Source organism: Allorhizobium pseudoryzae (assembly GCF_011046245.1).
Lineage (GTDB): Bacteria > Pseudomonadota > Alphaproteobacteria > Rhizobiales > Rhizobiaceae > Neorhizobium > Neorhizobium pseudoryzae.
Window position 1 is genome coordinate 3550922 of the sequence record NZ_CP049241.1, and the last position, 54947, is coordinate 3605868.

Below are 54947 nucleotides of genomic sequence, written 5' to 3' on the forward strand. Positions count from 1 at the left end.
AGGCGCTCGATGCGCTGCCGCGCGACGTGGCAAGCCTTGGGAAGGGGCTGCCGGCGATTGCGGAGATGATTGCCAGGGTGACCGGTCCTGCCCTTCCCTCGGCGCCGGCCTCGCCGCTGCCGCAGGCGATGGCTGAGGCGCAGCAGTCAAACGCAGCGAGGACAATCGCCCAGGCACCGCTGACGCAGAGCGAAGCCGCCTCCGTCATCATCCGCCGTGGCGATACGCTGTGGCAGATCTCGCGGCGCATCTATGGCCAGGGTGTGCGCTACACGACGATCTACCTCGCCAACCAGCAGCAGATCGCCAACCCGAACCTGATCGAACCCGGCCAGATTTTCGGCGTACCGAAGGACTCGCTGCCGGATGACGAGGCGGAGAAGATCCACCGCCGCTTCACCAAGGGCTGAGAGCCGCTGAAGCGCGCCTAAAACGGCGCGCTTCCCCTATCAGCGGTTGGTGATCGTTGCATTGTGCCGGCGTCGGGCTTATGGGATAGCCTCCTTCCGGAGGCATGCATGGCACAGACAAAGAAGACCGTTTCGGCGGATTCGGGCAATCCGCTCGGTACGCTCGTGAACCTTTGGCCCTATATGTGGCCAAGCGGCAGGCCGGACCTGAAGGCCCGTGTCGTCTGGGCAACCCTCTTCCTGTTCATCGCCAAGTTCGTGCTGCTGGCCGTGCCCTATTTCTTCAAATGGGCGACCGATGCACTGAACGGCAGGCTGGACATGGCGGGCATCCTGCCGGCCCTGCTGCTCGGCGCCGTGGCGCTGGTCATCGCCTATAACCTCACGCGCCTCATCCAGCTCGGCCTCAACCAGCTGCGCGATTCGCTGTTTGCCAGCGTCGGCCAGCACGCGGTGCGGCAGCTCGCCTACAAGACCTTCGTGCACATGCACCAGTTGTCGCTGCGCTTCCACCTGGAGCGCAAGACGGGTGGGTTGTCGCGCATCATCGAGCGTGGCACCAAGGGCATCGAGACGATCGTGCGCTTCACGATCCTCAACTCCGTGCCGACGCTGGTCGAGTTCGTGCTCACGGCCATCATCTTCTGGTATTCCTACGGCATCTCCTATGTGCTGGTCACGGCAGCGACCGTCTGGGCCTATATCTGGTTCACCGTGAAGGCATCCGACTGGCGCATCGCCATCCGCCGCTCGATGAATGCCAGCGACACCGAAGCCAATACCAAGGCGATCGATTCGCTCCTCAATTTCGAGACGGTCAAATATTTCGGCAACGAGGAGATGGAGGCCAAGCGCTTCGATGCCTCGATGGCACGCTATGAGAAGTCCGCCACGCAGGTCTGGACCTCGCTCGGCTGGCTGAACTTTGGCCAGGGCGTGATCTTTGGCCTCGGCACCACCGTGATGATGGTGATGTCGGCGCTCGCCGTGCAGCGGGGCGACCAGACGATCGGCGATTTCGTTTTCGTCAACGCGCTTTTGATCCAGCTCTCCGTGCCGCTCAACTTCATCGGTTTCGTCTACCGCGAAATCCGCCAGGGCCTCACCGATATCGAACAGATGTTCGAGCTTCTCGAGGTCGAGGCCGAAGTGGTGGACAGGCCGGATGCAAGGCCGCTGGCGATCGAGAACGGTCGCATCACCTTCCGCGACGTGCATTTTGCCTATGATCCCGAACGGCCGATCCTGAAGGGGATCTCGTTTGAGGTGCCGGCCGGCAAGACGGTGGCGATCGTCGGGCCGTCTGGTGCGGGGAAATCCACCATTTCCCGCCTGCTCTACCGGTTCTATGACATCCAGTCCGGCGCCGTCGAAATCGATGGGCAGGATGTGCGCGACGTGACGCAGAAAAGCCTGCGCGCGGTGATCGGCATGGTGCCGCAGGATACGGTGCTGTTCAACGACACGATTGCCTACAACATCCGCTATGGCAGGCTTTCCGCCACCGACGAGGAGATGCTGGCGGCGGCCGATGTGGCGCAGATCGGCCATTTCATCACCAGCCTGCCCGACGGTTTCCAGACCATGGTGGGCGAACGCGGTCTCAAGCTCTCCGGCGGCGAAAAGCAGCGCGTGGCGATTGCCCGCACGATCCTGAAGGCGCCGCCGATCCTGATCCTCGACGAGGCGACCTCGGCGCTCGACACGACGACCGAACAGGAAATACAGGCCGCCCTCGACGTGGTGTCGAAGAACCGCACGACGCTCGTCATCGCCCACCGCCTCTCGACCGTCATCAATGCCGACGAGATCATCGTCCTGCGCTCAGGCGAAATCGCCGAACGCGGCACGCATGCCGGCCTCCTGGAACAGAACGGTCTCTACGCCTCGATGTGGAACCGCCAGCGCGAGGCCACCCAGGCGGAAGAGCACCTGCGCCAGGTGCGCGAAAGCGACGATCTCGGCGTGGTGGTGAGGAAGGAGCCGGCGGTGTGAGGGACTTGCTCGGGGACGGCGTCTTCCAATCTTGACACCATGCTCTTACGGGCCGATCTTGACTGAGACGACGTTGGAAAAGCGTTACCATGGCACCACCCACTCTCAAGCGCGTTCACAAGCACCGGGATTCCCTGCGAGCCGCTGGCTTGCGTCCGGTGGAGATCTGGGTACCGGACACAGGTCGAGCGGGCTTCGCCGAAGAATGCCGACGCCAGGCAAGCATCGCCGCGATGGCGGATGCTGGCGATGCCGATCTCACTGAATTTCTGGACGCCGCCTTGAACGAACTTCTGGATGAGGACGATGCGTGAGGCGTGGGGATCTCGTCACTGTGGCTTTGTCGGGAGATTTCGGCAAGCCGCGCCTTGCCCTCGCCATCCAGGCTGATCTCTACGAGACCACAGGTACACTCACAGTGCTTCTGCGTTCCAGCACTCTGGTAAACGCGCCGCTGATCCGCCAAACCGTCCAACCCTCGCTACAAAACGGATTGGCAAAACCCTCGCAAATCATGATCGACAAGATCATGACGGTGAAGCGGGCTCGCGTTGGCTCAGCCTTCGGTTGATTGGCTGAGGAGACGATGCTCTCCGTGACGCGCCTGCTGGTCGTCTTTCTGGGACTGGCATGACATCCACACCCCCGCCGGAACCGCATTGCTCCCAAATCCGTTTGCCTGTAGTCAGCTAGGCTTGACCCACAACGCCCGGCATTCTGGAGACCCCTGTTGTCCAACCTGTTCGACACCATCCGCAACACGCTCGTTCCGATCCACAAGGAAGGCTATATCTTTGTCATCGCCTTTTTCGTGGCCTCGCTGGTGCTGGGGCTGATTGCCAAGCCGCTGTTCTGGGTCGGGCTCGTTCTGACACTCTGGTGCGCCTATTTCTTCCGGGATCCGGAGCGCGTCGTGCCGCAGGATGACGACCTGATCATCTCGCCTGCCGATGGCCGCGTCTCGTCCGTGCAGATGGTGGTGCCGCCGGCGGAGCTGGAGCTGGGCGCCGAACCGCTGCTGCGCATTTCCGTCTTCATGAACGTGTTTGATTGCCACGTGAACCGCGCACCGGCCCGTGGCCGCGTCTCGAAGATCGTCTACCGCCCCGGCCAGTTCGTGAATGCCGAGCTCGACAAGGCGAGCACCGACAACGAGCGCAACGGCCTCGTGATCGAAACCAAGCATGGCCGGCTCGGCGTGGTGCAGATCGCTGGTCTCGTCGCCCGCCGCATCCTCTGCTTCGTGCATGAAAATGAACCGTTGGATGCCGGTGAGCGTTTCGGTCTCATCCGCTTCGGTTCGCGCCTCGACATCTATGTGCCGGCAGGCGGTGAACCGCGTGTATCGCTCGGTCAGCGCTGCATCTGCGGCGAGACCGTGATTGCCGAATTTGGCTCGACCAAGGGCCCGACGCTCAGCCGCCGCGCTTAACCAAACCGGAGAATGCCATGCAGCCGAAGACGAACCCGGACGCCCATGACGACGATGCCGCCCGCGGCCCGCGCCTTCGGGAGATCCCGCTTCGGCTGATGGTGCCGAACCTGATCACGGTGCTTGCCATCTGCGCAGGCCTCACCGGGATCCGGCTCGCCTTCGAAAACCGGTTCGAACTGGCCGTGGCCATGGTGCTGCTCGCCGCCTTCCTCGACGGCATCGATGGGCGCGTGGCGCGCGCGCTCAAAGCCACGTCGAAATTCGGCGTCCAGATGGATTCACTCGCCGACATCATCAATTTCGGCGTCGCACCGGCACTCGTCCTCTATGTCTTCATTCTCGACAAGGTCGGCTCGATCGGCTGGATCGCCGCCCTCATCTACGCGATTGCCGCCGGACTTCGCCTCGCCCGTTTCAACGTGATGGCGGATCGCGAATACAAGGCCAAATGGCAGAGTGAATTTTTCGTCGGCGTCCCGGCGCCGATGGGGGCGCTTCTCGTCATGCTGCCGGTCTATCTCGGCTTTCTCGGCATGGAAGGCAGCCGTCCGATCGCCTATGCCGCCACAGCATACACGGTGCTGATCGGTTACCTTCTCGTCAGCCGCCTGCCGGTCTGGTCCGGCAAGTCTGAAACCCGGGTGCGCCGCGACCTGATGCTGCCGGTCCTGCTCGGCGTCGTCATCTATGTGGCACTGCTGATGAGTTACACCTGGGAAGTGCTGGCGGTCACCACGCTCGCGTATCTCACGATCCTGCCGTTCAGCGCGCGTGCCTGGCAGCGCCGCTATGGCACGTTGACGATCGAAGACGACCACGCCAACGTCTGATCCTGCCGCAACGCAAGATCGGCTGCCGCTTTCTACCGCAGTGCGGAATTTTTGTGCTTTCCTAACAACAGCTTAACAAATGATTGCTTAAATTGAAGGCAATCTGATGCGATTTTGTTTGCGTCAAAATTCCGCCCGGTTTTCTGATGATGTGGCGCGCCCGAACGCGATGAAGAACGAGATTCGCGCCGCACTCCAGAGGAAACGCCCATGGCAACCGAGAAGAAGACCATCAGCACCCTGAAACCCGAACTGCATGCGCCGCTGCGCCCGCTCGCTATCAAGGCCGTCGTGGCTGCCGCGCTGATGCTGAAGCGCAAGACGCTGAAATCCGCCTGATCGGACGGACTGCCGGCCTGACCGGCAAACGGTTCAAAACAGCGAGAGCTGGCCGCCGTCTCTGGACGACGCGGCCTTTTTCGTCTCCGGAAGCGGTCGTGACGGTGTGACCGGAACCTGCAGATCCGGCCCCATATTGGCGACCTTGTTGACGCGATCGGACACGGGGATCGCCTCGAACAGATCCTCCTCAGCAGGCCGCATCAGGTCTGTGACGTCGCGCGGTTCCTGCGTCTTGCAATCGAGCCAGCGTTCGAAATCTTCCGGCGAAATCACCACCGGCATGCGGTCATGGATCGGCGCGATGGCGGCATTGGCGCCCGTGGTCAGGATTGCCGCCGTGTCGAGTTCCGAGCCATCGGCGGAGGACCAGGTTTCCATCAGCCCGGCAAAGGCAATGATGCCGCCGCGTTTGGGGCGAATCCAGTAGGCCTGCGCCTTGCCCCCCTCCTCCTTCGATGGCCGGTGCCATTCGTAGAAACCGGAGGCCGGCACCAGGATGCGCCGATGGCGCATGGCAGCGCGGAAAGAGGCTTTTTCGATTGCCGTTTCCGCCCGGGCATTGATCAGGAGTGGAAATTCCTTCGGGTCCTTCACCCAACCGGGAAGAAAACCCCAGCGGGCCAGCATAGCCTGGCGGGCCGGCAGGTTGCTGCCCGGCGCCGGGCGATCGCTTCCCGTCACCAGCAGAATCGGCTGCATCGGGGCGATGTTGTAGCGCTTCGGGAAGTCATCGATCGAAATCACGCTCAAGAATTCGAGGATCTCTTCCGGCGTCGCGGTCAGGGCGTAACGTCCACACATGCACCTGAGATGGCACCGGCGACCTTGGCGGTCAAGCGGCCAAGTCTGCCGTGCGCGGCAACGGGTGTGCGCCGCACCGCAGTCGTGGTCTTGCGCAAGAGAGCCGCATGCCTATGCTCGAGCGCATGACACAGATGACAGCCGCACAGCCCCCCGTTTCGCAGGCCCCCTTTCCGCAGGCCGCCTCCTCCGCCATCCTGGAGCGCGAGGGGCGCTATCTGCTCATCCGGCGGCGCAACCCGCCGTCGGCCGATCTCTTCGCCTTTCCGGGCGGTCGGGCGGAACCGGGGGAGACGCCGGCCGAGACGGCGCTGCGGGAATTTTTCGAAGAGACCGGTATTGCCGCTCATTCGCCCAATCTGTTTGCCACCTATGATCTGGAAACCCGCAACGACGAGGGTGTGCTGGTGAGCCATTTCTTCCTCTCCGTTTTTTGCGTGCAGGCGGACGCATCGACACAGGCGATTGCCGCCGATGATGCGTCGGATGCCGGCTGGTTCACGCTGGACGAGATCCGCGCCCTTGCCGTTCCGCCGAGCGTGCTGGACTGTGTGGAAAGGCTGGCGGCGCGTGATGAAGACGGCTAGATCTCGCCCGCCCCTTGCAAGGAGACCGTCCATGCCCCCGATCGCCCGCGCCTCCGTTCTGCTGCTGCTGACGCTGTTCACCGCCCCCGCGGTCGCACAGAAGCAGAGCCCGGCGCCTGCCACCGGGCCGGCGGTAACCATACCGGCAGAAGAAAAGCCCGCCCCCTATGATGCCCAGTTGTTGCGACTTGCGGAAATCCTTGGCTCCGTCCACTACCTGCGCACGCTGTGCGGCGCCGATTCGGCGGATTGGCGCACATCCATGCAGACGTTGCTGGATGCCGAGACGCTGAACGAGCCAAAGCGGCGTGAGAAACTGACGGCATCGTTCAACCGCGGCTATCGGGCCTTTGCGGGCGTGCACACCACCTGCACACCGGCGGCCCGACAGGCGGAAGAACGCTACCGTAACGAAGGTGCAACACTGGCTGCAGAAATTGCCACACGTTACGGAAATTAGGTAATTGTTTACCTCTTTTCTGCCGCGGACGTGTCGTTTTGATAAAAGGCTGCTAGTGTTGTTAACGTGCCGGTAACAACCGGCCTCCGTTGCAAGAGGAATGAACATGCAGACAGCGCGCAACGACATCGACGACATGATCGTGCATGAGAAGATGCAGGCAGCGCTCGAATACCAGAACGAAGCCTGGGCCGACGGGCGCGCCGATGGCATCGAACCCGAGATCATTGCCGATGCCGCGATTGCCCTTGCCATGCGCGAAACCATTCGCCTGCATGGAGAGGAAGGCGCGGAGGCCATGCTGGATTCGCTTCGCGCTCGTATGCTGGCCGGCGAATTTTCGCCGGAGCGGACCGTTCAGTAAGATTGCAAGGTTCGTGTTCATGCCGGGATTTCCACTGCGCGCCAACCTGCGGACATTGATCGTTTCGGGAACCCTTGCAGGTGCACTTTGCCTCCCAGTCGAGGCTTTGGCCTTGTCCGGCAATGTGTCTCCGCCGCCGGAGCGCAGCGACATCCAGCACACTGCTCCGACCGCGCAGACGCAGTTGCCGCGGCCTGGCAGCCCTTCCGTTTCAGCCGAAGGAACGGTCCCTGCGGCCACCGATGCGGCCCAGCCGAAGGTCGAGATCCTGCATGATCTTTCCAAGCTACCCGAGCCGGTGAAGGCGATGCGCCAGGCGCTGACCGAGGCGGCAGCCTCCGGCGATGTCGAGCGTCTGCGTCCGCTGATGGCCTTCGATGACGACGTGATGGAGCAGCTGAAGGCCGATGGCGGCGATCCCGTCGCCTCCTTCAAGAGCCTGTCCGGTGATCCGCAGGGCCTCGAAATCCTGGCGATCATGCTCGATATCCTGCAGACGGGGGCCGCGCATGTCGGCATCGGCACGCCGGACGAGATGTATGTCTGGCCCTATTTCGTCGGCAAGCCGATCACTCAGCTCAGCGCGCCGGAGCGGGTGGAGCTTTTGCGGATCATCACCGCCGGCGATCTCGACGTGATGGCGGAAACCAACAACTATAATTTCTACCGCATCGGCATCACCGTCGATGGCAAGTGGCGGCTGTTTGCCGGCGGCGACTGAGCCGGCAGATGGCTTGCACCCGGATCGCGCCGGGCCTATCTCTGGCGTGAAACGACGCGGACCCGAAATCTCATGCCCTCAGCCCATCTTCCCGACCGTAGCCTCATCCATATCGGCGGCGCCGATGCAGGCGATTTCCTGCACGGCATCATCACCACGGATGTCGAAGGCCTGCCGGAAAACGAGGCCCGGCCTGGCGCGCTTTTGACGCCGCAGGGCAAGATCCTGTTCGATTTCCTGATCTGGCGCACCGCAGAGGGTTTCTTCCTCGAATGCGAGACGAACCAGCGCGAGGCGCTGATCCGCCGGCTCACCCTGTACAAGCTGCGCGCTGCCGTCTCGCTTGCGGCAGGGGAGACGGGAATGACCGTCAGCTGGGGCGACGCAACCGACTCGACGTCGGGCATTGTCGACGGGGCCTTCCGCAAGGCCGGTATCCTCCTCACGCGCCAGCCCGTGAACGGTGCGGAAGGCCATGGCGAAGATACCTATGATGCGCTGCGTATCGAGGCGGGGCTTGCCGTCTCCGGTCGCGATTACGCGCTGCAGGATGCCTTTCCGCATGACGTGCTCTTGGATCTCGATGGCGGGCTTTCCTTCCGCAAGGGCTGCTATATTGGCCAGGAGGTGGTTTCCCGCATGCAGCACCGCGGGACGGCCCGCCGGCGCGTGGCGCAGGTGACGTCAGATACCGCGCTGCCGGTCTCCGGCACCGAACTCATGGCCGGCGGCAAGCCGGTCGGTTCGCTCGGCACCGTCTGCGGCGACCGGGCGCTCGCCATCGTGCGCATCGACCGGGTGGGCGATGCGTTGGCTCAGGGCATTCCGGTACTGGCCGGCGACGTGGCGGTAACGCTTGCCCTACCCGCCTGGACCGGGCTTGCCTTTCCGATCGGTGCCAGCGAGGCCGACGCGTGAGCACGCCGCCCTCTTCGCGCGGGTCGGCCCGCGCCTGGCAGCGCATGCTCTCCGGTCGCCGACTCGATCTTCTCGACCCCTCGCCGCTCGACGTGGAGATTTCCGACATCGCGCATGGCCTCGCGCGTGTTGCCCGCTGGAACGGCCAGACGCGCGGAGACCACGCGTTCTCGGTCGCCCAGCATTCTCTGGTCGTGGAAGAAGTGTTTCGCCTGACGCATCCGGAGGCAAGCGCGACGGAGCGTTGCTTCACCCTGCTGCATGACGCACCGGAATATGTGATCGGCGACATGATCTCGCCCTTCAAGGCGGTGGTCGGCGGCGGCTACAAGACGGTCGAACATCGGCTGGAAGCGGCCGTCCACCTGCGCTTCGGCCTGCCGGCGCACGCGCCGCGCGATCTGAAGGCACGCATCAAGAAGGCCGATACGGTGGCCGCCTATTTCGAGGCGACAGAACTGGCCGGGTTTTCGCAGGAGGAAGCGCGAAAGTTCTTCGGCACGCCGCGCGGCATTACCCGCGAAATGCTGACGCTGCAACCAATGGCGGCCATCGAAGCCCAGCGGCTGTTTCTCGACCGCTTTCATGCGCTCGACCGCGCCCGCCACGGGGTGAGCACGCCGATGGACGCACCATGAGCGCGATTGTCGTCTGCCCGCTCGAGAGCATTGCGGAACTCGCCGTGCGCCACGGGGCATCCGAAATGGTGAGCCTCATCGCCAAGGGCCAGGATTTCCATCGCCCCGGCGTGATCCGCGCCGACCGGCACCTGAAGCTTGCGATGAACGACATCGCCTTTGCCGGGACCGGCGATCTCATCGCGCCGAGCGAGGATCACGTCGGTCAGCTGATCGATTTCGTCAAGACCTGGGACCAGGCGGCACCGCTGATCATCCATTGCTGGATGGGTGTCTCCCGCTCGCCGGCGGCAGCGGTGATCGCGGCGCTGGCGCTGCATCCGGATCAGGACGAGATGGCGCTCGCGACCCGCCTGCGACAGGTGGCACCGCACGCGACGCCGAATGCCCGCCTGATCGAATTCGGTGACCGGGCGCTTGGCCGGCAGGGCCGGTTGATGTCGGCGATCAAGGCGATCGGCCGAGGTGCCGAGGCCGATGGCCGGGCGAGCTTTGTGCTGCCGATTACGGGGTGATACCTTATGGGTGCATACTCGCCCCTTTGGTGATCTTGTCCACGACCTTGCGCTCGGCACGCAGTGCGAGCCCCACCAGCTTTGCTTCATCCAGCGCAAATTGTGCGAACACCGCGCGATTGGCAGCGTCATGGCCCGTGGTAAACATTTCCTCAATATAGGCCGAGGTCATCACACCTCGCTCAAAGGCGCGTCGCTGAATCGCTCTCAATGTCGCCAGATCGGCGGCCAGCACGACCATTGGCTGGACGCTCATCGGATTGTAGACACGTCCTTCTACATCCCGATATGCTTCCCCAATGATTTCCGGTGCCTGCGCGATAACACCGCTGGTTAGAAAAGCCGTAACGTTCAGCTTCTGCCAGGCCGCGAGATCCTCTCGGACGACAATTGCAATCTTGGTATCGAACATGGTGCAAAACTCCATTCAGGGCATCGAGAGACAGGACCTCCTAGGGCCTGACCTGCGCAAGGGTCTTGAACGTTTGTGCAAGCCGGCGGCCGGAGTCATTGCCTCCGACGACCGCATGCGCTTCTCCATGCCCTTCGATGGCCTGGAGCGGCTGGAAGCCCGTTTTCGCGGCAATGGGTTTTCGCCGCACCGGCACGACACCTATGCACTGGGGCTGACCCTGCAGGGTGTGCAGACCTTTCATTATCGCGGCGCCTCCCGCTTCAGCGAGCCGGGGCGCATCATTATCCTGCACCCGGATGAGCTGCATGATGGTGCCGCCGGTACGGAGGACGGGCTGATCTACCGCATGGTCTACATCCCGCCAGCCCTGATTTCCGCCGCCGGCGACTATCGCACCAGCCTTCCCTTCGTGCCCGATCCGGTGCTTTCCGATCCGTTCCTGTGGTCAGCTCTGGCGGAGATTCTTGCCGATATCGATGACACGCCCACCGACCTTCTGGTCAACGACGCCGTGACCCGGATTGCCGGTGCCTTACGCCACTGGGCGGGTGCGCCGGAGTTGAGGATCAAGGCCGTCGCTCAACGCGCCATCCGCGAAGCCTGTGATTTCATGGATACCCATTGCACGGAGGTGCTGCGCCTGGAGGACCTGGAAAAGGTCAGCGGTCTCGACCGTTACGAGTTCTCGCGGCAGTTCCGCAGACTGATGGGAACAAGCCCGCACCGCTATCTGGTGATGCGCAAGCTCGATCGTGCCAAGCGCGCCATCCTCTCCGGCAGCGGATTGGCGGATGCCGCAGCTTTCGCGGGCTTTGCCGATCAGGCGCATTTCACCCGCCATTTCCGCAAGGCCTTCGGCATTACCCCAGGCCACTTCTCCGGTGCGCGTCAGAAAGTTCAGCTGAGCGAAACGGATGTCTCTTGACCGCCTCTCTCCCCGCGCCAGTTAGGCCTCCTGAAGAACAAGAAGGAGCCCTGCCCGCATGGAAGATCAGGCATCGGAATTCGTGGTTGCAACCCAGGCCGCCCTTGCGCAACTGACGGCGCTGGCCGTGCAGTATTCGTTCTCGATCCTCGGGGCGATCGTGCTGCTCGCCATCGGCTGGTTCGCCTCGGGGCTCCTCAGCCGCTGGGCGAAACAGGGGCTTTCGCGCATTCACGGCATCGATGCGACGCTGGCGCAGTTCTTCTCCAATACGATCCGTTATGCGGTTCTCGTCATCGTGCTCGTCATGGTGCTTGGCCAGTTCGGCGTGCAGACGGCATCGATCCTCGCAGCGCTTGGCGCGATCGGTCTTGCCATCGGGCTTGCGCTGCAGGGCACGCTGCAGAACATCGCAGCCGGCATCATGCTGCTCGTGCTCAGGCCCTTCCGGGTCGGCGAATATATCGATACCGGCAGCGTCAACGGCATCGTGCAGGATATCGGCCTGTTTGCCACCGAGCTGAAGACCTATGACGGGCTTTACCGCCTGGCGCCGAATTCGCTGCTCTGGAACGTGCCGGTGACGAATTACAGCCGGCTCTCCACCCGCATGCATGATTTCAAGGTGGGCATTGCCTATGAGGACGATATCGAAAAGGCGATCGCGATCCTGCTGGAGCTTGCCAATAAGGATGAGCGCGTGCTGCAGGACCCGGCGCCCGCCGCCTTCGTCATGGACCTCGGCGACAATGCGGTGATCCTTGCCCTGCGCTACTGGGCCAACAGCAGCGTCTGGTGGATGACGTCACGCGACATGACCAAGCGCACCAAGGAAGCGTTTGATGCGGCGGGGATCTCCATCCCGTTTCCGCAGGTCACCTATCACAACGGCGATGCCAAGACAGCGCCGGACGACAAGCCGCCGCTGCATCTGGTGTGACGGGGCACGCCCCCGTTCCCGACCTTACTGCGCCATCGTCGAGCGGTGCGCCCAGCCGGTCATGCGCCTTTCAAGCCAGGCCATCAGCGCGTACATCACGATGCCCTCGATCGCCAGCATCAGCAGGCCGGCAAAGACCAGCGGCACGTTGAACTGGCTTTGCGCCGAACTCATCATGTTGCCGAGACCGTAATTGGAGGCAACGGTTTCCGAGACGACCGAGCCGACGAAGGCGAGCGTGATGGCAATCTTCAGCGAACCGAAGAAATAGGGCATCGAGCGCGGAATGCCGACCTTCAGCATGATGTCCATCTTCTTCGCGCCGAGCGCGCGCAGGACATCTTCGGTTTCCGGCTCGATCGTCGCAAGCCCGGTCGCGACGTTGACGACGATCGGGAAGAAGGAGATGAGGAAGGCCGTCAGCACCGCCGGCACCGTGCCGATGCCGAACCAGATGACGAGGATCGGCACCAGCGCCACCTTGGGGATGGCATTAAAGCCGATCATCAGCGGATAGAGCCCGGCATAGATGGTTTTCGACCAGCCGATGAAGAGGCCGATCGCCAGCCCCGCCACCACCGCAATCGCAAAGCCCATGGTGGTGGTGTAGAGCGTCTGCAGCGAGTTCTTCCAGATCGGCGACCAGTATTTGGCAATCGCGGCAAACACATCCGTTGGCGCCGGCAGGATGGTCGGCGGCATGTCGAGCGCGATCACCAGCAGTTCCCAGAGCACGAAGAGCGCGATCGTATAAAGCCAGGGTGCGGCCTTCACCCAGTTGATGCGGCCCATCAGCGGTTTGGCGGGTGCCGCCGGTGTTGCAGTCTCGGTCAGCGCGCTCATGCCACCACCCTCGCCTTGGCGATTTCCCCGTGCAACTCGTGCACCATGTCGTTGAATGCCGATTGATACATCACTTCCAGGTCACGCGGCCTCTCGAAGGGCACGTGGTGTTCCTTCAGGATCCGGCCTGGACGGGCGCTCATGACGAAGATCTTGTCGGCCAGGAACACCGCCTCGCGCAGGTCATGCGTGACGAGGATGATCGTCACGCCTTGGGCGGCGTGCAGGTCGCGGATGACGCACCACAATTCCTCGCGGGTAAACGCATCGAGCGCGCCGAACGGCTCGTCGAGCATCAGAAGCTCCGGCTCGTGGATCAGCGCGCGACAGAGATTGGCGCGCTGCTGCATGCCGCCGGAAAGCTGCCAGGGGAATTTCGAGCCGAACCCCTTGAGGCCGACGATCTCCAGCAGGTTTTCCGCCTTCTCCACATATTCTCGCTTGTTCGCGCGCAGGCGATGCCGGTGTTTCTCGACGATTTCGAGCGGCAGGAGAATGTTGTCCAGCGTCGTGCGCCAGGGCAGCATGGTAGGGTTCTGGAAGGCCATGCCGACGATGGAAACCGGTTTGGTCACCTGCTCGCCGGCCACGATCACGACACCCGTCTGCGGAATGTGCAGGCCGGTGACCAGCTTCATCAGCGTGGACTTGCCACATCCGGACGGGCCGACGACCGCGGCAAACTCGCCCTTGTCGACCCGCATGGTGAGGCCGGCGACAGCAAGCGTGCCCGCGGCACCGCCATAGCGCATGTCGACATTATCGATGGAAACGAGGTGGGACATCGGTTCTCCGTCCGTGATCACGCGTGGGGGCTTTCGCCCCTCATCCGGCTGCCGCCACCTTCTCCCCGCAAGCGGGGAGAAGGGTATGCCGCGTCGTCTGCGCACCTCTCGACCAATCGCGAGGCACGTCCCCTCTCCCCGCCAGCGGGGAGAGGGTTAGGGTGAGGGGCAGAGCCAATTACGGCAGCATGCGCTCCGCCTTCGGCGGCAGGTAGCTTCCGTCGAACACCTGATCGGCCTTCACAGCGCCCTTCAGGCCCATGGAGATCTTCAGCGTGTCGATGGAGGCGCCGAGGCGGGTCATATCGACGCCGCCGAAGCCGTTTTCGACGACGTAGGGCGTCTTGATGTTCATGGCATTCGCCATCTTCAGGCGCTCGAGCTCGATCGCACTGTCCAGCGTTTCGTTGCGCTTCAGAACGGCGGCGGCCCCCTCCTCGGGCTTGGCGACCGCATCGGCAAAGCCCTTGGCCAGCGCCTTGACAAAGCCCTTGACCGCGGCCGGGTTCTTCTCGGCGAAATCCGTGTTCACCAGCACGGCATTGCCATAGAGGTTCAGGCCATGCTCGGCCATCAGGATGGTGGCGATGTCCTCGTCCTTGATGCCCTGCTTCTTGAGGTTCAGGATGACCGAGAAGGCAAAGCCGAAGACGGCATCGACATCGCCCTTGGCGAGCATGGGTTCACGCACCGGAAAGCCGATGCTCTCGATCTTGATCTTGCTGTCGTCGATCTTCGCGACCTGCTTGAACGCCTTCCACTGGGCAAAGGCGCCATCCGGCGGCGGCGCGCCGAGCTTCTTGCCTTCCAGCGACTTCGGATCGGTGGTGATGCCGAGCGACTTGCGGCCGACGACTGCGAAGGTCGGGCGCTCATAGACCATCATCACGGCCTTGACCTTCTGGCTCGGGTCCTCGTCGAGGAACTTGATGAGCGAGTTGATGTCACCAAAGCCCATCTGGTAGGCGCCGGTCGCGACCCGCGGAATGGCTTCGACCGATCCGTTGCCGGTATCGATCGTCACATCCAGGCCCTCGGCCTTGAAGTAACCCTTGTCGAGCGCCAGAAGGAATCCGGCGGCCGGGCCCTCGAACTTCCAGTCGAGCGTGAACTTCACAGCCGTATCGGCAAAGGCAGGCGCAGCAAAACCGGTGGCGAGCGCCAGCGCGGCGACGGCCGGAAGCTTGGCGAAGAGGCGACGTGTCAACATGTCTTCTGTTTCCCCCTGGATATTCTTGAGACAGCCCATCAAAGACAATCTTGCAGGGCGACGCAAGCCATTTTTGCACAGAATATAGTCAAATACCTTTGAAGGCCTACAGATTAGGCGATTGCCTGACAGAGTATCACGCGCTGCACGAAGTTTGACCAAGTGGTCAAGGTGAGCCGGCACGGGCACTCTTTTCATTTTTGGGAAACAGCCGATATAACGCCACCCATTCTCACCCGCGGGGTCCGCCATGCTCGAACTCCTTCTCCTGATATCCGTCATCGCCCTCTTCCTCTGGCATAGAAAACTCTCCGATCAGGTCCGGTCGCTGGAAAGCACAGTCCAATCGCTTCGCCAGCAGATCGAGGCGGGTGCGACGGTGCCTCTGCCGGAAACCGGCACCGCCGAGGCGGAAGCGGCGGCTGAAGCAGGCGTGCCGCAGGGCGAGGATGTGCCCGCCGTGCAGGAGGCGGCGCGGGACATGGTTTCCGATCCGGAGCCGATGGTGTCCGAGGGCGCACCGGCATCCCAGCCGAAACCGCGCGAAAGCTTCGAAAGCCGGTTCGGGGCGCGCTGGAGCGTCTGGGTCGGCGGACTGGCGCTGGCGCTCGGCGGGATCTTCCTGGTGCGCTACTCGATCGATGCCGGGCTTTTGGGACCAGCAGCGCGGCTGGTGCTGGCCACCCTGTTCGGCCTGCTGCTCGCCGGCGCCGGCGAAGTGCTGCGCCGCGGCGCGCTTCCCCGCCTGCCGAAGGCCTACACGGGTGCGATGATCCCCGGCGTGCTGACGGCGGCCGCCAGTATCACGCTGATCGCGACCACCTATACCGCCTACGGCGTCTACGGCTTCATCGGCGCCACGCCCGCTTTCCTGCTGCTCGCACTGATCTCGCTTGCGACGCTCGCTCTTTCTCTGCTGCACGGGCAGGCTCTCGCGGGGCTTGGGCTTGCGGCCTCTCTGATCACGCCGGCGCTCGTTGCCTCCGATGCGCCGAAGATCACCTTCCTGTTCGGCTTCCTGTCGCTGGTCTGGCTCGCCGCCGCCGGGGCCGCCCGCATTCGCCGCTGGCATGTGCTGCCGGTGCTTGCCAATCTTGGGCTTGCGCTCTGGGTGATTGCCTATGCCCTCGGCGCCGATGTCCTCGACCCCGTACCGCCTGGCGCCGCCCTGCTGGTGCTGATAGCCGGCACAGGCTTTCTCTGGCCGGGCCTTGCCTTCGAAACGGGGGGTGAGGAAGCCCCGTCCGATCCCTGGCGCCGGCTGCGGGCGCTCCTTGGGCGGCGGCCGCGCACCATCCTCTGTTCCGCATCGCTGTCGGCCTTCTTCGCAATACTCTGCCTGACCGTGATCGATACACCGAGCACCACGCATCCCGCCCTGATGCTGACGGCGGTTGCCGGCGCGTTGGCAGGACTTGGCGCCGGGCGGCGGGCCGGCGCAATCCCGGCCCTTTTCGCCGCTCTGACGGCAGTGCTCGGTACCTTGCTCATCGCCGTCACGCAGATGGCCATCGCCACCCCACCCGCCACGGCGGTCGGCAGCGGCCTGCTGGGCGGCATCGGCCCCTCGATTCTCGGCGCGCTGACGCTGGGTGCGATCATCACGCTCTGCAGTCTGGTGTTTCAGCACCGCAAGGGCATGGATGACCCCGATCTGGGGGCGCTCTGGGCGCTGCTCGCCTCTGCCGTGCCGATCAGCCTCGCCACCATCACCTTCCTCAACGAAGGGACGCTCGGTCGGGACTGGCTACACGGCATCTACGGGCTTGCGATCGGCGCCGCCCTACTCGCAACCGTCGAACGGCTCTGGCGCCGGGACCGGATTGCGCCGCTTGCCGCCGACCTCCTGCTTCTCGGCGCCTTCGCCGCCTTCACCTTCACCCTGCACGCGCTGACACACGGGCTCGTTACGACGCTGGGCGTTGCCGCCCTCGGCTTCGCCTTCGTGCTCACCACGCGCCTGCGCCCCTTGCGCGGCCTGCCCTGGGCCATGGTTCTGGCTGCAATCGTCATCGGGGCGCGGATCGCCTGGGAGCCGACGGTCGTCGGGCCGGATGCGCTCGGCAAGACGCCGGTGTTCAACGCGCTGCTGGCCGGCTACGGGGTTCCGGCGGCGCTGCTGATCGCCTCCGCCTTTCTGCTGCGCGACTGGCCTGGCCGGCGGCTCGTCAACGCCTTGCAGGGGCTTGCGGCGCTCGCCGGCCTTCTCGCGGTCTCCATTCTCGTTCGCCACGCAATGAATGGCGGCGTGCTGGATGAACTGGTTCCGACGCTCGGCGAACAATCGACCTACACGCTGCTGCTGATCGGCCTCTCCGGTATCCTGATGACGCTCGATACGAAAGCACCGAGCCTCACCTTCCGGGTTTTATCGATGCTGGCCGGGGTGATTGCCACCCTCAACATCCTCTCGGCGCATCTCTTCGTGCTCAATCCGTTCTTTTCCAATGAGGGGATCGGCACCTGGCCCGTCGTCAACCTGCTTCTGCCCGGTTATCTGCTGCCGGCGCTGGGCTATGCCGGACTTGCGCTTTATGCGCGCGATCGCCGGCCGAAAGCCTATGTCATGATGCTGTCCCTCACCGGCGCCGTGCTGGCGTTCCTCTGGGCAACGCTTTCGGTGCGCTGGTTCTGGCAGGGTCCGAATATTGGCGACTGGAAGGGTTTCCTGCCGGCCGAAACCTACACCTATTCGGTCGTGTGGCTGCTGATCGGCGTCGGCCTGCTTGCGCTCGGCTCCCGACTCGATGCACGCAGTCTGCGTCTCGCCTCCGCGGGCCTGGTGCTGATCTCCGTCTGCAAGGTCTTCCTGATCGACATGTCGAATCTGGAGGGCATCCTGCGTGCCCTCTCCTTCATGGGGCTCGGCGGCGTGCTGATCGGCATCGGATTGTTCTATCAGCGCATTCTTGCGCGTTCCCATGAAGCGGCACCGCCCGCCGGAGACTGAACCGTGACTGATGACGATTTCGCCGCCGGCTTCCACCCCTTCGAGGCGTTGGCGGAAACACTTCTGCCGCATGCCGTTGACGGCGATGATGGAGCGCATGACGTCGCCCATCTGCTGCGCGTCTTCCACAATGCCCAGCGCATCCAGGCCGACGAAGGCGGCGACGGCCAGGTGATTGCCGCCGCCGTTCTCCTACACGACTGCGTCTCGCTGCCGAAGAACCATCCGGAGCGGGCGCAGTCCTCCCGGCTTGCCGCGGAAAAGGCATCCGGCATTCTCGCCGGTCTTGGCTGGGAGCGTGCGACGGTGGAGGCCGTGGCGCATGCCATTCTCACCCACAGCTTTTCCGCCAATCTGACGCCGCAGTCGATCGAGGCAAAAATCCTGCAGGATGCCGACCGGCTGGATTCGCTTGGCGCAATCGGCATTGCCCGCACCTTCTACACGGCAGGCCGCATGGCATCGAAACTTTATCATGCCACCGATCCGCAAGCGCACTCCCGTGACCTTGACGACCGGACCTATGCCATCGATCACTTTGAGGCGAAGCTGCTGAAACTGGCCGACGGCTTCAAGACCGCGACCGGCCGCCGGCTGGCCGGCGAGCGGCACAGACGGCTGGCGGATTTTCGCGACCTGTTTTTCGACGAGCTTTGAGGGTTTCTTATGCATGTTATCGGCCTGAACGTCTTTCCCCTGAAAAGCGCGCGCGGCATTGCGCTCACCGAAAGCCCGATCGACGCGATGGGGCTTTCCGGCGACCGGCGCTGGATGCTGACCGATCCGACCGGCTATTTCATCACCCAGCGGGAGATGCCGGCGCTTGCCCGCCTCCTGGTCAACCCGACCGATACAGGGCTTTCGGTCTCGATGGGCGATGAGGGTCTCACCGTCGCCTTTCCGGCACCCGATCGCCGCCAGCAGGTCGTCGTGTGGAAATCCTCCGTCGATGCGGCGCTGGCCGACGAGGCGGTAAACGCAACGCTGTCGCAATGGCTGGAGCGGGAGGTGCGGCTGGTCTTCTTCGATGCGCAGGCGCGCCGGACGGCAAGTGCCGAGTGGGCGGGCGACGGTTCTCCCGTCGCTTTCAACGACGGCTATCAGGTGCTCGTCACCACCACCGGCTCGCTCGCGGCACTGAATGCCGACATGGCCGCCCATGGCGAGGCGCCGGTCGGCATGGATCGTTTTCGCGCCAACATCGTTCTCGACCACGACGAGGCGTTTGCCGAGGACGGCTGGGCTTCGATCGCCATCGGCGATGTGGTGCTCGATCTCGTCAAACCCTGTGCCCGCTGCATCATGACGACGCAGGACCAGGAGACCGGGTCGCGCGAGGGTGCAAGCCCGATGCCTGCCATGGGCCGCATCCGCATGTCGGCGGATCGGCGGGTGCCGGGGCCGCTGTTCGGCTGGAACGCCGTACCAAGCGGCAAGGGCCTGTTGCGGATCGGTGACGCAGCACAGGTCGTTGGCCAGAGAGAAGCCTGGGCGATCAAGCGCCGCTGACCACGAAGAGGCGGCTCGCGGGCATTCCCCGCGAACTGCTCAAGTCTTGCGGCTGGCTCTCCCGTCAGCCGATCCAACTGTTCAGAGATGCCTTGATGACCGGAAAAACCCGCGGCCTTGCCTTTGCCCTGTCAGCCGTGACCATCTTTGCCGGGCAGGATGTCGTCTCGAAACATCTCGGCACCCATTACCCGCCGATCTTCATCGTGATGCTGCGCTACTGGGCGTTCGCGGCCTTCGTGCTGCTGCTCGCCGCGCGCTCGCAAGGCGGGCTTGCCGGTGCGGTCAAGACCTCGCGTCCTTTTCTGCAGATTGCCCGCGGCGTGATCCTCGTCGTGCAGATCGTCATCGCCGTCTCTTCGTTTGCGCTGGTCGGACTGTCGCACACCCAGTCGATCTTTGCCGCGACGCCGCTCTTCGTCGCGGCACTCTCCGTGCCGCTCTTAGGCGAACGGGTCGGCTGGCGGCGCTGGACGGCGATCGCGATCGGCCTGTTCGGCGTGCTGATGATCATCAACCCCTCGGCGGCAAACCTCGAGGCGAAACTGGTGCTGCCGATTGCCGGCTCTGTGATTTTCGCCCTTTACGCCATTACCACCCGGCTCGCGAGCCGCAGCGACAGCGCGATGACCAGCTTCTTCTATACTGGCGTGGCCGGGGCCGCGGCGATCACCTTCGTCGGCCCCTTCTTCTGGACGCCGCTCGCACCGGTGGACTGGATCTGGATGGCCGTCCTCTGCTGCACCGGCATCGGCGGCCATTACCTGCTGATCCGCGCCTATGATCTCCTGGATGCGGTTACCGTGCAGCAGATAACCTATGTCCAGATCGTCCTCGTCTGCATCCTGGGCGTGCTGATCTACGAAGAGGTCGTCACGCTCAACATGATCGCCGGCGCGGTCCTGGTCATTGCCGCCGGCCTGTTTACGATTTGGCGCGAAAGCCGGCAGGCCCGGGCTCGTCGCTGAGCCTTTCCGGCCCCGCCCCGCCCGCCTTCCCGCAAAAATTCGCGCACGATCTCCTCCATTTAAGCGAGCATTAAGGTTAGCGCGGTTTAAATGCCGAGCAGGAAGGGACGGGGGTGCTAACCATGTTTCTTAAGGCGTCTCGCTCTTTCCGGCGTGTGTGTTTGTGTATTCCGGGTATTGCGTATTATGACGAGTATAATGACGAACGTCGCCGCCTTGCAGGCGTTGTCGACGCTGCGCGACATCAGTAGTGCCCGCGAGATCGCGGAAGGACGGATGTCGACAGGTCAGCGCGTGGGCCAGGCCTCCCAGAATGCGGCGTATTGGTCCATTGCCGCGACCATGCGGTCCGACGACAAAGCCCTCGCTGCCGTGCAGGATGCCCTCAACCTTGGCTCCGCCACCGTGGAAGTGGCCTATCAGGGCCTCTCTTCCGCCCTCGGCGTGGTGGACGAGATCAAGTCCAAGCTGGTGGCGGCCAGCGAACCGGGGGTGGACCGAGACAAGGTCAACAAGGAAATCGACCAGTTGAAGGGACAGTTGGAATCGATCGCCAGCTCGGCCAGCTTCAACGGCGTCAACTGGCTGCAGATCAACGACGGTTCGGATACCACGGCACAAGTCGCCGCCTCTTTCTACCGTGACCTGAATGGCGGCGTTTACATGGAGACCATCGAGACGGATCTCTGGTCGACAGCCGGTGGCTCGATCAGTTCGCTGATCGATACCCGAGCCAACGCCACCAATGGCGAAGCCGGGATTTTGACCAGCACGCGCTTTGCCACCGACGCTGGCTCGACGACGGCCTACGTGCTTGTTGCCAACGACAGCAATGACGGGGCAATCGAGATCAGCCTCGACGAGACAACCACCGACGACCAGCTCGACGACATGATCAAGACGGTGGATGGCATGCTGCAGATGATGGCCGATTCCGGCGCCGCGTTCGGATCGATCCAATCGCGCATCTCGCTGCAGACGGATTTCATGGGCAAGCTGCGCGACTGGATGGCAGACGGCATCGGCACGCTGGTCGATGCGGACATGGACGAGGAAGCCACGCGCATCAAGGCGCTCGACGTGCAGGAGCAGCTGGCGACCCAGGCGCTGTCGATCGCCAACAGCCAGCCGCAATCGATCCTGTCGCTGTTCAACTGATCCTTTGTCGCAGCCACAGCTTCGGGGCGACCGGCCGGCCGCTCCTCTCATCTATCAATCTCGCTGATCCTTGCCTCACATAAACACGTTTGGCTTCCGGCAGCGTGCGGTTATTCTGCGGCATCATCCGGAGATTGCTGCCATGAGTCCCGCCCCTGCCTCCCCCAATGCCACGGCGCCGAAAGCGACCGCCTCCATGCCGTGGACGATCATCACCTGCGGCTCGCTGATCGTGCTGCTCGTCTTCGGCCCCCGGTCGGCGATGGGCTTTTTCCAGCTGCCGATGCTTTCGGATACCGGCTGGGACCGCTCGACCTTCGGGTTGGCCATGGCCTTTCAGAACCTGTTCTGGGGCATGAGCCAGCCGATCTTCGGCGCATTGGCCGACAAATACGGCACCGGACGCGTGCTGGTGATGTCGGGGCTTCTCTATGCCGCCGGGCTTGCCGTCATGGCCTTTGCCGCAGCCCCGCTCTGGCTGCATGTGGGCGGCGGCATCCTCGTCGGCATGGGCATCGGCGCCGGCTCCTTCAGCGTGGTTCTCTCGGCTTTCGCAAGGCATGTGACACCCGAACAGCGCTCAATGGCGTTCGGCATCGGCACGGCGGCGGGCTCTGCCGGCATGTTTCTGTTCGCCCCCGTCAGCCAGGCGCTGATCAGCCTTTACGGCTGGTCCGACAGCCTGGTGATCATGGGCGCCATGATGCTCGCGGTGCCGCTGCTGGCCTTTCCCTTGCGGGGCAATTCGCGCTCCGGCAGCCAGAACGCGGCGGCCTTCCAGCAGAGCGCCGGCGAGGCGCTGCGTGAGGCGTTCGGCCACAAGAGTTATGTGCTTTTGGTGACCGGCTTCTTCGTCTGCGGCTATCAGGTCGCCTTCATCACGGCGCATTTTCCGGCCTATCTCGGTGATATCGGCATCGATGCGCGCTATGCGGTGATCGCCATGGCCTGCATCGGCTTCTTCAACATCATCGGGTCGCTGGCCGCCGGCGTCATCGGCCAGCGCTATTCGAAACCGTATTTCCTGGCACTGATCTACATCGCCCGGTCGGTGGTCGTCACCGCCTTCCTGCTGTTGCCGCAGACGCCGACGTCGGTGATCATCTTTGCCGTGGTGATGGGCCTGCTATGGCTCTCCACGGTGCCACCGACCAATGCATTGGTCGCCATCATGTTCGGCACGCGCCATCTCGGCCTGCTGGGCGGGATGGTCTTCCTCACCCACCAGATCGGCTCCTTCCTCGGCGTGTGGATGGGCGGCTATCTCTACGACCATTTCGGTTCCTATGATCCGGTCTGGTGGCTCGGCGTCGCGCTCGGCATCTTTGCGGCCGTCGTCCACTGGCCGATCGTCGAAAAACCGGTGCAACGGCCGATGATGCCGGCAGCGGCGTAAAACGCTCAGCCGATTTTCCGACCGTCCGGCTGGCATTCCAGCCGCATCATCGCCTTCAGCGCCGCCTGGACGAAACCGTCGCGGGCGGCGTTTTCCGTCAAACCCCGCGGCTCGTAGACATGCCGATGCAGGAAGAAGCCGCTCAGCCGAAACGCGGCGGTCAGGCTCTCGCGGCTGGCGCTGAGCGAGGTTTCCGGCGCAAGAAACCCCGGAAGCGTCAGCAGACGATCGGCATAGGGTGCGCCGGCCTCACGACAGACGGCCCGGCCGCTTTTCGGCGACACATAGATCAGGTCATCCCGCCTGCCGGTTGCCGCGCATTCGGTGAGATCCAGCCCGAAGCCGAGATCATTGAGGACGGCCAGTTCGAAACGGACGAACAGCTCGCCGGCACCGGCCGGATCATCCATGTGGTCGAGGATGACATCCAGCGCCTCATAGAGATGCGGATGCGGGTCGCGTTCGGGAAGGAGCCGCAGAAGGGCGCCCATGGCCTGTACGCCGTAGACGGAGGTCGCGTGCTCCATCAGGCGGGCAGCGCGAAGCTGCAGCGGCTCGAGCTTGTAATCCCCCAGATGTTCGTCGAGCCGCGCACGCCAGACCGCCTCGACGCGATTGCCGGGCTGCAGCACCGGCTGCATGGCGCGCGAACGGCCGCCGCGCACCAGCCCCAGATGACGGCCGCGTTCCCGCGTCATCAGTTCCGCCACGACGCTGGTTTCGCCATGGCGGCGCACGCCGATCACAATGCCTTCATCCTGCCACTGCATGGCGCCTGCTCATCTTCTGCCTGAGACTCAAGTCTATCCGATAACCGCTTGCGGCTGAATCGCTTTCTCATGCCGCGTCCGGTCGAAAAAGGACCCCAGCGGGGAACCAAATCCGTCGCCCGCGTGTTCCAGCCCGGAAAAACAGACCGGGGAGTCATCATGCGCCATCTTCTGCTTGCCGCGAGCCTTGCCATTCCGGCGGCTCTTGCCGTCACGGGTCAGCCCAGCCTGGCCGCCGCCCAGTCGCCGGGGCTCGAACAGGCCTGCATTGCGGTTGCGAAACATTTCCTGCTGACGCCCGTGCTGAAGACCGGCGTGGTCCAGTCCTTCCCCGAACTCAACCCGCCGGGCGCGCGGCTCACCTATTCGACGCGGGAAAACCCGCAGCCGACGGATTTCAACAACGTCATCGAATGCGAATTCGGCAAGCCGCAGGCACCGTTCGATCTCGTGCGCTTCTGCGTCTCGAACACCTGCTATGCGCCGACGGAAGAGGAACCGGAGCGCCAGCGCCGGTTCCAGGAGGTCAAGGCCCTGATGGACCGCCAGAAATAGGCGAACCTCAGCCCTTCGGGAATTCCAGACCCATCTCGCGGAAGCGTTCGGGGTCGTCGCCCCAGTTCTCGCGCACCTTGACGAAGAGGAAGAGGTGGACGGGCTGTTCTAAGATTTCCGACAGTTCCTTGCGCGAGGCGGTCGAGATGGCCTTGATCGCCTCCCCGCCCTTGCCGAGCGCAATCTTCTTCTGGCTGTCGCGCTCGACGTAGATGACCTGCTCGATCCTGACCGAGCCGTCCTTGCGCTCTTCCCACTTTTCCGTCTCGACATGCGAGGAATAGGGAAGCTCCTGGTGCAGGCGCAGGAAGAGTTTTTCGCGGGTGATTTCGGCGGCGAGCTGGCGCATCGGCAGGTCGGAGATCTGGTCCTCCGGATAATACCACGGGCCTTCCGGCAGGCGCTTGGCGAGATGGCCGAGAAGATCGTCGCAGCCGGAGCCGTTGGTGGCCGAGATCATGAAGGTGTCTTCGAACTTGACCACCTCGTTGGCCGCGGCGGCGAGCTTCAGGAGATCTTCGCGTTTCACTTGGTCGATCTTGTTGAGGACGAGGATTTTTGGCTGGTGGACCTCCTTGAGGCCCTCCAGGATGGTTTCCGCATCGCCGCGCAGGCCGCGCTCGCTGTCGATCAGCAGCATGATGATATCGGCATCCTTGGCGCCGCCCCAGGCGGACGTCACCATGGCGCGGTCGAGCCTGCGGCGCGGCTTGAAGATGCCGGGCGTATCCATGAAGACGATCTGGGTCTGCTCATGGATGGCAATGCCGCGCACGATGGCGCGCGTCGTCTGCACCTTGTGGCTGACGATCGACACCTTGGCGCCCACGAGACGGTTCACCAGCGTGGACTTGCCGGCATTGGTGGCGCCGATCAGCGCCACGAAACCGGATCTGGTGGGGGAAGCCGCCTCTTCTGGGCCAGCCATGGTGTTTTCTTCGGTCATTGCGTCCTTCAGTTCTGGTCGGCGGGCTTCTGCCACACGCCTTCACGTTCAAGCATCTTGGTTGCCGCCACCTGTTCCGCCGCGCGCTTGGAGCGCTCGACGCCGGTTTCGGGGGCAACACCGGTCACCTCCACCGTCACGGTGAAGCTCGGATCATGGTCGGGGCCGGAGCGGTCATCGATCCGGTAGACCGGCGTCAGGCCGAACTTCGCATGCGACCATTCCTGCAGCTCCGTCTTGGCATCGCGGCGCGCCGCAGACTCAGCGGTCGCGCGCTTCTGCCAATGGCGCAGAATGAAGCCTCTTGCCGTTTCCAGCCCGCCATCGAGGTAAAGCGCCGCAATCAGGCTTTCCACCACATCGGCGCGCACATTCATCATGCGTTTGCCGGTCAGCTTCTTCACGTCCGAACCGGTGCGGATGAACTGGTGCAGGCCCAGTTCGTCGGCAACGCCGGCACAGCTTTCGGCACTCACCAGCTGGTTCAGCCGCACGGAGAGCTCGCCCTCGGTCGCGGCATGAAAGGTGCTGAACAGCAGTTCGGCCACACACAGACCGAGAACACGGTCGCCCAGAAACTCCAGGCGCTCGTAATTGCCGCTCTTGGCCGTCCCGGTGCTCGCATGCGTCAACGCGCGGTCCAGCCACTGCTTGTCCGAAAACGCGTGGCCGATCACCTTTTCAAGCTTCGCACGCTGATCAGCCGAGAGCTGTGGCGTCTTCATCAGTCAACCACCTTGAACAGACGGTCCCAGCGCATATTGGCCGGCCACTTCCAGATTTCGCGGAAGGAGGTGTCGTTGCCAAGCGAGAAGAAGATGACGCTGGCGCGACCCACCAGGTTTTCCGCCGGAACATACCCGACATCGAAGCGGCTATCGAGCGAATTGTCGCGATTATCGCCCATGAAGAAATAATGGCCTTCCGGCACCACGAATTCACGGGTGTTGTCGCCGCGCGAATTGGGGATCTGGTCCAGCGTATCGAAGCTCTTGCCGTTGTCGAGCGTTTCGCGGAAGACCGGCACGTCCGAACCCGGATCGAGACGGTAATCGGAGGTGAAGGTGCCATCCGGCTGCTTCGGCACCGGCTGGCCGTTCACATGCAGGATGCCGTCGATCATCTGCACCCGGTCGCCCGGCAGGCCGATCAGGCGCTTGATGTAATCCACGTCGGGATCGGTCGGCAGGCGGAACACGATCACGTCGCCCCGCTTCGGCTCGGCAAATTCCAGCACGCGACCGGAGAACAGGTTCGGCGAGAAGGGCAGCGAGTAACGCGAATAACCGTAGGCGAACTTGTTGACGAAGATGTAGTCGCCCACCAGCAGCGTCGGCATCATGGAGCCGGACGGAATGGTGAAGGGCTGAAACAGGACCGTCCGGATGATCATGGCGAGCAGAAGCGCCTGAATGATGACCTTGATGTTTTCCCAGAGGGCGTTCTGCTTCGGTTCGGCTTTTTGAGACACGTGCACGTCTTTCGTTTCCAGCGATTTTCCGCTTCTCTAACCCCTTCGTCTGAAGGGGGCAATGGCATCCGTCAGGCAGGCGCCGCCATGGGCACAGCCAAAGGGCGCGCCTCGATGACCACGAAGGCCTGCGCGTAAGGGAATTCATCGGTAATGGTGAGGTGGATCACGGCTTCATGACCGGCCGGCAGAAGCGCCGACAGCCGCTCGGCGGCACCGTTGGTCAGCGCCATCGTCGGCTTGCCGCTCGGCAGGTTGACGACGCCCATGTCCTTCCAGAACACGCCCTGCGCCAGGCCGGTACCGAGCGCCTTGGAACAGGCTTCCTTGGCGGCAAAGCGCTTGGCATAGGAGGCGGCGCGCATCTTGCGGCCGTCGGACTTGCGTCTTTCGATGTCGGTGAAACAGCGATGTGTGAAGCGTTCGCCGAAACGCTCGATGGATTTTTCGACCCGTCGAATGTCGATGAGGTCGCTGCCCATGCCGATGATCATGCGGATCCTTTCGCCTGCCCTTGCCAATCCTTGTCAGACCGGACCAATCTTGTCGACGGTCAACACGGATCATGCCGCGTTCGGTTCTAGATCGGGTGTCTCGGTCCCGAATTCCAGATACCGATCATCGTGGCGATACTTCAGCAGGCAGGCGAGTTCAACGGATCGGATCGATGGTGCGTCTCTCTCGGGCGCTGTCGATCATCGTCAGCAAAGGGATCATGGCTGCCATGCACAAGAAGCATGACAAACGCCCCTCCTCCCGAACATGCCGCACAGGGTGCGACAGAGGATATGTCAGTCGTCCGGCAGAGTGTCTGCCGGGTGATCAGAAGCCCTTGCGGAACATGCCGCGGTCGATCTGGCGCATGCGGTATTCCAGTTCGATGGCGTCGTTCGAGGCATTCAGATAGGCCATTTCGCGTTCCTGAACGGTGGGAGCGCGAAGGGCGCGGGCGATCTTCTTGAGCGGCTTGAACATTGTCGTCTTCCTTATGTTGCTGTGCACAATATAAGAAAGGTTCCCGAAAACCACCAACGCCCGCTTGCCGCGGCAGCCATGCGAAAGACGCATAGCTTTGCCGCGACGTTTTGACGAATGCTTATTCTTGAAGCAGATCAGTCGTAGACGCGCTTGACGGTGGAGACGCAGTCGAGGTCCTTCAACTGCGACAGGAGCTGGTTCAGCTGGCGCAGGTCCCAGACCTCCAGCTCGAAGGACAGCTCCGAGAAATCGGTCGCGACGCGGCCCATCGTCATCATGCGGATGTTGATGTCGAGACGGGCGATCACCTGCGCCACGGTCGCCAGCGTTCCCGGTTCATTCAACGCGTTGATGGCGATCCTCGCACCGAATCGTGACTTGTTCGCCTCGTCGAGATCCCAGCGCACGTCGATCCAGCGCTCCGGCTGGTCGTCGAACTTCTGCAGGGCGGAGGCCTGGATCGGATAGATGGTGATCCCGTGCCCCTCCTCCATGATGCCGACGATGCGGTCGCCCGGCACCGCGCCAGCCGGTGAGAAGCGCACCTCGACATTGCCGGAAAGGCCGCGGATCGGCAGCGGGTCCATGCCTTCGGCCTTGGCGGCTTCGGTCGCCTCCTTGGCGGTCCGCTCCTGCCCCGGCAAGCGGAAGATCATGCCGGTGGCGCTCTGCATGTTGAACCAGCCCTGATCGGCCGCCGGCTTGATGGTGGTCCGCTCGTCCTTGTAGTCCGGGAACACCGCCTTCAGCACATCGAGCGACGACATTTCGCCGCGTCCGACGGAGGCGATCGCATCCTCGACATCCTTCTGACCGAGGCGGAAGAGCGCCGGCTTCAGGATATCGCGGGAAAACGTCTTGCCGGCCCGCTCGAAGGTGCGCTCCAGAATGCGGTGGCCGAGGCCGGCATACTGCTTGCGGATCGCCATGCGGGTGGCACGGCGGATGGCGGCGCGCGCCTTGCCGGTCACCACGATCTCTTCCCAGGCCGCCGGCGGCACCTGAACGCCGGAGCGGATGATCTCCACCTCGTCGCCATTGTTGAGACGCGTGACGAGCGGCATGATGCGCCCGTTGATCTTGGCGCCGACGGTCGTGTCACCGATATTGGTGTGCACCGCATAGGCGAAATCGATCGGGGTCGCGCCGCGCGGCAGCGCGATCAGCTTGCCCTTCGGCGTAAAGCAGAAGACCTGGTCCTGGAAGAGTTCGAGCTTGGTGTGCTCGAGGAATTCTTCCGGGCTGTCGCCTTCGGACAGCGCTTCGATGGTATGGCGCAGCCACGAATAGGCATTGCTTTCCTTGGAGAGCAGCTCGCCACCCTCGCCGTTCTCGCCATCCTTGTAGAGGCTGTGTGCGGCGATCCCGTATTCGGCGATGTCATGCATCCGCTTGGTGCGGATCTGCAGTTCGATACGCTGGCGGGACGGCCCAACGATGGTGGTGTGGATCGATCGGTAGTCGTTCTGCTTCGGGGTCGAGATATAGTCCTTGAAGCGGCCCGGCACCACGCGCCAGCGTGTATGGACGATGCCGAGCGCCCGGTAACAGGCCGGGATGTCATCGACGATGATCCGGAAGCCGTAGACATCCGAGAGCTGTTCGAAGGACAGCGACTTCGACTGCATCTTGCGGAAGACGGAATAGGGTTTCTTCTGGCGCCCCTTCACCCAGGCGTTCAGAAGGCCGTTCGCGACGAGCAGATCGCGCAACTCGTCCTCGATCTTGGTGATGAGGTTCTCGTTGCGGGCAGACAGCTCGGAAAGCCGGTTGGTGACGGTCTCGTAGGCTTCCGGGTTCATGTAGCGGAAGGATAAATCCTCCAGCTCCTCGCGCATGTCCTGCATGCCCATGCGGCCGGCAAGCGGCGCATAGATGTCCATCGTCTCTTCGGAGATGCGCGCCCGCTTCTCCTGCGACATGTGCTCCAGCGTGCGCATGTTGTGCAGACGGTCGGCGAGCTTGACGAGCAGCACGCGCACGTCGTCGGAAATCGCCAGCAACAGCTTGCGCAGGTTTTCCGCCTGCTTTGCCTTCTTGGACACGAGATCCAGCCGCTTGAGCTTCGTCAGGCCCTCAACCAGACGGCCGATATCCTCGCCGAACAGCTCATCGATCTCGGCGCGCGTTGCCGTCGTGTCCTCGATCGTGTCGTGCAGCAGCGCGACCGCGATCGTCGACTCGTCCAGATGCATGTCGGTCAGGATAGCGGCGACTTCCAGCGGATGCGAAATATAGGGATCGCCGCTGGCGCGCTTCTGCTTGCCATGTTTTTGCATGGCATAGACATAAGCCTTGTTGAGGAGAGCTTCGTTGGCGTCGGGTTTATATTTTTGAACCCGCTCGACGAGCTCGTATTGCCTCATCATGCCTGCGAAGATCCTTCAAACATCCAGAAACGAAAAGCAGCGCCAATCCGAAGATTGACGCTACCGACATCCAATAGACAAAGCCTTTACGGCGAGACAGTTGACGATTGGTAATCGTCAGTAGTCGTCGCTCTTCTCCGGCGGGACAAGGCCTTCGATGCCTGCCAACAGTTCTTCTTCCGACATCTGGTCAAAAGTAAGGGTTTCCGGCAGGTCGTCCTCGTCCAGACCCTTGTCGGCAGCCCCTGCGGCACCGGCATTGGCGGAGATCAGGCTCGACGGATCGGGCTCCGGCTCATCCACTTCCACATGCTTCTGCAGCGAGTGGATCAGGTCTTCCTTCAGGTCGTCGGGCGACAGCGTTTCGTCAGCAATTTCGCGCAGAGCAACGACGGGGTTCTTATCGTTGTCGCGGTCTACGGTGATCGAGGCGCCCTGCGAGATCTGGCGGGCACGGTGGCTGGCAAGCAGCACCAGCTCGAAACGGTTATCGACTTTGTCGATGCAATCTTCTACTGTGACACGGGCCATTGCCTGTCCTTTGCGATCCGGTATTTCAGGGATTGGCATGCCGATACAGGGATTGGCAACGGAATTCAAGTTTTTCCTCCAGCCAATCCTCGGTCGCTGCCGGCACAACCACATCCGCGCCACATTCAATTAGAAATTACTTTGATAAACGCGAATCGTACCGTAGAAGTAAATCTTAAGCCAACAAGATAATATATCCGCCGCATTCTTGGCTGGAAACGTAAAGTTTTTTAGCTTTTGCAACGAGAGCGCGATATAAAAATATTTAAGGAGGATGCAGCATCTATGTTCGACCCCAGGGAAAAAATAGCACTTTTCATCGACGGCGCGAATTTGTACGCGGCTTCGAAAAGCCTCGGCTTTGACATCGACTACCGGAAGCTCTTGAAGGCGTTTCAGAAGCGCGGCTATTTGTTGCGCGCCTATTACTACACGGCACTCATCGAAGATCAGGAATACTCCTCGATCCGTCCGCTGATCGACTGGCTGGACTATAATGGCTACAAGGTCATCACCAAACCCGCCAAGGAATTCACGGATTCGCTGGGCCGCCGCAAGGTAAAGGGCAACATGGACATCGAGCTTGCCATCGATGCCATGGAGCAATCGGCAACCGTTGACCACCTCGTTCTTTTCTCGGGCGACGGCGATTTCACCACGCTTGTCGAGGCGCTGCAGCGCAAGGGTCGCAAGGTGTCGGTCGTCTCGACCATGGCAACACAGCCGCCGATGATCGCCGACGATCTGCGCCGCCAGTCCGATCACTTCATCGATCTGATTTCGCTGAAGGCGGAAATCGGTCGCGATCCCTCGGAACGCGTGCAGCGGGTTGCCGAGCCCGTGGCAGAAGTCAACGAAGACTGAATGAACTGCTGCCCGGCGCGATTGTCGCGTCGGGCAGCCAACCTCGGCGGATTGCTGAAATACGCGCCCGATTTTCGGCGCCGCAAAGCATGATGGGCTGGTATGGTCTCGTCCATGCTGACAACACGCCCCACTGACGACACGCTGTACCAGGCCCTTCTTGACCGCGACGCGGCCTATGAGGGTTTTGCCTATGTCTGTGTCACCTCGACACGGGTCTTCTGCCGCTTCACCTGCCCGGCGCGCAAACCACGGCGGGACAACTGCCGCTTCGAGAGCACGATCGCCGACTGCGTGGAGGCGGGTTACCGTCCCTGCAAACGCTGCACGCCGATGCTGCGGTATGGCGAGAGCGAACCTGCCGTGCGCCTCCTGCTCGAGGCGCTCGAGGCCGAACCGGATCGGCGCTGGAGCGAACAGGACCTAACGGACCGGGGACACGATCCCTCGACCATCCGCCGGCTGTTCAAAAAACGCTTCGGCATGAGCTTCCTGGAGCTCGCGCGCCGCCGCCGACTGAGCGACGCCGTCGCGACGCTTGGCGCGGGCGCTTCGGTCATTGAGGCACAACTCGATGCCGGCTTTGATTCTGGCAGCGGTTTTCGCAGCGCCATCACCCAGTTGCTGGGCGAGGCACCGCAAAAGCTGAAGGCGCGGAGCAGCTTTCTGAAAGCCTGCTGGATCGAAACGCCAATCGGCCCGATGCTCTCGGTTGTCTGCGACCATGCGCTGCACCTTCTCGAATTTGCCGACCGGCCCGCTTTGCCCGCAGAATTGCGCCGGCTGCAGGAACGCTCGGGTTCCGCCGTCATCTTCGGCCGAACGGTCGTCACCGACCAGGTGGAGGCGGAACTCGACCGGTACTTCGGCGGCGTGTCGTCTGCCTTCTCGGTCAGGATCGGCGGCCATGGCACGCCGTTTGAACGCGAGGTCTGGGACGCACTGCGGATGATCACCCCCGGCACCACGAGGAGCTATTCCGAGATTGCCCGACAGATGGCGCGGCCCTCTGCCACACGGGCGGTCGCGCGGGCGAACGGTGCCAACCAGATCGCCATCCTCATTCCCTGTCACCGCGTGATCGGCGCAGACGGGAGCCTGACCGGCTATGGCGGCGGTCTGTGGCGCAAACAGTGGCTGCTGCGTCATGAGGCGCGCTTCGCTGCCCCTGCATCACTGGATCAATCTGGCTGATCAAAGCCATTCGAAACATTCACTGGACGAATGGTCGCCTCTGCGACAGTTTGCCGCCGCAGCCCCAGGCTGCGTTTCACCCCGACTCCCCAACCTCAAACCTTCACCGTTCCTTCGCGCCGACCGGCTGCGGAGCAATACCTCTTCGTGCCTCTTCGAAAGGACAGGATCATGCGCACGATCGACCGAGTTTCCGACCCCGCCGTTTCCGCTCCATCCGCAACGTGTGTTGCGCCTCGTGCGGAGACTCTGCTGCGACGTCTCGTATCGATCCCGTATCGCCTGCTCACCCGAGGCAAGAATCGCACCGCCGATCTCAGCAGCCATCAATTGCGCGACATCGGCCTCGAACCCGGTGCGTACAGAGGTGCGAGCTTGGACCGGGCTGCCCGGCAGGACGCCCTGCTGCGCGACGCGCAGGCGCAGGCACTGCTTCTGGCGCGGAACATCGGCAGCCGATAGGCGTGAAAACGAAGACGACCGCGGAGCGCTGGCGCCGCGGTCGCAACAGTTTCGGTTTTAGCGTGCCGAGACGTGATCAGCCAGTCTTCAGCAGCCGGCTCTTCTGCCGGTTCCAATCGCGTTCCTTCTCGGTCTCGCGCTTGTCATGCAGCTTCTTGCCCTTGGCAAGCGCCAGCTCCAGCTTCGCCCTGCCCTTTTCGTTGAAATAGATCTTCAACGGCACGAGCGTCATGCCCTCGCGGTTGATGCCGGCGCGCAGGCGGTTGATCTCCCGCTTGGACAGCAGAAGCTTGCGGCGGCGACGCGGCTCATGGTTGAAGCGGTTGGCCTGCAGATATTCCGGCAGATGCGAATTGATCAGCCAGATCTCGTTCCCTTCGTCGGACGCATAGGATTCGGCGATGTTGGCCTTGCCGTCGCGCAGCGATTTCACCTCCGTCCCCGTCAGAACGAGGCCCGCCTCATAGGTGTCGATGATCTCATAGTTGAAGCGCGCCTTGCGGTTTTCCGCAACGATCTTGTTGACGACGCGCTGGCTGCCTTTGGGTGCCATGACGAGTGGTTATCTCCGCCCTTGAAGGGTTCTCGTTGAACGTTCGACCGCGGGTGATGCGGCCCTCAAGAGCACAATGTAGTGTGCCAGTGGCCCGAAGGGAAGCCGGAGCACCCGATGCAGCTCTCCGGCAGTTCCGCGGCTGCCTCAGTTCAGCAGCCCGGCGTGGCGCAGGGCCGCATCGATGGCGGCTTCGGTGGCCGGCTCCAGAGTCGAGAGAAGCGGCGAACGGGCAAAACGGCTGGTGCCGCGCACCCGCGACAGGCCGTATTTCGCGCCGCAGACGCCGGGCTCCATGAAGATGGCCTTGTGCAGCGGCATCAGGCGGTCCTGGTAATCGAGCGCCTTGGCATAATCACCGGTGAGCGTTGCCTGCTGGAATTCGGCGCAGAGACGCGGCGCGACATTGGCCGTCACCGAGATGCATCCGACACCGCCATGGGCGTTGAAGCCGAGCGCAGTTCCATCTTCGCCGGACAACTGGATGAAGTCCTTGCCGCAGGCCATGCGCTGCTCGGAGACGCGCTCTAGCTTGCCGGTCGCATCCTTCACGCCAACGATGTTCTTGTGCGCCTTGGCAAGCGCGCCCATCGTCTCCGGCAGCATGTCGATGACCGAACGCGGCGGGATGTTGTAGATGATGATCGGCAGGCTGACAGCCTGGGCAATCGCGCTGAAATGGGCGATCAGGCCCTTCTGCGTCGGCTTGTTGTAATAGGGGGTGACGACGAGGATGCCATCGGCACCGGCCTGTTCGGCATGCTGGGCAAGTTCGATCGCTTCGCGCGTGTTGTTGGAACCGGCACCGGCAATGACCGGCACCCGCTTGGCGGCCACTTCGATGCAGAGTTCGATGACACGCTTGTGTTCGGCATGGGACAGGGTCGGCGATTCCCCGGTGGTGCCGACCGGAACAAGGCCGGTGGACCCTTCTGCGATCTGCCACTCCACATGAGCGGCGAAGGCCGCCTCATCCACCGCACCCGCATCCGTAAACGGTGTAACCAGCGCGGGCATGGATCCCTTGAACATGCGAACACTCCTGAACGGCCGACTTCACGCTTCGGCCTCAATATTGCAGTATGAGGCGCGCACCATAGAGCGGCGTTTGAACCCCGACAAGCGTGCATTTGACGGTTTTGCAACAGATCGTGATGGCAAAATTCGAGAGGTGCAGGCACAGTGGTAAGAAAGCATTAAGCACCCCGGCAGCTAATGGACGTAACGGCAATTTTCCCATGATTTCCGATGAGTGAACGGATGAAACGACCTGTCCTGACTGTCCTTCTGGCCTTGGCGAGCGGGCTACCCGGGGCGTTCGCATCTCCGCTTCCAGAAGGCCCCGTGCCGCTGCCGTTCGCGCGGCCCGACGATCCCGTCGAGGCCGTATTTCCGACGCCGGAGATCACCGGCGCCATTCCGCGCCCGCTGCCGCAGGACAGCGCACTGATCCAGTTGAAGAGCGCGCTCGATGCGCTGTCGGCACGGGATGTCGCGACCGCGCTTGCCGTGCGCAACAGCCTTCCCGATGGAAGCCTGGACCGGCATCTCCTCACCTGGGCGATCGTCACCTCCGGCCTGCGCGATGTGCCGTCCTATGAAATCGCCTCCGCCCAGGTCGAGTTGAAGGGCTGGCCGGGTCTTGCCCGCCTGCGCGCCGGCTCGGAACGGTCGCTCTACCAGGAAAACCCGCCAGCGGCGCAGGTTCTGGCCGCCTTCGGGCGCACACAACCGGAAACGGTGCAGGGCGCGATGATCCTGGCACGGGCGCTCGTAAGCTCCGGAGAAACGGCACGCGCTGCCGCCGCCCTCAGGCCGTTCTGGACGGCCTATGCGCTGGACAAGGAGACCGAGGACCGCATCCTGTCCGAATTCGGCCCCCTCTTACAGCCGGGCGACCACAAGGCGCGGATGGACTACCTGATGTATCGCGGCCGCGTGAGCCAGGCGAAGCGCTTCGGGGACCTCGGCAAGGCGCAGTCGCTCTACAACGCCTGGGCCGCGGTCGCCGGCAAGGCAAAGAATGCCGAAGCCCTGCTGAAGGCGGTCGACCGGCAATGGCTGAACGACCCGGCCCTCCTCTTTGCCCGCATCGAATTTCTGCGGCAGCAGGACCGCTACGAGGAGGCGGCGCAACTGCTTGCCCAATCGCCGCGCGACGCATCCGAAAAGATCAACACCACGGAATGGTGGAACGAGCGGCGCATTATTGCCCGGGGGCTGGCCGATCAGGGGGATTTTCGCGCCGCCTATGCGATCGTCGCCGCCCATTCCGCCCGCAGCGCCACGGACATCGTCGATGCGGAATTTCATGCAGGCTGGTACGCGCTGCGCGCACTGAACAATCCGAATGCGGCGGCTCGGCATTTCGAAAAGATCCTGCAGACATCGACCCGTCCACTCTCCGCCTCGCGGGCACTCTACTGGCTGGGGCGCTCGGCAGAGGCCGGCGGGCCTGGCAAGGCAAAGGAGTTCTACCAGCGGGCGGCGCGTTTTCCGGCAACCTTCTACGGCCAGCTGGCGGCGGCAAAACTCGATTCGAAACGCCTGGACGTGTCCTACCCGTCCCCCTCGCCTTCCGACCGCCGGACCTTCGAGATGCGCGAAGCCGTGCGGGCGATCGACAGGCTGGAGGCTGTCGGCCACGGACGACGCGCTGATGCACTGTACCGGGCGCTCGCCGATGAACTGACCAGCCCGGGCGAACTGGCCATCCTTGCCTCCCGCGCCGAACGCAACCAGAACCACGCGCTGTCGCTGGCCATCGGCAAGACCGCGTTCAACCGCGGCATTGATGTCGCAGCCCTCGCCTTCCCCGTTGGCGTCATTCCGGCCAACGCCAATATTGCAGGCTCCGGCAAGGCGCTGGCCTATGCGATCGCGCGGCAGGAAAGCGCCTTCAACCCCTCCGCCATCTCGCCGGCCGATGCCCGCGGTCTCCTGCAGATCCTGCCCGGGACCGCCAAGGGGGTCGCCGGACGGCACGGGCTTCCCTATGTTGCCGCCCGGCTGACGAGCGATGCCGGTTATAACGCCACGCTTGGCGCACATTATCTCGGCGAGCAGATCGATGCCTTCGGCGGTTCCTACATCCTCACCTTCATCGCCTACAATGCAGGGCCCCGCCGCGTGCCCGAATGGATCAACCGCTATGGCGATCCGCGCGGCAAATCGCTGGACGCGGTGATCGACTGGATCGAACGCATCCCCTTCCCCGAAACCCGCAATTATGTGCAGCGGGTGATGGAGAACTACCAGGTCTACAAGGTGCGGCTCGGACAGCAGGCCGATATCGAAAACGACCTCCGCTTCGGCCGTCGCTGATTGAACCACCGTCCCGCTGGAGGGCTGGACCCGTCTTCGACAGCGGTTATGGTGGAGTTCTCAACCCGCTCATGACGCGGGTTCCGGTACGCGGAGACATCAGCATGGCAGATTTCGAACAACACTTCATCCAGAGCGCTGACGGGCTTTCGCTCGGCTACCGGGTCTATGCCGGCGACCCGGCGCAGATGCCGCTGATCTGTCTGCCGGGCCTCACCCGCAATGCCCGCGACTTCCATCAACTGGCGACGTTGCTGACGGCCCAGATTGTGGTAGCCCCGACCATCGTCAGCGTCGACTACCGCGGACGCGGCACATCCGATCGTGCCGCGGATCCGGCCACCTACAATATCGGCACGGAGTGCCAGGATCTTCTGCTGCTGCTCGACCATCTGAAAATCGACAAGGCCTGTTTCATCGGCACGTCGCGCGGCGGTCTCATCCTGCACATCCTGACAAGCGTCGCGCCCGAGCGCATCGGCTGCGTCATTTTCAACGATGTCGGGCCTGTGCTCGAAATCCAGGGCTTGCGGGATATCCAGTCCTATCTGACGGGAGCGCCGGCCCTCGCCGGATGGCCGGAGGCTGTCCGGCACCTCAAATCCATCCACGGCCAAGGCTTCCCGGCGCTTCAGGAGGACGACTGGCAGGACCTTGCGCAATCCATCTATGTGGACCGCGATGACCGCATCACCGCCGATTGCGATCCGGCCATCGGGCGCGCCTTCGCGACCCTGCCGCTGGAGGAGCCGTTGCCGGATCTCTGGGCGCAGTTCGACCAGTTTGCCGATATACCCATGATGGTCGTGCGCGGGGAAAACTCAACGCTTCTGAGCGAGGCTACGGTGGGTGAGATGCAGGCCCGACGACCAAGACTGCGGGCGGTGGTGGCCCTTGGCCAGGGCCACGCGCCGCTTCTGCATGTGGAGCCCCTCGCCCGGGACATAATATCGTTTCTGAACAGCGTCACCGGCGACTGAACGGTTATCGAACACCGTCCAGACAAACCGGCCACACCTCGAGAAACCCGATACGCAAGCAGGCCCAGGGACCCGGACGCCAGAATCAAGAAACCCGCCTTGCGGCGGGTTTCCGAAGTCTCGATGAGAGCCGTTCTTAGAACGAACGCTGCAGGCGGAAGAAGCCGCTCCAGTATTCGGCAGCGCGCTCTTCGTCGGTGTACTGTGCCGAAACCTTGGCGGCGAGACCCTTGGTGATCGCGTAGTCGAGCGTCACACCAGCCTGCCACTTGTTGCGGTCGCCAGCAAAATCACCACGCACGAGGTCGATCTTATCCCAGTACTGGAAGCCCGGGGTGACCTTGAACTTGTCGTTGACCGTCAGTTCATAGGAGGTCGCAACAGTCCATTCGGCCTGGTTGTAGTAAGCGTTGTCGCCGCTGGAATAGATGCCAGCAACGCTGAACGTGCCCGGGCCGATCGGCGCGGTTGCGATCAGACGAACAGCGCCGTTTTCCTTGTCGATGTCATAGCCACCGAGCAGAGCGAAGGCAACCGAACCGAAGTCGCCGGAAACCTGGCCTTCAACACCGAGCGTGTCGTTGTTGGTGAAGGTCGGGCTGTTCAGCTCGTCGAGGAAGATGCCAGCCTTGAAGTTGCCGAAGGCGCCTTCGTAACCGATCTGGTTGATGCGGTTGGAGCCGAGATCGTCGGTTTCGCCGGCGATGTCGCTATCCCAGTAGTTGTAGCCGTAACCAGCGCGGAAACCACCGAGGGTCAGGAAGGCTTCGTCGATTTCGACCTGGCCGTCGTTGGCGTTCAGCGAGTTGCTCGAATCGTCAGCCCATGCACGAAGCGTGATGGTGCCGCCGAGCGGACCGTATTCCGTGTCGGACTTCGAATCGAAGGTGACCAGACCACGCGTACGCGCGTTCCAGCTCGGCTGCGAGTCGCGCGAATCGGCGTCAACCTGGAAGCGGATATAGCCGGTGAGCTTCAGGCAGGTTTCCGTGCCCGGAATGTAAAAATAACCCGTGCCGAATGCATCGCACACGCGAACATATTCCATCGGCTCCGGCTCTGCAGCGACGATGGCGTCGGCAGAATGGGCAACCGTGCCGAACGACAGGGCAGCCGCCGAGCTGAGGATAAGAGCTCTGATATTCATGAATTTTCCCTCGGGAGTGAGAAACAACACATCAAGTCGACGAACCCGTCGTCTCGAGTGACACAAGTAAACCACCAAGTTTTCGGTCGGTAAAATTGAAAATAGGGATTCACTGGTCTCGCACCTGCAGCATTTGAAACTGTGTTGCTCGCGGGAGACATTTCAGACGTTCGGCATTCACGCCCGTTTCAAGAAGCGTCGCGCGCGGCGTGAAGCAACGAAGCGCGAGAAGCGACCATCACGTGACTGCATGCAAGTCATCGGACGATCCAACCTCGGAACATGGTCTGAGGGAGTGCCGCTTCGTCTTGCCCATAACGAAAAAAGCCCGGCGATGCCGGGCTTTCTCCAACCAATCCGTATGGATTAGAACGAACGCTGCAGGCGGAAGTAGCCCGAGGTGTAACCGTCGCCGCCGTTCACGCCGTCGATTTCGGTGTACTGTACGGAAACCTTGGCAGCGAAGCCCTTGGTGATCGCGTAGTCGAGAGCCACACCGGCCTTCCAGCCGTCGCGGTTGCTGTTGAACGCGTAGTTGTCCCAGTACTGGAAGCCGGGGGTGATCTTGAACTTGTCGGTCACCTTGGCTTCGTAAGCAATCGCGTAAGCCCACTCGGAAGCCGAGTAGTAAGCGTTGGCGCCAGACGAGTAAACAACTGCACCTTCGAGCGTGCCCGGGCCGATAGCGGCGCTCAGGATACCACGAACTGCACCTTCTTCACGGTCGATGTCGTAACCGCCGAGCAGGGCAGCCTTGACCGGGCCGAATGCGCCAGAGATCTGGCCTTCGACGCCGAGCGTGTCGTTGTTGGTGAAGGTCGGGCTGTTCAGCTCGTCGAGGAAGATGCCGGCCTTGAAGGCGCCGAGGTCAGCTTCGTAACCGATCTGGTTGATGCGGTTCGAACCGAGTTCGTCGGTTTCACCAACAATGCCCAAGTCCCAGTAGTTGTAGCCGTAACCAGCGCGGAAGCCGCCGAGGGTCAGGAAGGCTTCGTCGATTTCGACCTGGCCGTCGTTGGCGTTCAGCGTGTTGCTGGAGTCGTCAGCCCATGCACGAACCGTGATGGTGCCGCCGAGCGGACCGTATTCGGTGTCGGACTTCGAAGCGAACGTTACCAGACCACGGGTGCGGGCGTTCCAGTTGGCAACCGAGTCACGCTCGTCGAAGTCAACCTGGAAGCGGACGTAACCGCTGATCTTGAGGCAGGTTTCCGTGCCCGGGATGTAGAAGTAGCCCGTGCCGAAAGCATCGCACACGCGAACGTATTCCATCGGCTCCGGCTCAGCGGCGACGATAGCATCGGCAGCCTGAGCGCCGGATACTGCTGCGAGTGCAGCAGCGGAGCCGAGAAGAAGGCTCTTGATGTTCATAATGACCTCCAGTCAAGTTTCGTATGGGTCTGGGTTCTTTGGCTGAAGGACAGCATTCCCTGCCCCATCCCCGTCGGTTTCAGAAGACAGACGATCCACCGCCTCGCTTCTGAAAGTGAACATACAAGAGGAATGCCATCGCGCAATCGTGAAGTGCCGGCCATGCATAGCTGTCCACCCGCTTCGCCTCCCCCTGTTGCGCAAAGGACACAGATCGGGGCACGGAACCTGTCAATTTTTACCAATGCTTAAGAAAAGCCTTACAGGACAGGCGTTTACGGAAGGCACTCACTGACGGCACCGACCGGCCGCATAGCCTGTTCCAGGCCAAAGCGTGGATTCGCAGAGACTGACCGCGACGTTTGCGCCATCTGCCTGCGCCATCCATCCGTGGCCGGCCTCGATCCATCGTCAGGTCCAGCCGACGAGAATCGCAACGTGCCATCAGAATCAGACATCCTGCGACTCAGCGGGATGGCAGGTGCGCCGATCGAATCGTGGAGCCGGAGATTTTGCCCGACAACAGGAGTGCACCGTCATCCATAGAGCAAGAAGCGGGACCTCCGCGAAGAGCGTATGGCCAATCAGGCCATTTTGCTGTTTCGCGCCCGTAGGCCGGGGCGACCGTTCTTGATCTCGGCCTGTCTACACACGCATTCCCAGACGCGGGCGAAAGATAGTCCAATGACGAAGAAAAACCCTGCAGGACACGCAGCGGCCCATTCAGAATGAAACATAAGAAAGAGAGAGACAACCGACGTCGCTGTGTCGCGCAGGGAACGGTGACTGGACATGTGTCTGATCAGAAAATGGCGGAGAGGAAGGGATTCGAACCCTCGATACGCTTTTGACGTATACTCCCTTAGCAGGGGAGCGCCTTCGACCACTCGGCCACCTCTCCGGTGGGGACGTGCTTATTGCGGTCGGCTGGCGATTGCAAGGCATTTTGCGCGCCGCTCTTTCATTTCCCTGGCTTTTTCCAGCGCCTGTCCTTGGCCGGTGCCCGGTCCGGATGCCGCCTTTCCCTAGGAAAGCAGCAGTTTCAGGTCCTGTGCGGGATCGGCGATGATGGCGCGGTCCGGCGTGCGGCCAAGGTCCAGAAGCTTCTTGCCGGTTACATAGGCCTTGGCATCGTTGATGGCGTCGACCGCCACGAATCGGCCCTGGCGGAAATACCAGACCGAAGCGCTGCCTTCGCGGGCGCCGGGACGTACCAGCGTATCGTCATAGCCAAGATTGAAGCCGGCGATCTGCAGCTTCACATCATACTGGTCCGACCAGAACCAGGGCTTTGCCTCATAAGGTGCCGGATGGCCGGCCAGCGTCGCGGCCACCGATTCCGCCTGATCGACGGCGTTCTGCACCGATTCGAGCCGCACGCGCTCCCCCTGCCAGGGCAATTCGGCGCAATCGCCGACGGCAAAGATGTCCGGGTCGCTGGTGCGGGCGAATTCGTCCACCACGATCCCGTTGCCGACTGTGAGGCCGGCCAGTTCCGCCAGTTCCGTGTTCGCGGTGACGCCGATGCCGACGATGACCAGATCGACGGGCAGCACCGCGCCATCAGCCAGGTCAGCGGACACGACACGTCCGTCCTCCCCGTTCAACCGGGTGAGGCCGGTCGATTCGCGGATGGTGACGCCGTGTCCGATATGGATATTGCGGATCATGCCGGCGGTCTCCGCCGATGCCACCCGCTTGAGAATGCGGTCGGCCATTTCGATCACCGTCACCTCAAGCCCTTTGTGACGGGCGACGGCGGCGGCTTCGAGGCCGATATAGCCGCCGCCAATGATCAGTACGCGCCGGCCCGCCTGCATCTCACCCGCCAGCCGGTCGGCATCCTGCTTCTCGCGCATCCCGTAGACGCCCGCGAGATCACCCCCGAGTTGCGCCGGCAGTTTTCGCGGGGTGGCACCGGTTGCGAGCACCAGCGTGCCATAATCCACGACGGAGCCGTCCTGCAGCCGAACGCGGTGAGCCTTGGGATCGATATGCTCGACAAAGGCCGACAACCTCAGATCGACCGCATTCTCGGCATACCAGGTTTCGGGACGAAACAGCAGGCGGGAGAACTCCATCTCGCCGAGCAGGTATTTCTTGGAGAGCGGCGGTCGCTGATACGGCGCCACCGGCTCGACGCTCAGGATCGTCACCGGGCGCATGTCCTTCAATGCCCGCAGTTTTGCCGCGAGCGCAAACGCCGCCTGACCGCCGCCAACAATCACCAGCCTGTCCGTCACGTCATTCTCCATCGCATGCCATCGGGTTTCCTGCTGCAGGCGTAGCCCCGCTTGAGGGTCAGCGTCAACGCGCAAGATCGGCATCTGCCAACGCGATTCCGGCGGTTAAAAGGACAGATTCCTCGGATTTTACGTTTCACTTTTATCGTGTATCAGCGGAGATCCCCTATCGTGGTGTTCCAAGACAAGAGGTTGGGGGGATTGGGATGCCCTTGGATATTCGAAGAGACACCGTGAAGACCATTCCGCAGGACGACGGCTACGAAAAATTCCAGATCGACCGTCCGGGCAAGATCATTTTCGTCGAACGGCACCTGAGCACCAAAACACAGGTGCGCTGCATCATCCGGCGCATCTCGCGTTCGGGTGCGGAACTCGACATCAGCCCGAGCCTGACCGTGCCCAACAACTTCTTTCTCGAGATTCTCGGGATTCGCGGTGAGATCGGCGCGACCCTGACCACGCGCGAGGAGGAAAAGGTCAAGATTTCCTTCAACATGCTGCTCGACCCGAACTTCCTGCATCACGTTTTGCGCGTCTGCTTCCAGTCCCTGCATTGAGGGGGACCGGGCGTACCGGGCGCGGCCCTGAAGATCTTGCATAGCGGATAAACCGCCCTATGGTGTGGCGCCACTTCAGCCACACCGGATCCTGCCGCATGACCGCCTTTTCCCGTTTCACCCCACTTCTCCAAAGCCTGCCGGCGACCGTTCCTTTTGTCGGGCCGGAAGCGATCGAGCGAAACCGGGGGCTGACGGTGAAGGCCCGCATCGGCGCCAACGAGAGCGGTTTCGGCCCCGCCCCCTCCGTTCTGGAGACAATTGCTGCTGCCGCTCGCGACACCTGGAAATATGCCGATCCGGAAAATTTTGCGCTGAAGCAGGCACTTGGCCAGCATCTCGGCTGCGACGCACAGAACATCGCCATCGGTGAAGGCATCGATTCGCTGCTCGGTCACATCGTGCGCATGGTGATCGAGCCCGGCATGACGGTCGCGACCTCGCTTGGCGCCTATCCGACCTTCAACTTCCATGTGGCCGGATATGGCGGACGGCTGGTGACGACGCCTTATGTGGACGACCGCGAGGATCTCGACGGTCTGCTGGCGCTCGTTGAAAAGGAAAAGGCCTCGCTCCTCTATTTCGCCAACCCCGACAATCCGATGGGCAGCTGGTGGGATGCGGAGCGCGTCGCAGACTTCGTGCGAGCCGTGCCGGAAACCTGTCTGCTGATCCTCGACGAGGCCTATTGCGAGACAGCGCCGGAGGGAGCAACGCCGGCGATCGACGCCTTCCTCGACCGTCCGAACGTGATGCGCACGCGCACCTTCTCCAAGGCCTATGGGCTTGCCGGTGCGCGCGTCGGTTATGTCGTCACGACACCGGAGAATGCGCAGAGCTTCGACAAGATCCGCCACCATTTCGGCATGCCGCGCATCAGCGTCGCGGCGGCGCTCGCGGCCCTCGAAGACCAGGCCTATCTGCACCAGGCGACCGACGCGATCCGGCAGTCGCGGGAGCGGATTGCCGCAATCGCTCGAGAAAACGGCCTGACACCGCTTCCCTCCGCGACAAATTTCGTGGCTGTGGATTGTGGTCGCGACGGGGCTTACGCCCGGGCGATCGTCGATGGATTGATGGAGCACGGGGTCTTCATCCGCATGCCCGGCGTGGCCCCACTCAACCGCTGCATCCGCATCAGCGCCGGCGTGGAGGCCGATATGGCGCTGCTCGAGACGGCGCTGCCCAAGGTGCTGGCGGCGATCGGATAACCACACAAATGCCAGAAGGTCGCGCTGGCCGGTTTCGACCATTCGCGACCTTCCGAGGGTCTGCCATTCATGGCGTCCCTCCCCCATTCGCCGGTCTCAGCAACCACCGGCGCATTTCACTGTCAGTGCATGGTCATCCACTCGCGGGCGGCGCGCAGCGCCTCGGCAAGCTGCATCTTCGTCATGGTGTGTGCGAGGTCGGCGCGCAGTTCGGCGGCGCGGTCGGAGCCCTTGATCGCGGCGATGTTCAGCCACTTGTGGGCCGCGACCAGATCGACGTCGCAACCGCGGCCGGTTGCATACATCAGGCCCATGTCGCAGAAGTTTTCGGCGCGGGCTTCGCCACCCATGGTGGCCATTTCGGAATGCGTCATGTCAAAGCGTGCCATCGGAATGATCCCTGTTTCGAGCCTGTTGTCAAAATCCCTGTCTTCATGCTTTGCCTCGTGGGGCACCAGCCGGATCGCCATCTTGCAGTGGCTTTTGTGATCCGCCCGGCCGGCAGGTTTGGCCTGCTCGTTTGATGGGTTCAGTATGCCCGCCGCCCTTCAAAATTCGCCTAAAATGCATGATTAATTTGATGAAAACAAAGTCCAAACGCTTGGTAAAATTGGGTTTTCGTTAAACATCGGAAGCCCTGCAAACCGGCGATTCCGGGAAATCCGAAAGCTTCCGTAAACCATCACAATTTCACCCTTTGTTGACCACGCCATCAGCAGGCCAAACGGTGCGGACAAAAAAATCGGCCCCGGCGCGGCGAAAAATTCCCTCCAAGATGCCAGTTTACCTTTACGTGTGCGTAAGATAATTTGGCAAACGGGCGCGGCGGAACGCGGAGGAGCGGATCGCTGCGGACAGATGACGGGTTCTCGATAGGAGGAGACACGAGATGATCCGAACCATACTACTAAGCGGCGCATTCCTGGTGGCAAGCCTTGCACCAACGGTGGCGGCCGAGCCGATCGTCGGCAACTGGAAGACGGCCAGCGGCGAAACCGCCGTGATTGCCCAGTGTGGCTCCGCCTACTGCGTGACGCTGAAGACAGGCAAATATGCCGGCAGGCAGATCGGCAGCATGAGCGGCAAGGGTGCGGAGTATACCGGTGAGATCACCGATCCCGCAGCCGACAAGACCTATAGCGGCTCGGCCGCCGTCAGCGGCAATGCACTGAAGATGAAGGGCTGCGTGATGTCGGTGTTCTGCAAGACGCAGACCTGGACGCGCCTCTGATCGGGCGCATAAGCGCTTGGCAACCGGCGGAGGCGGCCCGCGCGGCCTTCGCCACCCGCAGGCATTCCGCTCCGTTCATCACTTTGAACACCGGATGAACCACGATCTCAGCACCCATTCATCAGCGTTGCCGCATAGTCCTTCTCGTTCAGACGGGAGACGGACAATGCCGAAGATTGCAAGACGCTTTACCATCATCACCCTCAGCATGGCGCTGTTTGCGATCTCCTTTTCCGCCTTTGTCGAGGCGCAGCGCCGCGTGCCGGACCTGCAGGCGGGCCGTGCGGCGATCTGCCAACCCTTCACCGGCAACGGTTGCAACGGAACACTTTAAAGCCAAAGCAACGACGTCCGCAAAATTTGCCAAAGCTTCGCAGCCACGTAATTGGCTTGTTAAGAAGAGCGCACTATAATGCGCCATGACAAAACGAATCTACACACTCTCCTCTCCGAACTTCATCAAGCCCGAACCGTTCGAACCGCAGGTCTTCAGCGACGCCGGCAAGGCCGTTGATGCGCTGATCGAACTTTACGAGCGCAACACCTCCTTCCTGATCGACGCGTTTACGCATCTCGCCAAAGGCGCCCCGGTCGCCGGCCGGCTGCGCGCCTGCTATCCGCAGGTGAGCATCGAGACGACCAGTTTCGGCCATGTCGATTCGCGCCTCTCCTACGGCCACGTCTCGGCGCCCGGCATCTACACGACCACCATCACCCGGCCGAAACTGTTTCGCCACTACCTGACCGAACAGCTCGAACTCCTGATGCGCAACCACCATGTGCCGGTGACGGTGTCGGAATCGGAGACGCCAATTCCGCTGCACTTCGCCTTTGGAGAAGGCGCACATGTGGAAGCGTCCGCCTCGACCGTGCTCTCCGACATGCCGCTGCGCGATCTCTTCGATACGCCGGACCTGAACATCACCGACGACCTGATCGCCAATGGCGAATATGACCAGGTCCCGGGCGAACCGGCACCACTGGCGCCGTTCACCGCGCAGCGCATCGATTATTCGCTGGCCCGCCTCAGCCATTACACGGCAACGGGTGCTGAGCATTTCCAGAACTTCGTGCTCTTCACCAACTACCAGTTCTACATCGACGAATTCGCCGCCTGGGCGCGCGAGTTGATGGCAAACGGTGGGGACGGCTACACGGCCTTTGTCGAGCCCGGCAACATCATCACGCCGGCGGGGACGGTGCGGGCAGTGGAAACGGCGGTGCGGCTGCCGCAGATGCCGGCCTATCACCTGAAGAAGGACGGCCATGCCGGCATCACACTCGTCAACATCGGCGTCGGTCCCTCGAACGCCAAGACCATCACCGACCATATCGCCGTGTTGCGCCCGCATGCCTGGCTGATGGTCGGCCATTGCGCCGGCCTGCGCAACAGCCAGCGGCTGGGCGACTACGTGCTCGCGCACGCCTATATGCGGGAAGACCACGTGCTGGACGACGACCTGCCGGTCTGGGTGCCGATCCCGGCGCTCGCCGAAGTGCAGCAGGCGCTGGAAGATGCGGTGGAGGAAATCACCGGTCTCGAAGGCTTCGAGCTGAAGCGCATCATGCGCACCGGCACGGTCGCCACCATCGACAACCGCAACTGGGAACTGCGCGACCAGCGCGGGCCGGTGAAGCGGCTCTCCCAGGCGCGCGCCATCGCGCTCGACATGGAATCGGCCACCATTGCGGCGAACGGCTTCCGCTTCCGCGTGCCCTACGGCACGCTGCTTTGTGTTTCCGACAAGCCGCTGCATGGCGAGCTGAAGCTGCCGGGCATGGCGACTGAATTCTACCGTACGCAGGTGCGCCAGCACTTGAAGATCGGCATTCGCGCCGTGCAGAAACTCGCCGAAATGCCCACGGAAAAGCTGCATTCACGCAAATTGCGCAGCTTTTACGAGACCGCGTTCCAGTGACATTGAAGGCAAGGCGCTTCATGTGTATGATGTGACGAGATCATACACATGAGGTTTGCCATGCGGACGAACATCGAATTGGACGAGCATCTCATTTCTGAAGCCATGGAGCTTGGTGGCCTCTCAACCAAGAAGGCCGCCGTTGATAGCGCGCTCCGAGAATTCGTCCGTATTCGCCGCCAATTGCGTGCCGTTGATCGTCTTGAGGGGATTGGCTGGGTGGGCGACCTTGACGCCATGCGTGACGATGGCCTGCAGGACACCGACTGGAGCCTGAAGGCAGGAGAATGATCGTCGCTGACAGTTCCGTCTGGGTTTCCGTGTTTCGGCGAGAGGATCAGGTGCTGGCTGAGCGCCTGCGCAATTACATTCGCCAGGGAAGTGTCATTCTTGGCGACATCATCCTGCTTGAATTGCTTCAGGGTGCACGCGACCACCAGCATGCGCGGGTGATTGAGATGGAGCTGCAAGAACTTCGAATTCTGCCAATGCTGTCGCCGGCACTGGCCGTACAGGCCGCGACTCATTACCGGACGTTGCGGTCGCGCGGCATTACGATCCGAAAAACAGCCGACCTGATCATCGGCACCTATTGCATCGAACACGGTCATAGACTGCTGCAGCGAGATAGGGATTTCCTGCCGATGGCCCAACATCTGGGCCTGCAACTAGCCTAACGCTCCCCCGCCGCGCCCCGCGCGACCAGCATCGACAACAGCGTGCCCACGACAGAGCTGACGATGATCAGCAGATGCGCGTTGACCGCAGCCTTGCCGAGAACGGCGAGCGCGCCTTCGGCGTGATCGGCCCCGAAGCCGAGAGCGCCGGCGGTGATGCCAGCGGGATAGGTGCCGACGCCGCCGGGGGCGTGCACGGGGAGAACGGAGGAGAGTTCGCCGCCGAGCGCGCCGCCAAAGGCGGGGCCAAGGTTCAGATCACCGAGCAGGACCAGCACCCAGGCCAGCACGGCGACCTTCACCGACCAGTTGACCAGCGTCACACCCCAGGCGCGGAAAAACGCCAGTCCGTCCACCGGCAGGCCCGCCTCCACCTCGCTTAGGAGCTTTTCAAGGCGGGATGGCACGGCGCCGTGCAGCAGGCGAAAGAGCGGGCGGCGGAGGCCAAACCCGAGCGCCGGGGCCGCCGCAAAGGCAAGCCAGAGCAGCCAGGCGAGTGCATGCCCCTTCTCCAGCGCGAGACCAAATCCGGCAGCGGCCAGCAGCGCATGCAGATCGAGCAGCCGCATGACGAGAAGCGCGGAAGTGGCGCGCGGCAGGGAGACGCCAAACTCCTTCCTCATCAGAAGCGGAAAACTCACTTCGCCGCTGCGAAACGGCATCATGACATTCAGCAGGTTATGGACCTGCACCAGCCGCAAGAGACGGCGGAAGTGACCCGCCGTTTCGCGTGGGAAATAATCGTGGATGCGCCAGGTCCTCAGCACATAGGTCGACAGCAACAGCAGCATGGCGACGGCGAGCGTTTGCCACCCCGCCTCCTGCCAGCGCGCCAGGATATCGCCCCAGCCCCAGAACCACTGGATGAAGAGGATATAGGCAGCAACCGAGGCCAGCGTCACCAGGCTCGTTGCGTTGCGAATCAGCCACGGTTTTCGACTGGCAAGCATGTCAATCTTCATATAGAGGACGCGATCAAAGGGCCGGCAGAGACGAAACGCCCATCGCGTCCCGCCACAGCGACCGGTCCAGAGCTTTAGGAGAAACATCCCGTGCGGACAACAGCAGAGTCGATCGAGATCGCACCGGCAACCGCTGCAGCCATCGAGCTTTCGCTGGTCGTACCCATCTTCAACGAAGAAGACAGCGTCGGCCCGCTGATTGCCCGCATTCAAGAAGCCATGGTTGGTTACGGCCAGCCATGGGAACTCATCCTGGTGGACGATGGCAGCACGGATGCGACGCTTGCGAACGCCCGCGCGGCGATCGGGCGCGATGGGCTCGACCTCTATGTGGTGGCGCTGCAGCGCAATTTCGGCCAGACCGCCGCCATGCAGGCCGGCATCACCCAGGCCCGCGGTCGGCTGATCGCGACGCTCGACGGCGATCTGCAGAACGATCCGAAGGATATTCCCGAGATGGTGCGCGAGCTGGAACGGCGTGAGCTCGACCTGCTCGTCGGCTGGCGCAAGAACCGCCAGGACGGGCTTCTGCTCCGCAAGGTGCCGTCCTGGATCGCCAACCGGCTGATCGGCCGCATCACCGGGGTTCGCCTGCATGACTACGGCTGCAGCCTGAAGATCTATCGCGGCTCGGTCATCAAGCAGGTCAAGCTGATGGGCGAAATGCACCGTTTCATTCCGGCCTGGGTTGCCGGAGTCGTTCCGAGCTCACGCATCGGCGAAATGCCGGTCACCCACCATGCGCGCCAGCACGGCGTGTCGAAATACGGCATCTCGCGCACCTTCCGCGTGATCCTCGACCTTTTGTCGGTGATGTTCTTCATGCGCTTCAAGGCGCGGCCCGGCCATTTCTTCGGCTCCCTCGGCCTCGGGCTCGGCGCGCTGTCCGGCGTCATCCTCGCTTATCTTTTCGTCGACAAATTCATCCTGGGCAATGATATCGGCACCCGGCCGCTGTTCATGATCGGCGTCATGCTGTTCCTGTCCGCCGTCCAACTGATCACCACCGGCATCCTCGCCGAAATGATTGCCCGTACCTATTACCGGGACGACAGTTCCGTCAGCTATATCGTGAGAGACGTCTACAACGGTGAGCAACAGACTCCATAACCTTCTCGTTCGCCGACCGGGGGCCGTTTTCTGGCTGGTGTTCGGCTATTTTGCACTCTGCGTGATCCTGCGCGTGCTGCGCTCCGACAGCATGCAGAATGACGAGGCCGAACAGCTGTTCCAGGCGCAGTTCCTGCTGCTGGGTTATGGCCGACAGCCGCCCTTCTACAACTGGCTGCAGATCGGCACGATCGACCTGTTCGGCCTGTCGGTCGCCAGCGTCTCGCTTCTGAAGAACGTGCTTCTGTTTCTCTGCGCGCTGTTCTACTGGCTGGCGGCGCGCATGCTGATGGACGACCGCCGCCTGCCGCTCGTCGCCATGATCGGCGTGCTGGCCGTTCCCTCGGTCACGGTGCTGGCCCAGCGCGATCTCACCCATGCGGTGGCAACACTCTGTCTGGTCTCGATTTTCCTGTGCGTCTTCATCCGGACGGTGAAGAGCCCGAGCCTTGTCAGCTACCTGCTCCTCGGCGTCACGGTCGGCATCGGCGCCATCACCAAGTACAACTTCGTCATCATTCCGATCGCCGCAGCGCTTGCCGTGCTGCCGGAGGCCGAACTGCGCAAGCGCCTGTTCGACTGGCGAATCCTGGTTGCCGGCGGTATCGCGGCCGCCATTGCACTGCCACACTTCATCTGGGTGTTGATGCACCTGGACGCGGCAACGACCGGAACCGTGGAAGCCATGCGCGCCGGTTCCTCCGGCGATGCCCTGCGCGATACGATCCGCGGACAGATTTCCATTCTCATCTCCACGCTCAAGGGCGGACTGCCGGTCGTGCTTGTTTTCGGGCTCGTGTTCTTCCGCCAGATCGGCGCGGCATGGCACGCAAGCAATGCCTGGACGCGACTGATCGGCCGCATGATCGTCGCCTGCCTGGTGATCGTGGCCTTGATCGGCATCGGCTTCGGCGCTTCCAGCATCCGCGAAAAATGGCTATCGCCCTTCCTGCTGCTCTTGCCGCTCTACCTGACGCTGAAGCTTGCCGCTGCCGAGATCGACAGCCGGCAGAGCGTGGCGCGCCTTGCGCCGCCAGTCTTGGGCATCATCACGGGTTTTGCGATCTATCTCGCGATCAGCAACATCGTCGCGCCCTACTTCGGCAAGTATGGCAAGGAACACGTGCCCTATCGCGCCGTGCTGGAAGAGATCATCACCAAGCGCGGCGAACGGCCTGCCTATATCATCAGCAGCGATCTGATGACCGCCGGCAATACGCGGCTGCATTATCCCACCGTGCCCGTGCTGATGCCGGATTTCGTCGAGCCCGTGCCGCTCGGCTCGGCACTCAAACGCGGCCCCGGCCTGCTCATCTGGCCGGTCGATGGCAGCAACAGTATTCCGGGCGGCATTGCCAGCCTGCTCGACGCGCATGGGATTGCCCCCCAGAGCCTTCAGGTTCAGTCCGAGGTCGTTCCCTACAATTTTGCGCAGGACGGGGACGCCATGCGCTTCGATTATATATGGCTGGCACAGGTCCCGGAGGCGCAGCGCTGATCAGCGCTGCGTATCGCGCAGGTGGTCGAGCCCTCTGCGCAGCGTCTCCACCATCTGGTCCACCTCGGAGCGGCTGATGATCAGCGCCGGAGAGGCCAGCATGCGGTCCCCGGTGGCGCGCATCACAAGTCCATTCTCCAGGCAATGGTTGCGCACCGCGCCGCCGGCATCGTCCGGCTTGGAAAACCGGCGGCGCGTCGCCTTGTCGGCGGCAATCTGCACACCGGCGATCAGTCCCACCGCATCCACCTGGCCGACGATCTCGTGATCCTCCAGAGTCTTCAAAGCGGCGGCGAAATAGGGGCCGATATCGGAGCGCACGCGCTCCACCAGCCCCTCCTCCTCGATGATGCGCAGGTTCTCCAACGCCGCCGCGGCACAGACAGGGTGACCGGAATAGGTGTAGCCGTGGTTGAAATCGCCGGCTTCCTCGATCATCACCCTGGCCACACGATCGCTCACCAGCACGGCGCCGATCGGCAGATAACCGGAGGACAGCCCCTTGGCGACGGGGGCGAGATCCGGCTTGAAGCCGAAATGCTGGTGGCCGAACCAGGTGCCGAGCCGGCCGAAGCCGCAGATCACCTCGTCGGCGACGAGCAGGATGTTGCGTGCCTTGCAGATGCGCTCGATCTCCGGCCAGTAGGTGTCCGGCGGCACGATGACGCCGCCCGCGCCCTGGATCGGTTCGGCGACGAAGGCGGCGACATTCTCCTCGCCCAGTTCATCGATCTTCGCCTCCAGTTCGCGCGCCATCTTCAGGCCGAATTCGGCGGGCGTCAGATCGCCGCCATCCGCATACCAATAGGGCTGGCCGATATGCGAGATACCTTCGATCGGCAGGTTGCCCTGCTCGTGCATGTGCTTCATGCCGCCGAGCGAGGCGCCGGCGACCGTCGAGCCGTGATAGCCGTTGCGGCGCGCAATCACATGCGTCTTCGTCGGATGGCCGAGCGCCTTCCAGTAGACGCGCACCATGCGGAACCAGGTGTCGGTGGCCTCCGAACCGGAATTGGTGAAGAAGACGTGGTTCAGAAGACCATCGGTATGGGCCGTGATCTTCTGCGCGAGCAGCGTGGTCGGCGGCGTCGTGGTGCCGAAGAAGGTGTTGTAATAGGGCAGTTCGTTCATCTGCCGCTGCACGGCGTCTGCAATTTCGGTGCGGCCATAGCCGATATTGACGCACCAGAGACCGGCAAACCCGTCGAGATACTGTTTGCCCTGGGCGTCGAAGATGTAGACCCCCTCGCCGCGCGCGATGATGCGCGTGCCCTTCTCGTTCAACTGCTTCATGTCGGAGAAGGGATGCAGGTGATGGGCTGCATCAATGGCACCGAGATTGGAGAGAGGCATCGACTGGTTCACGGTATTCCCCCGCATGGATCCGGCACCGGACGGCGCCTCGCCATGGCTGATTGTAAGGCGGTTTCTGATCGGCTACGAACATGGACCAACGGGAACAGGTTTGGCAAGCAGCCGCAAACGGCGTGAGGCCGACCGTGAGCAGGACGGGGTTTCATGACGGACGAGACGATCGGCAAAGCAGGCGACGGCACGAAGACGGCGCCGCGCATCGAAATCCTGCTGGTCGGCATGAACGGCGATCTGCGCGGCAAGATGATTCCGCTGAGCGCAGAGGACAAGGTGTGGAAGAACACCGTGCGCCTGCCCTCCTCCACCCAGTCGCTCGACATCTGGGGCGACGACAATGACGACATCACCGGCATTTCGCTGACGCTCGGCGATCCGGACGGCATCTGCACGCCGGACAAGAACTCGCTGACCACGCTGCCCTGGGGGCCAAAGGGCTCCAAACAGGTGATGGCGACCATGCATACGCTCTCGGGCGAGCCGCATTACGTTTGTCCGCGCGCCATTCTGGCGAAGGTTCTGCAACACTATGCCGAACGCGGGCTGACGCCGGTGGTGGCGACCGAACTGGAATTCTACGTGGTGGAGCCGGATTTCCGCACCACGGGCAAGCCCACCCCGCCGATGGCACTGGTGATGAATGGCGAGGTGGAAGGCTTCCAGCTCTACGACATGCGGGCTACCGCAGCGCTCGAAGACTTTCTCGACACGGTTCGCCGCTACTGCGACGACATGGGCCTGCCGGCGGATGCGACGACGGCGGAATTCGGCCCGGGCCAGTTCGAGGTGAACCTGCTGCACAAGCCGGATGTGATGGCAGCCGCCGATGACTGCATCTACCTGAAACGCGTCGTGGATTTCGCCGCCCGCCGGCATGGGCTGAAAGCCACCTGCATGGCCAAACCCTATGGTGACCAGGCCGGCTCCGGCCTGCACGTGCATGCGAGCATCCTCGACCGCGACGGCAACAACATTCTCGACGCCAAGGGCGGCGATCCGGTGCGGCTGAAATCGGTGACCGCCGGCATGTTGAAGACCATGCAGGAAGCGCAGTTGATCTTTGCGCCCTTTGCCAATTCCTATCGCCGCTTCCAGCCGGGTTCGTTTGCGCCGGACAAGATCGACTGGGGCTTTGGCCATCGGGGCACGGCCGTGCGCATCCCCGACAGCAATGGCCCTGCCGCCCGCATCGAACATCGCGTGGCCGGCGCCGATGCCAACCCGCACCTGCTGCTGGCGGCCATCCTCGGCGGCATGCTGCTCGGCCTCGACGAGACGCTTGATCCCGGCCCCGTCACCCGACCGGACAGCGCGCCGGAGAACCCCGAGATCCTCACCCACGATTTCCTGACGGCGGTCGACCGCTTCCTCGCCTCTACCTTCATCCGCGACACGTTCGGGGCGGACTATCAGCGCATCTACGGCCAGACGAAACGCAAGGAAGCCATCACCTATCTGCGCACCGTCTCGAGCTTCGATTACCAGACTTATTTGCCGCGGATATAAGCGCCGTTACAAGCCCACGGTCGCCGTCG

At 62.6% G+C, this 54947-nt stretch carries 59 protein-coding genes, 1 tRNA gene and 1 pseudogene (2 of these 61 running past the window's edge); 38 read left to right on the forward strand and 23 right to left on the reverse strand.

Features of this window, described 5'->3' with window-relative positions:
- The 7 genes and pseudogenes from G6N78_RS17335 to G6N78_RS25960 form a co-directional block, all read left to right on the forward strand.
- On the forward strand, positions 1–410 hold the 3' portion of the coding sequence (locus G6N78_RS17335) for a LysM peptidoglycan-binding domain-containing protein (RefSeq protein WP_165220819.1). Its footprint begins 1372 nt before the window's first position; 410 of the gene's 1782 nt are visible here — the last part of the coding sequence; the start codon falls outside the window, past its left edge; the stop codon is at positions 408–410.
- Positions 411–518: 108 nt separating this feature from the next.
- Positions 519–2405, forward strand: a complete 1887-nt coding sequence (locus tag G6N78_RS17340) for an ABCB family ABC transporter ATP-binding protein/permease (RefSeq protein ID WP_165220822.1) — start codon at positions 519–521, stop codon at positions 2403–2405.
- Positions 2406–2494: 89 nt separating this feature from the next.
- Positions 2495–2719 carry an antitoxin MazE family protein gene (locus tag G6N78_RS17345; protein ID WP_165220825.1) on the forward strand — a complete coding sequence of 75 codons (225 nt, stop codon included), beginning with the start codon at positions 2495–2497 and terminating at the stop codon, positions 2717–2719.
- Positions 2716–3039, forward strand: a pseudogene (locus G6N78_RS17350) (type II toxin-antitoxin system PemK/MazF family toxin). Before G6N78_RS17345 ends, G6N78_RS17350 begins: the two are co-directional and overlap by 4 nt.
- A gap of 96 nt (positions 3040–3135) precedes the next feature.
- Positions 3136–3837, forward strand: a complete 702-nt coding sequence (locus G6N78_RS17355; protein ID WP_165220827.1) for a phosphatidylserine decarboxylase — start codon at positions 3136–3138, stop codon at positions 3835–3837.
- Positions 3838–3854: 17 nt separating this feature from the next.
- On the forward strand, positions 3855–4670 hold the full coding sequence (pssA, locus tag G6N78_RS17360) for a CDP-diacylglycerol--serine O-phosphatidyltransferase (RefSeq protein ID WP_165220829.1): 816 nt from the start codon (positions 3855–3857) through the stop codon (positions 4668–4670).
- Positions 4671–4880: 210 nt separating this feature from the next.
- Complete coding sequence (locus G6N78_RS25960; RefSeq protein WP_272955616.1) at positions 4881–5009, forward strand: hypothetical protein; 129 nt, start codon at positions 4881–4883, stop codon at positions 5007–5009.
- Between the two features lie 33 nt (positions 5010–5042).
- Here the strand turns inward: G6N78_RS25960 and G6N78_RS17365 are convergent, their stop codons facing one another.
- Positions 5043–5813: an SOS response-associated peptidase gene (locus G6N78_RS17365; RefSeq protein ID WP_165220831.1), complete on the reverse strand. Its 771-nt coding sequence runs from the start codon at positions 5811–5813 to the stop codon at positions 5043–5045.
- A gap of 113 nt (positions 5814–5926) precedes the next feature.
- Here G6N78_RS17365 and G6N78_RS17370 point away from each other — a divergent pair, with 113 nt between their 5' ends.
- The 7 genes from G6N78_RS17370 to G6N78_RS17400 all read left to right on the forward strand — a co-directional run bounded on the left by G6N78_RS17370 (position 5927) and on the right by G6N78_RS17400 (position 10016).
- Complete coding sequence (locus G6N78_RS17370; RefSeq protein WP_370691529.1) at positions 5927–6400, forward strand: NUDIX hydrolase; 474 nt, start codon at positions 5927–5929, stop codon at positions 6398–6400.
- 31 nt (positions 6401–6431) lie between these two features.
- Positions 6432–6860 (forward strand): TIGR02301 family protein, encoded by a 429-nt coding sequence (locus G6N78_RS17375; protein WP_165220833.1) that lies wholly within the window; start codon positions 6432–6434, stop codon positions 6858–6860.
- Positions 6861–6966: 106 nt separating this feature from the next.
- Positions 6967–7224, forward strand: coding sequence for a hypothetical protein (locus tag G6N78_RS17380; protein WP_165220835.1), 258 nt, complete (start codon positions 6967–6969; stop codon positions 7222–7224).
- A 19-nt stretch (positions 7225–7243) separates the two neighbouring features.
- Positions 7244–7945 carry a hypothetical protein gene (locus G6N78_RS17385; RefSeq protein WP_165220837.1) on the forward strand — a complete coding sequence of 234 codons (702 nt, stop codon included), beginning with the start codon at positions 7244–7246 and terminating at the stop codon, positions 7943–7945.
- A 72-nt stretch (positions 7946–8017) separates the two neighbouring features.
- Positions 8018–8863: a CAF17-like 4Fe-4S cluster assembly/insertion protein YgfZ gene (gene ygfZ, locus G6N78_RS17390; RefSeq protein WP_165220839.1), complete on the forward strand. Its 846-nt coding sequence runs from the start codon at positions 8018–8020 to the stop codon at positions 8861–8863.
- Positions 8864–8907: 44 nt separating this feature from the next.
- On the forward strand, positions 8908–9501 hold the full coding sequence (locus G6N78_RS17395) for an HD domain-containing protein (protein ID WP_165221940.1): 594 nt from the start codon (positions 8908–8910) through the stop codon (positions 9499–9501).
- Entirely contained in the window at positions 9498–10016 is a 519-nt protein-coding gene (locus G6N78_RS17400; protein WP_165220842.1) for a tyrosine phosphatase family protein, read from the forward strand. Before G6N78_RS17395 ends, G6N78_RS17400 begins: the two co-directional genes overlap by 4 nt.
- A 4-nt stretch (positions 10017–10020) precedes the next feature.
- Here the strand turns inward: G6N78_RS17400 and G6N78_RS17405 are convergent, their stop codons facing one another.
- Positions 10021–10428 carry a DUF2000 family protein gene (locus G6N78_RS17405; protein ID WP_165220845.1) on the reverse strand — a complete coding sequence of 136 codons (408 nt, stop codon included), beginning with the start codon at positions 10426–10428 and terminating at the stop codon, positions 10021–10023.
- A gap of 115 nt (positions 10429–10543) precedes the next feature.
- On the opposite strand from G6N78_RS17405, the gene G6N78_RS17410 reads away from it, so the two are divergent.
- On the forward strand, positions 10544–11356 hold the full coding sequence (locus G6N78_RS17410; RefSeq protein WP_234905826.1) for an AraC family transcriptional regulator: 813 nt from the start codon (positions 10544–10546) through the stop codon (positions 11354–11356).
- Positions 11357–11414: 58 nt separating this feature from the next.
- Positions 11415–12296, forward strand: coding sequence for a mechanosensitive ion channel family protein (locus tag G6N78_RS17415; protein ID WP_165220851.1), 882 nt, complete (start codon positions 11415–11417; stop codon positions 12294–12296).
- A 24-nt stretch (positions 12297–12320) separates the two neighbouring features.
- On the opposite strand, the gene G6N78_RS17420 is transcribed toward G6N78_RS17415, so the two are convergent.
- The 3 genes from G6N78_RS17420 to G6N78_RS17430 all read right to left on the reverse strand — a co-directional run bounded on the left by G6N78_RS17420 (position 12321) and on the right by G6N78_RS17430 (position 15134).
- Positions 12321–13139 (reverse strand): ABC transporter permease, encoded by an 819-nt coding sequence (locus G6N78_RS17420; protein ID WP_165220854.1) that lies wholly within the window; start codon positions 13137–13139, stop codon positions 12321–12323.
- A complete protein-coding gene (locus G6N78_RS17425) occupies positions 13136–13924 on the reverse strand; it encodes an ABC transporter ATP-binding protein (RefSeq protein WP_165220857.1) in 789 nt (262 codons plus the stop codon). The genes G6N78_RS17420 and G6N78_RS17425 overlap by 4 nt, the downstream gene beginning before the upstream one ends.
- Positions 13925–14102: 178 nt before the next feature.
- Positions 14103–15134, reverse strand: coding sequence for an ABC transporter substrate-binding protein (locus G6N78_RS17430; RefSeq protein ID WP_165220860.1), 1032 nt, complete (start codon positions 15132–15134; stop codon positions 14103–14105).
- Positions 15135–15384: 250 nt separating this feature from the next.
- Here G6N78_RS17430 and G6N78_RS17435 point away from each other — a divergent pair, with 250 nt between their 5' ends.
- From G6N78_RS17435 to G6N78_RS17460, 6 genes are all read left to right on the forward strand, one after another.
- Positions 15385–18084: a DUF2339 domain-containing protein gene (locus G6N78_RS17435; RefSeq protein WP_165220863.1), complete on the forward strand. Its 2700-nt coding sequence runs from the start codon at positions 15385–15387 to the stop codon at positions 18082–18084.
- 3 nt (positions 18085–18087) lie between these two features.
- Positions 18088–18741 (forward strand): HD domain-containing protein, encoded by a 654-nt coding sequence (locus tag G6N78_RS17440; protein WP_165220866.1) that lies wholly within the window; start codon positions 18088–18090, stop codon positions 18739–18741.
- 9 nt (positions 18742–18750) lie between these two features.
- Positions 18751–19593: an MOSC domain-containing protein gene (locus G6N78_RS17445; protein WP_165220869.1), complete on the forward strand. Its 843-nt coding sequence runs from the start codon at positions 18751–18753 to the stop codon at positions 19591–19593.
- A 95-nt stretch (positions 19594–19688) separates the two neighbouring features.
- Positions 19689–20561 carry a DMT family transporter gene (locus tag G6N78_RS17450; RefSeq protein ID WP_165220872.1) on the forward strand — a complete coding sequence of 291 codons (873 nt, stop codon included), beginning with the start codon at positions 19689–19691 and terminating at the stop codon, positions 20559–20561.
- A gap of 198 nt (positions 20562–20759) precedes the next feature.
- Positions 20760–21719 carry a flagellin N-terminal helical domain-containing protein gene (locus G6N78_RS17455; protein WP_306416199.1) on the forward strand — a complete coding sequence of 320 codons (960 nt, stop codon included), beginning with the start codon at positions 20760–20762 and terminating at the stop codon, positions 21717–21719.
- 142 nt (positions 21720–21861) lie between these two features.
- Positions 21862–23115: an MFS transporter gene (locus G6N78_RS17460; RefSeq protein ID WP_165220878.1), complete on the forward strand. Its 1254-nt coding sequence runs from the start codon at positions 21862–21864 to the stop codon at positions 23113–23115.
- Positions 23116–23120: 5 nt separating this feature from the next.
- Here the strand turns inward: G6N78_RS17460 and recO are convergent, their stop codons facing one another.
- Complete coding sequence (recO, locus tag G6N78_RS17465; RefSeq protein ID WP_165220881.1) at positions 23121–23885, reverse strand: DNA repair protein RecO; 765 nt, start codon at positions 23883–23885, stop codon at positions 23121–23123.
- Positions 23886–24044: 159 nt separating this feature from the next.
- On the opposite strand from recO, the gene G6N78_RS17470 reads away from it, so the two are divergent.
- Complete coding sequence (locus tag G6N78_RS17470; protein WP_206531581.1) at positions 24045–24440, forward strand: hypothetical protein; 396 nt, start codon at positions 24045–24047, stop codon at positions 24438–24440.
- 7 nt (positions 24441–24447) lie between these two features.
- On the opposite strand, the gene era is transcribed toward G6N78_RS17470, so the two are convergent.
- The 7 genes from era to rpoZ all read right to left on the reverse strand — a co-directional run bounded on the left by era (position 24448) and on the right by rpoZ (position 30735).
- Positions 24448–25386: a GTPase Era gene (gene era, locus G6N78_RS17475; RefSeq protein ID WP_165220884.1), complete on the reverse strand. Its 939-nt coding sequence runs from the start codon at positions 25384–25386 to the stop codon at positions 24448–24450.
- An 8-nt stretch (positions 25387–25394) separates the two neighbouring features.
- Positions 25395–26114 carry a ribonuclease III gene (rnc, locus tag G6N78_RS17480; protein WP_206531658.1) on the reverse strand — a complete coding sequence of 240 codons (720 nt, stop codon included), beginning with the start codon at positions 26112–26114 and terminating at the stop codon, positions 25395–25397.
- Entirely contained in the window at positions 26111–26857 is a 747-nt protein-coding gene (gene lepB, locus G6N78_RS17485) for a signal peptidase I (RefSeq protein WP_165220890.1), read from the reverse strand. Before lepB ends, rnc begins: the two co-directional genes overlap by 4 nt.
- A gap of 71 nt (positions 26858–26928) precedes the next feature.
- Positions 26929–27351, reverse strand: a complete 423-nt coding sequence (gene acpS / locus G6N78_RS17490; protein WP_165220893.1) for a holo-ACP synthase — start codon at positions 27349–27351, stop codon at positions 26929–26931.
- A gap of 328 nt (positions 27352–27679) precedes the next feature.
- Entirely contained in the window at positions 27680–27832 is a 153-nt protein-coding gene (locus G6N78_RS17495) for a DUF3563 family protein (protein ID WP_165220896.1), read from the reverse strand.
- A 137-nt stretch (positions 27833–27969) separates the two neighbouring features.
- Positions 27970–30204, reverse strand: coding sequence for a RelA/SpoT family protein (locus G6N78_RS17500; RefSeq protein WP_165220899.1), 2235 nt, complete (start codon positions 30202–30204; stop codon positions 27970–27972).
- Between the two features lie 117 nt (positions 30205–30321).
- Positions 30322–30735: a DNA-directed RNA polymerase subunit omega gene (rpoZ, locus tag G6N78_RS17505; RefSeq protein WP_165220902.1), complete on the reverse strand. Its 414-nt coding sequence runs from the start codon at positions 30733–30735 to the stop codon at positions 30322–30324.
- A 285-nt stretch (positions 30736–31020) separates the two neighbouring features.
- Between rpoZ and G6N78_RS17510 the strand changes: the two genes are divergently transcribed.
- From G6N78_RS17510 to G6N78_RS17520, 3 genes are all read left to right on the forward strand, one after another.
- The gene (locus G6N78_RS17510; protein WP_165220905.1) at positions 31021–31599 is read left to right on the forward strand and encodes a LabA-like NYN domain-containing protein; all 579 of its coding nucleotides are present in this window, start codon (positions 31021–31023) and stop codon (positions 31597–31599) included.
- 114 nt (positions 31600–31713) lie between these two features.
- A complete protein-coding gene (locus G6N78_RS17515) occupies positions 31714–32793 on the forward strand; it encodes a bifunctional transcriptional activator/DNA repair enzyme AdaA (RefSeq protein ID WP_165220908.1) in 1080 nt (359 codons plus the stop codon).
- A gap of 171 nt (positions 32794–32964) precedes the next feature.
- Positions 32965–33255, forward strand: coding sequence for a hypothetical protein (locus G6N78_RS17520; protein WP_165220911.1), 291 nt, complete (start codon positions 32965–32967; stop codon positions 33253–33255).
- A 76-nt stretch (positions 33256–33331) separates the two neighbouring features.
- On the opposite strand, the gene smpB is transcribed toward G6N78_RS17520, so the two are convergent.
- Entirely contained in the window at positions 33332–33808 is a 477-nt protein-coding gene (gene smpB, locus G6N78_RS17525; protein ID WP_165220926.1) for an SsrA-binding protein SmpB, read from the reverse strand.
- 147 nt (positions 33809–33955) lie between these two features.
- Entirely contained in the window at positions 33956–34840 is an 885-nt protein-coding gene (gene dapA / locus G6N78_RS17530) for a 4-hydroxy-tetrahydrodipicolinate synthase (protein WP_165220928.1), read from the reverse strand.
- Between the two features lie 228 nt (positions 34841–35068).
- On the opposite strand from dapA, the gene G6N78_RS17535 reads away from it, so the two are divergent.
- Together G6N78_RS17535 and G6N78_RS17540 are read left to right on the forward strand one after the other, a co-directional pair.
- A complete protein-coding gene (locus G6N78_RS17535) occupies positions 35069–37132 on the forward strand; it encodes a lytic transglycosylase domain-containing protein (RefSeq protein WP_165220930.1) in 2064 nt (687 codons plus the stop codon).
- A gap of 104 nt (positions 37133–37236) precedes the next feature.
- Complete coding sequence (locus G6N78_RS17540; RefSeq protein WP_165220933.1) at positions 37237–38112, forward strand: alpha/beta fold hydrolase; 876 nt, start codon at positions 37237–37239, stop codon at positions 38110–38112.
- 136 nt (positions 38113–38248) lie between these two features.
- On the opposite strand, the gene G6N78_RS17545 is transcribed toward G6N78_RS17540, so the two are convergent.
- From G6N78_RS17545 to G6N78_RS17560, 4 genes are all read right to left on the reverse strand, one after another.
- Complete coding sequence (locus tag G6N78_RS17545) at positions 38249–39259, reverse strand: porin (protein ID WP_165220936.1); 1011 nt, start codon at positions 39257–39259, stop codon at positions 38249–38251.
- A 366-nt stretch (positions 39260–39625) separates the two neighbouring features.
- The gene (locus tag G6N78_RS17550; RefSeq protein WP_165220939.1) at positions 39626–40630 is read right to left on the reverse strand and encodes a porin; all 1005 of its coding nucleotides are present in this window, start codon (positions 40628–40630) and stop codon (positions 39626–39628) included.
- An 810-nt stretch (positions 40631–41440) separates the two neighbouring features.
- Positions 41441–41531: transfer RNA gene (locus tag G6N78_RS17555), tRNA-Ser, on the reverse strand.
- Positions 41532–41655: 124 nt separating this feature from the next.
- On the reverse strand, positions 41656–42873 hold the full coding sequence (locus G6N78_RS17560) for an NAD(P)/FAD-dependent oxidoreductase (protein ID WP_165220942.1): 1218 nt from the start codon (positions 42871–42873) through the stop codon (positions 41656–41658).
- A gap of 206 nt (positions 42874–43079) precedes the next feature.
- Between G6N78_RS17560 and G6N78_RS17565 the strand changes: the two genes are divergently transcribed.
- Positions 43080–43433: a hypothetical protein gene (locus tag G6N78_RS17565; protein WP_165220945.1), complete on the forward strand. Its 354-nt coding sequence runs from the start codon at positions 43080–43082 to the stop codon at positions 43431–43433.
- A 98-nt stretch (positions 43434–43531) separates the two neighbouring features.
- Positions 43532–44644 carry a pyridoxal phosphate-dependent aminotransferase gene (locus G6N78_RS17570; protein ID WP_165220948.1) on the forward strand — a complete coding sequence of 371 codons (1113 nt, stop codon included), beginning with the start codon at positions 43532–43534 and terminating at the stop codon, positions 44642–44644.
- A 122-nt stretch (positions 44645–44766) separates the two neighbouring features.
- On the opposite strand, the gene G6N78_RS17575 is transcribed toward G6N78_RS17570, so the two are convergent.
- Positions 44767–45033, reverse strand: a complete 267-nt coding sequence (locus tag G6N78_RS17575) for a sel1 repeat family protein (protein WP_165220951.1) — start codon at positions 45031–45033, stop codon at positions 44767–44769.
- 500 nt (positions 45034–45533) lie between these two features.
- On the opposite strand from G6N78_RS17575, the gene G6N78_RS17580 reads away from it, so the two are divergent.
- From G6N78_RS17580 to vapC, 5 genes are all read left to right on the forward strand, one after another.
- Entirely contained in the window at positions 45534–45875 is a 342-nt protein-coding gene (locus G6N78_RS17580; RefSeq protein ID WP_165220954.1) for a DUF2147 domain-containing protein, read from the forward strand.
- A 166-nt stretch (positions 45876–46041) separates the two neighbouring features.
- Positions 46042–46209, forward strand: a complete 168-nt coding sequence (locus G6N78_RS17585; protein WP_165220958.1) for a hypothetical protein — start codon at positions 46042–46044, stop codon at positions 46207–46209.
- An 85-nt stretch (positions 46210–46294) separates the two neighbouring features.
- Entirely contained in the window at positions 46295–47794 is a 1500-nt protein-coding gene (amn, locus tag G6N78_RS17590; RefSeq protein ID WP_165220961.1) for an AMP nucleosidase, read from the forward strand.
- A 60-nt stretch (positions 47795–47854) separates the two neighbouring features.
- Complete coding sequence (locus G6N78_RS17595) at positions 47855–48085, forward strand: type II toxin-antitoxin system VapB family antitoxin (protein WP_165220964.1); 231 nt, start codon at positions 47855–47857, stop codon at positions 48083–48085.
- Positions 48082–48471 carry a type II toxin-antitoxin system VapC family toxin gene (gene vapC, locus G6N78_RS17600; protein WP_165220967.1) on the forward strand — a complete coding sequence of 130 codons (390 nt, stop codon included), beginning with the start codon at positions 48082–48084 and terminating at the stop codon, positions 48469–48471. The genes G6N78_RS17595 and vapC overlap by 4 nt, the downstream gene beginning before the upstream one ends.
- Here the strand turns inward: vapC and G6N78_RS17605 are convergent.
- Positions 48468–49433 carry a lysylphosphatidylglycerol synthase transmembrane domain-containing protein gene (locus G6N78_RS17605; protein WP_165220970.1) on the reverse strand — a complete coding sequence of 322 codons (966 nt, stop codon included), beginning with the start codon at positions 49431–49433 and terminating at the stop codon, positions 48468–48470. The genes vapC and G6N78_RS17605 overlap by 4 nt on opposite strands.
- Before the next feature lie 90 nt (positions 49434–49523).
- Between G6N78_RS17605 and G6N78_RS17610 the strand changes: the two genes are divergently transcribed.
- Both G6N78_RS17610 and G6N78_RS17615 read left to right on the forward strand, forming a co-directional pair.
- Positions 49524–50543, forward strand: coding sequence for a glycosyltransferase family 2 protein (locus G6N78_RS17610; RefSeq protein ID WP_165220973.1), 1020 nt, complete (start codon positions 49524–49526; stop codon positions 50541–50543).
- Positions 50524–52041, forward strand: coding sequence for an ArnT family glycosyltransferase (locus tag G6N78_RS17615; protein ID WP_165220976.1), 1518 nt, complete (start codon positions 50524–50526; stop codon positions 52039–52041). Before G6N78_RS17610 ends, G6N78_RS17615 begins: the two co-directional genes overlap by 20 nt.
- On the opposite strand, the gene G6N78_RS17620 is transcribed toward G6N78_RS17615, so the two are convergent.
- Positions 52042–53406: an aspartate aminotransferase family protein gene (locus G6N78_RS17620; RefSeq protein WP_165220979.1), complete on the reverse strand. Its 1365-nt coding sequence runs from the start codon at positions 53404–53406 to the stop codon at positions 52042–52044.
- 153 nt (positions 53407–53559) lie between these two features.
- Here G6N78_RS17620 and G6N78_RS17625 point away from each other — a divergent pair, with 153 nt between their 5' ends.
- Positions 53560–54918 carry a glutamine synthetase family protein gene (locus G6N78_RS17625; RefSeq protein WP_165220982.1) on the forward strand — a complete coding sequence of 453 codons (1359 nt, stop codon included), beginning with the start codon at positions 53560–53562 and terminating at the stop codon, positions 54916–54918.
- 6 nt (positions 54919–54924) lie between these two features.
- Here G6N78_RS17625 and G6N78_RS17630 read toward each other — a convergent pair whose 3' ends face one another.
- Positions 54925–54947: the 3' end of a diacylglycerol/lipid kinase family protein gene (locus tag G6N78_RS17630; RefSeq protein ID WP_165220985.1), read on the reverse strand. It continues 937 nt past the right edge of the window; 23 of the gene's 960 nt are visible here — the last part of the coding sequence; the start codon falls outside the window, past its right edge — the gene reads right to left on this strand; its stop codon occupies positions 54925–54927.

Excerpts from the sequence above, each read along its gene's own strand:
- G6N78_RS17450 (WP_165220872.1), top strand. The coding sequence starts at position 19,689 with ATGACCGGAAAAACCCGCGGCCTTGCCTTTGCCCTGTCAGCCGTGACC.
- G6N78_RS17470 (WP_206531581.1), top strand. The coding sequence starts at position 24,045 with ATGCGCCATCTTCTGCTTGCCGCGAGCCTTGCCATTCCGGCGGCTCTT.
- G6N78_RS17520 (WP_165220911.1), top strand. The coding sequence starts at position 32,965 with ATGCGCACGATCGACCGAGTTTCCGACCCCGCCGTTTCCGCTCCATCC.
- G6N78_RS17420 (WP_165220854.1), bottom strand. The coding sequence starts at position 13,139 with ATGAGCGCGCTGACCGAGACTGCAACACCGGCGGCACCCGCCAAACCG.
- acpS (WP_165220893.1), bottom strand. The coding sequence starts at position 27,351 with ATGATCATCGGCATGGGCAGCGACCTCATCGACATTCGACGGGTCGAA.
- G6N78_RS17545 (WP_165220936.1), bottom strand. The coding sequence starts at position 39,259 with ATGAATATCAGAGCTCTTATCCTCAGCTCGGCGGCTGCCCTGTCGTTC.
- G6N78_RS17535 (WP_165220930.1), top strand. The coding sequence starts at position 35,069 with ATGAAACGACCTGTCCTGACTGTCCTTCTGGCCTTGGCGAGCGGGCTA.
- smpB (WP_165220926.1), bottom strand. The coding sequence starts at position 33,808 with ATGGCACCCAAAGGCAGCCAGCGCGTCGTCAACAAGATCGTTGCGGAA.
- pssA (WP_165220829.1), top strand. The coding sequence starts at position 3,855 with ATGCAGCCGAAGACGAACCCGGACGCCCATGACGACGATGCCGCCCGC.
- G6N78_RS17445 (WP_165220869.1), top strand. The coding sequence starts at position 18,751 with ATGCATGTTATCGGCCTGAACGTCTTTCCCCTGAAAAGCGCGCGCGGC.
- G6N78_RS17460 (WP_165220878.1), top strand. The coding sequence starts at position 21,862 with ATGAGTCCCGCCCCTGCCTCCCCCAATGCCACGGCGCCGAAAGCGACC.
- ygfZ (WP_165220839.1), top strand. The coding sequence starts at position 8,018 with ATGCCCTCAGCCCATCTTCCCGACCGTAGCCTCATCCATATCGGCGGC.
- G6N78_RS17370 (WP_370691529.1), top strand. The coding sequence starts at position 5,927 with ATGCTCGAGCGCATGACACAGATGACAGCCGCACAGCCCCCCGTTTCG.
- G6N78_RS17500 (WP_165220899.1), bottom strand. The coding sequence starts at position 30,204 with ATGATGAGGCAATACGAGCTCGTCGAGCGGGTTCAAAAATATAAACCC.
- G6N78_RS17455 (WP_306416199.1), top strand. The coding sequence starts at position 20,760 with ATGACGAACGTCGCCGCCTTGCAGGCGTTGTCGACGCTGCGCGACATC.
- G6N78_RS17435 (WP_165220863.1), top strand. The coding sequence starts at position 15,385 with ATGCTCGAACTCCTTCTCCTGATATCCGTCATCGCCCTCTTCCTCTGG.
- rpoZ (WP_165220902.1), bottom strand. The coding sequence starts at position 30,735 with ATGGCCCGTGTCACAGTAGAAGATTGCATCGACAAAGTCGATAACCGT.
- G6N78_RS17565 (WP_165220945.1), top strand. The coding sequence starts at position 43,080 with ATGCCCTTGGATATTCGAAGAGACACCGTGAAGACCATTCCGCAGGAC.
- era (WP_165220884.1), bottom strand. The coding sequence starts at position 25,386 with ATGACCGAAGAAAACACCATGGCTGGCCCAGAAGAGGCGGCTTCCCCC.
- G6N78_RS17405 (WP_165220845.1), bottom strand. The coding sequence starts at position 10,428 with ATGTTCGATACCAAGATTGCAATTGTCGTCCGAGAGGATCTCGCGGCC.
- G6N78_RS17410 (WP_234905826.1), top strand. The coding sequence starts at position 10,544 with ATGCGCTTCTCCATGCCCTTCGATGGCCTGGAGCGGCTGGAAGCCCGT.
- dapA (WP_165220928.1), bottom strand. The coding sequence starts at position 34,840 with ATGTTCAAGGGATCCATGCCCGCGCTGGTTACACCGTTTACGGATGCG.
- G6N78_RS17540 (WP_165220933.1), top strand. The coding sequence starts at position 37,237 with ATGGCAGATTTCGAACAACACTTCATCCAGAGCGCTGACGGGCTTTCG.
- G6N78_RS17510 (WP_165220905.1), top strand. The coding sequence starts at position 31,021 with ATGTTCGACCCCAGGGAAAAAATAGCACTTTTCATCGACGGCGCGAAT.
- G6N78_RS17400 (WP_165220842.1), top strand. The coding sequence starts at position 9,498 with ATGAGCGCGATTGTCGTCTGCCCGCTCGAGAGCATTGCGGAACTCGCC.
- G6N78_RS17625 (WP_165220982.1), top strand. The coding sequence starts at position 53,560 with ATGACGGACGAGACGATCGGCAAAGCAGGCGACGGCACGAAGACGGCG.
- G6N78_RS17345 (WP_165220825.1), top strand. The coding sequence starts at position 2,495 with ATGGCACCACCCACTCTCAAGCGCGTTCACAAGCACCGGGATTCCCTG.
- vapC (WP_165220967.1), top strand. The coding sequence starts at position 48,082 with ATGATCGTCGCTGACAGTTCCGTCTGGGTTTCCGTGTTTCGGCGAGAG.
- G6N78_RS17425 (WP_165220857.1), bottom strand. The coding sequence starts at position 13,924 with ATGTCCCACCTCGTTTCCATCGATAATGTCGACATGCGCTATGGCGGT.
- G6N78_RS17415 (WP_165220851.1), top strand. The coding sequence starts at position 11,415 with ATGGAAGATCAGGCATCGGAATTCGTGGTTGCAACCCAGGCCGCCCTT.
- G6N78_RS17340 (WP_165220822.1), top strand. The coding sequence starts at position 519 with ATGGCACAGACAAAGAAGACCGTTTCGGCGGATTCGGGCAATCCGCTC.
- G6N78_RS17585 (WP_165220958.1), top strand. The coding sequence starts at position 46,042 with ATGCCGAAGATTGCAAGACGCTTTACCATCATCACCCTCAGCATGGCG.
- G6N78_RS17580 (WP_165220954.1), top strand. The coding sequence starts at position 45,534 with ATGATCCGAACCATACTACTAAGCGGCGCATTCCTGGTGGCAAGCCTT.
- recO (WP_165220881.1), bottom strand. The coding sequence starts at position 23,885 with ATGCAGTGGCAGGATGAAGGCATTGTGATCGGCGTGCGCCGCCATGGC.
- G6N78_RS17495 (WP_165220896.1), bottom strand. The coding sequence starts at position 27,832 with ATGTTCAAGCCGCTCAAGAAGATCGCCCGCGCCCTTCGCGCTCCCACC.
- G6N78_RS17395 (WP_165221940.1), top strand. The coding sequence starts at position 8,908 with ATGCTCTCCGGTCGCCGACTCGATCTTCTCGACCCCTCGCCGCTCGAC.
- G6N78_RS17550 (WP_165220939.1), bottom strand. The coding sequence starts at position 40,630 with ATGAACATCAAGAGCCTTCTTCTCGGCTCCGCTGCTGCACTCGCAGCA.
- G6N78_RS17575 (WP_165220951.1), bottom strand. The coding sequence starts at position 45,033 with ATGGCACGCTTTGACATGACGCATTCCGAAATGGCCACCATGGGTGGC.
- G6N78_RS17380 (WP_165220835.1), top strand. The coding sequence starts at position 6,967 with ATGCAGACAGCGCGCAACGACATCGACGACATGATCGTGCATGAGAAG.
- G6N78_RS17515 (WP_165220908.1), top strand. The coding sequence starts at position 31,714 with ATGCTGACAACACGCCCCACTGACGACACGCTGTACCAGGCCCTTCTT.
- G6N78_RS17595 (WP_165220964.1), top strand. The coding sequence starts at position 47,855 with ATGCGGACGAACATCGAATTGGACGAGCATCTCATTTCTGAAGCCATG.
- G6N78_RS17375 (WP_165220833.1), top strand. The coding sequence starts at position 6,432 with ATGCCCCCGATCGCCCGCGCCTCCGTTCTGCTGCTGCTGACGCTGTTC.
- G6N78_RS17570 (WP_165220948.1), top strand. The coding sequence starts at position 43,532 with ATGACCGCCTTTTCCCGTTTCACCCCACTTCTCCAAAGCCTGCCGGCG.
- G6N78_RS17430 (WP_165220860.1), bottom strand. The coding sequence starts at position 15,134 with ATGTTGACACGTCGCCTCTTCGCCAAGCTTCCGGCCGTCGCCGCGCTG.
- G6N78_RS17605 (WP_165220970.1), bottom strand. The coding sequence starts at position 49,433 with ATGAAGATTGACATGCTTGCCAGTCGAAAACCGTGGCTGATTCGCAAC.
- G6N78_RS25960 (WP_272955616.1), top strand. The coding sequence starts at position 4,881 with ATGGCAACCGAGAAGAAGACCATCAGCACCCTGAAACCCGAACTGCAT.
- G6N78_RS17365 (WP_165220831.1), bottom strand. The coding sequence starts at position 5,813 with ATGTGTGGACGTTACGCCCTGACCGCGACGCCGGAAGAGATCCTCGAA.
- amn (WP_165220961.1), top strand. The coding sequence starts at position 46,295 with ATGACAAAACGAATCTACACACTCTCCTCTCCGAACTTCATCAAGCCC.
- G6N78_RS17385 (WP_165220837.1), top strand. The coding sequence starts at position 7,244 with ATGCCGGGATTTCCACTGCGCGCCAACCTGCGGACATTGATCGTTTCG.